The sequence below is a fragment of the Streptomyces sp. NRRL F-6676 genome, assembly GCF_000725625.1.
Classification (GTDB): Bacteria; Actinomycetota; Actinomycetes; order Streptomycetales; family Streptomycetaceae; genus Streptomyces.
Genome location: NZ_KL647085.1, coordinates 1 through 57,454, shown reverse-complemented (window position 1 = coordinate 57,454; position 57,454 = coordinate 1). Strand labels below are relative to the sequence as shown.

Genomic DNA, 57,454 nt, shown 5'->3' with positions numbered 1-57,454 from the left:
GCAGCCGATGCACTCGGCGTGCTCGAAGGCGAAGTCCGCGTCGGCCTTGGGCACCGGCGTGGCATGGGCCTCGGGGGCGGCTCCGGTGGGCGCGGTGACGTAGCCGCCGGCCTGGATGATCCGGTCGAACGCGGACCGGTCGACGACGAGGTCCTTCACGACCGGGAACGCGGCGGCCCGCCACGGCTCGATGTCGATGGTGTCGCCGTCCCGGAACGCCCGCATGTGGAGCTGGCAGGTGGTGGTCCGCTCGGGGCCGTGCGCGTCGCCGTTGATGACGAGCGAGCAGGCGCCGCAGATGCCCTCGCGGCAGTCGTGGTCGAAGGCGACGGGGTCCTCGCCCTTGAGGATGAGTTCCTCGTTGAGGGTGTCGAGCATCTCCAGGAAGGACATGTCGGAGGAGATGCCGTCCACCTCGTACGTGGACATGGCGCCGTCGGCGTCGGCGTTCTTCTGCCGCCAGACGCGCAGGGTGAGCCTCATGCGTAGCTCCGCTGGGTGGGGTGGACGTACTCGAAGACGAGGTCTTCCTTGTGCAGGGCGGGGGCCTCGCCGGTGCCGGTGAACTCCCAGGCGGCGGCGTACCCGAACTCCTCGTCCCGGCGGGCGGCTTCGCCGTCGGGGGTCTGGGACTCCTCGCGGAAGTGGCCGCCGCAGGACTCGGCGCGGTGCAGCGCGTCGAGGCACATCAGCTCGGCGAGCTCCAGATAGTCGACGACGCGGTTGGCCTTCTCGAGGGACTGGTTGAACTCCTCGCCGGTGCCGGGGACCTTGATGCGCCGCCAGAACTCCTCGCGGATGGCGGGGATGCGGTCGAGCGCCTTGCGCAGGCCCTCGTCGGTGCGGGCCATGCCGCAGAACTCCCACATGAGTTCGCCGAGTTCGCGGTGGAAGGAGTCGGGGGTGCGGTCGCCGTCGACGGCGAGGAGCAGATGGAGGCGGTCCTCGGTCTCGGCGAGCACCTCCTGCACCACCGGGTGGTCGGCGGTGACCGGCTCGGCGTGCGGGTTGCGGGCGAGGTAGTCGTTGATGGTGGCGGGGAGCACGAAGTAGCCGTCGGCCAGGCCCTGCATCAGCGCGGAGGCGCCGAGCCGGTTGGCGCCGTGGTCGGAGAAGTTGGCCTCGCCGACCGCGAACAGCCCCGGGATCGTGGTCTGGAGGTCGTAGTCGACCCACAGTCCGCCCATCGTGTAGTGCACCGCGGGGTAGATCCGCATGGGCACCTTGTACGGGTCCTCGTCGGTGATCCGCTGGTACATGTCGAAGAGGTTGCCGTACTTGGCCTCGACCACTCCCCGGCCCATGCGCCGGATGGCGTCGGCGAAGTCCAGGTAGACGCCCTGGCCGCCGGGGCCCACTCCCCTGCCCTCGTCGCACACGTTCTTCGCGGCGCGGGAGGCGATGTCACGGGGGACGAGGTTGCCGAAGGAGGGGTAGATCCGCTCCAGGTAGTAGTCGCGCTCGTCCTCGGGGATCTCGTTCGGCGGACGGGTGTCGCCCTTGGCCTTCGGCACCCAGATGCGGCCGTCGTTGCGCAGCGACTCGCTCATCAGGGTCAGCTTGGACTGGTGGTCGCCGGTGCGCGGGATGCAGGTGGGGTGGATCTGGGTGAAGCAGGGGTTGGCGAAGTACGCGCCCCGCCGGTGCGCCCGCCAGATCGCGGTCGCGTTGGAGTTCATCGCGTTGGTGGAGAGGTAGAAGACATTGCCGTAGCCGCCTGAGGCCAGGACGACGGCGTCCGCGAAGTAGGTGGAGATCGCGCCGGTGATCAGGTCGCGGGCGACGATCCCGCGGGCCTTGCCGTCGATCACGATCAGGTCGAGCATCTCGGTGCGCGGGTGCATCTCGATGTTCCCGGCCGCGATCTGCCTGCTGAGTGCCTGGTAGGCGCCGAGGAGGAGCTGCTGGCCCGTCTGGCCGCGGGCGTAGAACGTACGGGAGACCTGGACGCCGCCGAAGGAGCGGGTGTCGAGCAGACCGCCGTACTCGCGGGCGAACGGCACGCCCTGCGCCACGCACTGGTCGATGATCTCGACGGAGATCTGCGCGAGGCGGTGCACATTGGACTCGCGGGAGCGGAAGTCGCCGCCCTTGACGGTGTCGTAGAACAGCCGGTGGATGGAGTCGCCGTCGTTGCGGTAGTTCTTGGCGGCGTTGATGCCTCCCTGCGCGGCGATGGAGTGGGCGCGGCGCGGGGAGTCCTGGTAGCAGAACTGGACGACGTGGTAGCCCTGTTCGGCGAGCGTGGCCCCGGCGGAGCCGCCGGCCAGTCCGGTGCCGACGACGATGACGGTCTTGCCGCGCCGGTTGGCGGGGTTGACCAGCTTGGCCTCGAAGCGGCGGGTGTCCCAGCGCTCGTTGATCGGGCCCTCGGGCGCCTTGGTGTCGGCGACGGGCTCGCCGGTGGTGTAGTCGAGGTAGCCGGTGCGGCCGGCGGAGGGGGTGGAGGAGGTCGGGGAGGTCATGTCTAGCTCACCACTCCGGTCATGACGCCCACGGGGACGGCGATGAAGCCTGCCGTGAGCAGCAGCGCGAGGACGTTGGCGACGGTCTTGAGGGCGCGGTCGCGGGTGCGGCTGCCGGCGCCCAGGGTCTGTGCGGCGCTCCAGAAGCCGTGCTGGATGTGCAGGCCGAGCGCGAACATCGCGACGATGTAGAGGACGTTGCCGTACCAGGTGGAGAAGGTGTCCACCACGTTCTGGTACGGGTGCCCCTCCTGGAAGCCGCCGGAGTGCACGGTGCCGGTGGTCAGGTCCAGGATGTGCCAGACGATGAACAGGCCGAGGATGATCCCGCCCCACCGCATGGTGCGGGTGGCGTAGCTAGAACGGGCCTTCTTGTGCACGTACTTGCTGGGCCGGGCCTTCAGGTCGCGTCGGCTGAGCTGGTACGCGGAGACGGCGTGCGCGACGACGGCGACGACGAGGACGACGCGGATGAGCCACAGCGTCCACTCGTAGTGCATGAACGGCTCGCCGACGGTGCGCAGCCAGTGGGCGTAGTGGTTGAACTCGGCCGCCCCGAAGTAGATCTTCAGGTTGCCGATCATGTGGACGACCAGGTACAGCAGCATGATCAGCCCGCTGACGGCCATGACCGTCTTCTTGCCGACGGAGCTGTCCCACACCGTGCGCGTCATGGACGGTCGTCGGTCCGTCCGCGTTGCCAGAGCCATGAACATGACGCTAGGGCCGAAGGGCCCCATCGGTCCAAGACATGGAACGGCTCGATTCGATAGGCGGTGCCTATCCCGGTCGTATGCTGGCGGGGTGCAGTTCCAGCAGCTCCAGTACTTCGTGGCCGTCGCCGAGGCCCGGCACTTCACCCGGGCCGCCGATCTCGTGCATGTGGCCCAGCCCTCGTTGTCGCAGCAGATCAAGGCGCTGGAGCGGGAGCTGGGCGCCGACCTGTTCCTGCGGGCGCGGGGCAACATCACGCTCACCGACGCGGGCGAGGCGCTGCTGCCGCTGGCCCGGCGCATCCTCGCCGACGCGGAGACCGCGCGGCACGAGGTGCAGGAGCTGGTGCAGCTGCGGGCCGGGCGGGTGCGGCTCGGGGCGACGCCGAGTGTGTGCACGGGGCTGCTGCCGGACGTACTGCGTGCCTTCCACGACCGCTATCCGGGGATCCGGCTGCTGATCGAGGAGGGGGGCTCGCACGATCTCGTACGGGAGCTGGCGCGTGGGGCGCTGGATCTGGCGCTGGTGGTGCTGCCGTTGCCGTCGCCGTCCCCGGCGCTGACGACGGTGGAGCTGCTGCGGGAGGACCTGGTGGTCGTCTCCTCGCCGGGTGCGCCCCGGCCGGGCGGGGGGCGGGGGCGGGCGGTGCGGGTGGCGGAGCTGGCGGGTGAGCGGCTGGTGATGTTCCGGCACGGGTACGACTTGCGGGAGTTGACGGTGGCGGCGTGCCGGGCGGAGGGCTTCGAGCCGGACTTCGCGGTGGAGGGGGGCGAGATGGACGCGGTGCTGGGGTTTGTGCGGGCGGGGCTGGGGGTGGCTGTGGTGCCGCGGATGGTCGCCACGCGTTCGGGGCGCGGCCTGCGGGTGACGCCGCTGGCCGCGCCCGGTCTGTACCGGACGATCGCGCTGGCGCACCGGAGCGATGTGGCTCCGCCACGGGCCGCTCGGGAGTTGCAGCGGATGCTGCTGGAGAGGTGAGGTTGGGTACGGGAGGGTGGGTGCGGTGGGGTTTTTCGCCCCCGCCGCCCCTACCCTTCCCGTCCCTTCAAGGGGCTCCGCCCCTTGGACCCCGGGGGGGGGTGGGTTGTCGGGTGCGGGTGGGTGGGGGCTGGTCGCGCAGTTCCCCGCGCCCCTGTCGGGGCACGGTGAGTGCTCGCGCCCGCCGCGGCGGAGCCGCGCAGACAACACAGCCCCGCGCCCCTTGACGCGACGCGCCCCACCACTCCCTACTCCGCCTGCGCCACCGCCACCGTCGGGGGTGTGCGGGCCGCTCGTAGGGCCGGGAGCATGCCTGCCGTTGCCGTGACGGCTATCAGTGCGGCGAGGACCGCTGCCAGTTGGCCCAGGGGGAGGGTGAACGGGGCCGACGTCTGGACGGTGCGGACCACCAGCCAGGAGTACGGGAGGCCGAGGGCCAGGCCGAGGACACCGCCGAGGACGCCGTACAGCGCGCACTCCGCCGTGACCATGCGGTGCACGGAGGCGCCGTTGAGTCCCAGCGCGCGCAGCAGGCCGAACTCCCGGGTCCGTTCGACGACGGTGAGGCTCGCCGTGGTGGCTACTCCGGCGACCGCCACGAGGACGGTCAGGCCGAGGACCAGGATGACCGTCGAGGCCATCGCCTCCAGGTCCTCCGATCCGCTGTCCTGTGCGGAGGCGCTCTCCGCGAGGACGCGGCCGTCGCCGCGCTGGGGGCCGGTCAGCGTGGCGGTGATGGCCCGCTGCGCCCGCGCCCGTCCCTCGGGGCTGTCCTGCGCGGCGTTGGCGAGGACCTTGGTGGGGGCCTTGGCCACGCCCAGGCGGGTCAGGTCGCCGGCCGGGACGAAGAAGTTGCCGCCGTAGGGGCCCTCGCCCGGCAGGGTCGCCGCCACGGTGAAGTGGACGGGCTTGCCGTCGAAGGCGAGGGTCACGCGGTCGCCCGTCGTCACCCCGAGCGCGTGGGCGTGGTCGGCGTCGACGACGACGTGGCCGGGGGCCAGGTGGTCCAGGGAGCCGGTGCGTGCGGTCAGGCTCACGCCGGACCGTACGGTGGCGAGGTCGAGGTCGGAGAGGGTGGCGGTGCGGCTGCCCTCGACGGCCTCGGCCGTACGGAAGCCGGTCACGTCGGCCAATTCGCGGTGGGCCGCCAGGTCGGCGGCGAGCGCGCCGTCGAGCGGCTTGTCGTCCCGGAAGGTCAGGGAGAAGTCGGCGGGTGCCGCCACCGCCTGCCGGTAGCGGTCGTAGGCCTCCAGGGAGGACAGGCAGGTCAGGGTCGAGCCGATCAGGCAGGCGCCGAGCGCCACGACCACGGAGACGGAGGCCGCCCGGCCGGGGGCGCCGCCGACCCCGGCGACCGCGAGCCGGCCGGCCGCCCCGAGGCGGCGCAGCGGTACGGCGACGGCCGCCAGGAGGGGCCGGACGAGACGGGGACCGAGGACGACCAGGGCGAGGAAGGCGAGAGCACCGGAGACGACCACGAGGGCCAGCCCGCCGGAGCGGTCGTACTCGCCGTCGCCCGGCTGGGGCAGGTCGCCGTAGCTCTGCCGGGCGAGCAGCGCGGCGCCCGCCGCGCACACCAGGCCGAGGGCCGCCCGGCCGAGGCCGCCCGTACCGCCGTCGCCGGAGGCCGCGCTGCGCAGCGCCTGGAGCGGGGAGACCCGCGAGGCGGACAGGGAGGGCGCCAGGACCGCGAGGACCGCGAGGAGGCCGGTGCCGAGGACGGTGAGGACGGCTTCGGTGAGGGGGAAGTGGGCGGGCGCGGACAGGTCGCGTCCGAACGCTCCGGCGACCGCGGGGGCGAGCCGTCCGCAGCCCCAGGCGGCCAGCGCGCCGACCGCGCCGGCCAGCAGGCCGACGACCGCGCCTTCGACGACGAGCGCCGCGGCCAGCCGGCGCGGGGTCGCCCCGATGGTGCGCAGCAACGCCAACTGCCGTACCCGGCGGGCGAAGACGATGCGGAAGGTGGAGGTGGCGACGAGGACGGCCGCGCCGACGGCGACGGCGAGGAAGACGGTGACCAGGTCAAGGAGGTCGCTCGCCTCCGTCACGGCCTCGTGGGCCTCCTCGTCCCGTACGTCGTCGCCGGAGCGCACCTCGGTTCCGGGCACCGCCCGGCGGATCCGCTCGGTGAGGTCCGCCGGGGCGGTGCCGGTGTCGGTGCGGACGTCGACGCTGGCGTAGCCGGTCGCGCCGAGCAGTCGGGCGAGTTCGGGGCCGGGGGCGTATCCCGTGGGGTGCTCGTCGTTGGTCGCGGTGCTGCGGACGATGCCGGTGACCTGGACCTTCACCTGCTGGGTGCGGTCGCTGTCCTTCGGGTCGGGGCGCAGCAGGGTGAGGGTGGAGCCCGGCGCGAGCCGGTATTCGCGGGCCGCCTGGGTGTTGACGGCGAGGCGGTGCGGACCCGAGGGGTACGTGCCCTTGGTGAGCCGCACCTCCGCCAGGTCACCGCTGCCGGGGTCCGCGGACAGATTGAGGTAGCGCTCGACGGCGCTGCCGCCCAGCGGGGAGCCGTCGTCGATCCGGCCGACCGCCTCGGCGACTCCGGGGACCTTCCGGAGCGCGGCGAGGCCGGCGTCGTCGAGGTCCTTCTCGCCGTCGGAGGTGACCACGAGCGACACGGCGTCGGGCGTGCCGTGGAACCGTGCGATCACGGTGGCGCTGAGGATCTGCTGGGCCATGACGGCGCCGAAGACGACGAAGGCCGCGATCAGCAGCGACGCCGCGGTCGCCATGGAGCGGCCGGGCCGCCGGAGGAGTTCGGCCACCTGGGAGCCGAGGACGCCCGCGCGCCACGGCCTGTCCGGCATGCGCGGGCCGGGGGGAGCGCTCGGCGTGGCCGGTCCGTCGGGGGTGTGCGGTGTGCTCATCGGTGCCTCGCCGTGACGTCGCGGAGGAGAACGGTGTTCCGGTCGGATGCGGCGGGGCGCTCGTCCTTGACGATGCGGCCGTCCGCGAGGGTCAGTACCCGGTCCGCGTACTCGGCGGCCCGCGGGTCGTGGGTGACCATCACGACCGTCTGGCCGAGGTCGTCGACGGACTGGCGCAGGATGGTGAGGACCTCGGCGCCCGACTGGGAGTCGAGGTTGCCGGTGGGTTCGTCGGCGAAGACCACGGCCGGCCGGGCCACCAGCGCCCGGGCGACGGCCACCCGCTGCTGCTGGCCGCCGGAGAGTTCGGAGGGGCGGTGCCCGATGCGGTGGGCGATGCCGAGGACGCCGCAGAGGTGGTCGACGAGTGCGCGGTCCGGCCGGCCGCCCCCCATGGTGACGGGCAGCACGATGTTCTCGTACGCGGTCAGCTGGGGCAGCAGGTTGAACGACTGGAAGACGAACCCGATCCGCTCCCGGCGCACCCGGGTCAGCGCCCGGTCGGACAGCCCGGTGAGCTCCGTGCCGTCCAGGACGATCCGCCCGGAGGTGACGGTGTCGAGCCCGGCGACGCAGTGCATCAGCGTCGACTTGCCCGACCCGGAGGGGCCGACGACGGCGGTGAACCGGGCGCGTTCGATGCCGACGGACACCCCGTCCAGGGCCCGCACGTGGAGGGTGCCCTGACGGTAGGTCTTGACCAGGGAGGTGGCGGTGATGACGTCGTCCGGCGCGTGGTCGGGCGCGGTGGTGTGCACACTCATGGCGGCGGTTCTCGCGTTCCGGTGGTCAGGCGCCGAGCGGGGGCATGGTGATGGTGACTCCGGCGTCCGAGCAGTGGCCCCGCGCCTGGCTCTGCATGTCCTTCACGTCCTGCTTGGTCGGCACCTCGGCGGACCGGCCGGCCTTCTGCTTGGCGGTCTCCACCGCCCAGCCCTCGTAGACGGAGACGTTGGCGCCGAGGTAGCCGTCCTTCATCTCCTTGCGGCGCTTGTCGCCGGTCCTCTTCGCCCACTGTTCCGCGTCCGGCACGGGTCCGGTGGAGATCTGCTGGGCGCCGTTGATGATGTTCTGCGCCAGCTCGCAGTCGGCGGCCGAGGCCTGACTGGGCTTCTTGTACTCGTGGTACCAGTAGGCCGCACCGCCGGCCACGGAGAGGGCGAGGACCGCCGCCGCCGCGCTCATGATCACGCGCGTCCGCTTGCGGGCGGGGGCGGCGGCGGTGTGGGGGGCGTCGATGAGGGTGGGCGCGTTGTGCATCGGAATCTCCATGGCTTCTCGTGTCCTGTCCGCCGCGTTCGGCGACAGTGAGAAGTCTGGTTTCCGGCGCCCTCCCGGACATCGGTCAGGAATTCGAGATCGGCGGGGGCCTTTCTGGCCCGTGGAGCGGGGTGGGTTCTGCACCCCCAGGGGCAGAACGGGGCGGGGCTTCTGCACCCCCAGGGGGAGACCCCGGTGGGAGACCCCGGTGGGGCACCTCTGTCGGAGCCCCCTCGGGCCGTACCGGTCCTCGGGCGGTACCGGTCCTCACGCCGTACCGGTCCTCACGCGGACGGGCGGACCAGCCCCGACTCGTAGGCGAACGCCACCGCCTGGGCGCGGTCGCGCAGATGCAGCTTGGCCATGAGGTTCCCCAGGTGCGTCTTGACGGTGGCCTCCGCGACATACAGCTCCGCGGCGACCTCGGCGTTGGACAGTCCCCGGGCGACCTGGGAGAGCACGTCCCGCTCGCGCGCGGTGAGGACCTCCAGCCGCTCGGACTGTCCGCCCGCCGGGGCCAGCCGGTCGGCGACCTGGTCGAGGAGGAGCCGGGTGATGCGCGGTGCCACCACGGACTCCCCCGCGGCCACGACGCGGATGGCCGCGACGACGTCGGCGGCGGGCGCGTTCTTCAGCAGGAAGCCGCCGGCCCCGGCCCGCAGCGCGGCGAAGGCGTCCTCGTCGTTGTCGAAGGTGGTCAGGACGAGGACGCCGGGCGGGTCCTCACGCCGCATCAGTTCCTCGGTGGCCTGGATGCCGTCCATGACGGGCATGCGGATGTCCATGATGACGACGTCCGCCCGCACCCGGCTCAGCAGGTCGAGGGCGTCCGCGCCGTTCTCCGCCTCGCCGACGACCTCGATGTCGTCCGCGGCGGCCAGCACCATGGCGAACCCGGCGCGGATCAGCGGCTGGTCGTCCACCACGGCCACCCGGATCGGGCGGTCCGGCCCGGCCGGCCTCTCTGCCTGCGTCATTGCTTCGTCCTCGTAGGAATCCGGGCACGTACGTGCCATCCACTGCCCAGTCGCGGGCCGGCCTCGAAGGTGCCGCCGGTGAGCTCCACCCGTTCCCGCATGCCCATCAGCCCGTTGCCGCCGGAATGCGGATCGACGACCCGGCCGGCGAGCGTGCCGGCCCCGTCGTCGATCACGCTGATCACCAGTGTGCCCTCCTCCTCGCGGAGGCGGATGTCGACCTCGGCCCCCGCCCCGGCGTGCCGGAGGACGTTCGTCAGGCACTCCTGGACGATGCGGAAGGCGGTCATCTCCTCGGCCGGCGACAGCCGCCCCGCGTCGACCTCGACCGACACGTCCACGTTCAGTCCGGCGACCCGCGCCCGTTCCGCGACGACCTTGATCTCGTCGAGCGTGACCAGACGCCGCTCCGCGCCGCCGGCGGACGGGTGCTGCTCGCCCTCGCGCAGCACCCGGACGATCCGGTGCATGTCGTCGATGGCGTCGCGGCCGGTGGCGGCGATCGTCTTCAGCGCGGACTCGGCCATGTCGGGCGACTTGCGCAGCACCGCCCCGGCGCCGTCGGCCTGGAGGATCATCACGGCGAGGCTGTGTGCGACCACGTCGTGCAGTTCGCGGGCGATCCCGGCGCGCTCCTCGGCCGCGGCCAGCCGCATGCGCTGCTCCTGCTCGCGCTCGGCGTGCCAGGCGCGGGCCGCCTGGCTCTCGGCGTACAGGCGCCGGGTGCGCAGGGAGAAGGCGGTCAGCCAGACCGTCAGCGTCAGCCCCCAGAAGTACAGCAGGTCCTCGGGGACCAGGAACGACTCGATTCCGGTGCCCGGCAGTCCCACCGTCCCGGCGCCGGTGACCAGCAGCACCGCGCCGCCCGCGACGTACGGCATCCGGGGGTCACGGGAGTGGTGGACGACCGACATCATGGCGAACAGCACGGCGGCGTCGTACGCGGCGGGCGCCGTCGCCAGCGGGGTGTCCGGCGCGTCGTCCAGGACGAACTGGGCCATGGCCAGCGCGAGAACGGCCGCCAGCACCGTGCCGGGGAACCGCCTGCGGACGAACATGGAGCACGCCATGAGGAAGCCCAGCGGCAGGTCGAAGTCCTGGCCGTACGGTTCCGCCGCGGCGAGGACCACCAGCGCGAGCCCGACATCGCAGACCAGGCCCACGAGGCGCCGGTACCGGCCGGCCAGATGTATCCAGCCGGACGGCGCCGGAGCCGGCTCCGGCGCCGGCACCGTCCCTTGTTCGGTCATCCTTCGCACCTATCCCGTCGCGTCCACCAGCGCCAGCTCGTGGAGACGCTCGGGCGGGCCCGGGCGGGCGTAGTACCAGCCCTGTGCCGTGTCGCAGCCCAGCACCCGCAGCTGCTCGGCCTGCGCCCCCGTCTCCACGCCCTCCACCGTCACGGTCAGGTCGAGGCTGTGCGCCAGGGTGACGATACCCTCGACGATCTTCAGGTCGACGGGGTCCGCCGGGTACTGCTGCATGCCCTGGGTGAAGGAACGGTCCAGCTTGAGTATGGAGACCGGCAGACGGCGCAGATTGGCGAGGTTGGAGTAGCCGGTGCCGAAGTCGTCGAGCGCGATGTCCACGCCCATCTCCGCGAGCCGGCGCAGCGGCTTGAGCAGGTCGTCGTCGGCGCCGATCAGCGCGGACTCGGTCACCTCCAGGCACAGCGCGGCCGGTTCGATGCCGGTGCGCTCCAGGATCTCGACGGTGTCGGAGACGAGCCCGGGGTGGGTGAGCTGGCAGGGGGACAGATTGACGTTGACGCGCAGCGGGCAGTCGTCGCCGTGCTGCCGCTGCCAGTCGCGGGCCTGCCGCACCGACTCCTCGAGCACCCAGCGGCCCAGCGGCACGATCAGCCCGGTGTGCTCGGCGAGCGGGATGAAGCGGTCCGGGCCGAGCACGCCGTGCTGCGGGTGCAGCCAGCGCACCAGCGCCTCCGCGCCGTGCACCTGGCCGTCGTCGAGCCGGACCAGCGGCTGGTACTCGATGAAGAACTCGCCCCGGTCCAGCGCGGCGGGCAGCGCCGTGGTGAGGCCGTGCCGGGTGATGGCGCGGGCGTCGGCCTCCGGGTCGGCGAGCTCGTAGCGGTTGCCGCCGGCGGACTTGGCCCGGTACATCGTGATGTCGGCGCTGCGCAGCACCTCCGCCGGGCCGCGTTCGCCCGCCGGTCCCTCGACGACGCCGATGCTGCCGCGCACCAGCAGTTCCCGGCCGTCGATGCGGACGGGTCCGGACAGCGCGTTCATGATGCGGTCGGCGAGGTCGTCGACGCCGCGCTGGGTGTCGGGGCCGGTGGTCAGCGCCACGAACTCGTCGCCGCCGAGCCGTGCGACCATCTCGCCGGGCGCGGTGGCGCAGCCCTGGAGCCGGTCGGCGACCTCGACCAGGAGCCGGTCGCCCGCGGCGTGCCCGAGGCTGTCGTTGATGGCCTTGAAGCCGTCCAGGTCCAGGTAGCAGAGCCCGAACCGCTGGCCCTCGCCGGCGGAGAGCGCCTTCTCCAGCCGCTCGAAGAACAGGGTGCGGTTGGGCAGTCCGGTGAGCGCGTCGTGCGTGGCCTCGTAGCGCAGCCGCAGGTTGAGCAGCCGGCGCTCGGTGGTGTCCTCCATCAGCGCGAGCTGGTACTGGGGCGCGCCGTCGGGGTCCCGCAGCAGGGACACCGTCAGATTGGTCCACAGGACGGTGCCGTCGGGCCGGTAGAACGGCTTCTCCACGTGGTAGTGCTCGCGCTCGCCGCGCACCAGCTCCTGGTAGAGCCGCCACACCTGCGGGGCGTCCTCGGGGTGGGACCACTCGGCGACGTTGCGGTCGCGCAGCAGTCCCTCGGAGCCGCCGAACATGCGCAGCAGCGCGCCGTTGACCTCCAGGACGTTGCCGTCGAGGTCGGCGATGGAGATGCCTATGGCCGCGCCCTCGAAGACGGCGCGGAAGCGGGCCTCGCTCGCGTGCAGGGCCTCGGCGACGACGCCCTGGGCCTTGAGCGCGGCGGCGGAGATCGCCTCCTGCTCGGCGAGGGTGCGCTCGCGCAGCGCCTGGGCGAACCCGGCGGCCATCGCGTGCTGTAGCCGGGCGGAGCGGGTGCGCAGCGCCTCCTGCGAGTGCGGGGGCTGCGGTGTCTGCGGGGCGTCCTTCGGCTGCGTGGCGTCGGCGGGGGTGCCCGCGTCGCCGCAGTAGAGCACCAGGTAGGCGTCGACGCAGTCGAGCGTGGCGCTGAGCGCCTCGGGGTCGGTGCAGTAGGCGTCGATGAGGGCGGCGCCCACCGCCCTGGCCTCCGCGGCGTCGAACGCGCGCGCCCGCAGCGCCTCGCTGAGCCGCCGGGCCAGCGGCAGCAGCAGGGCCTCGAGCTCGGGCCGGGTGAGCGGCGTCGTGGCCACCGGGAAGACGGCCCGGCTCCAGATCGTCGCGAACCGGCGCAGTCTGTCCTCCGGCCCGTCCGGCTCCGCGCTCACGCCGTGCGCCCCACGCCGGCGAAGCCCGCGAAGGCGTAGGGATCCTCGTCCTCGCGCGCCGTGTCGGGCCGCCAGTCCGCCATCGGCACCAGCCCGGGTTCCACCATGTCGTACCCCTCGAAGAACCGCGCGATCTCCTCGCGCGAGCGCATGATCAGCGGATTGCGGATGTCCTTGTACACGTCGACCGCGCCCTCGGCCCGCTCCGCCGGCAGCGGAATGCCCTCGTACGAGGCGTGCGTGAGCACGAGCAGGCTGCCCGGCGCGAGCGCGTCGCGCAGTTCGGCCACCGCCCGGTACGGGTCGTTCGCGTCCTCCACGAAGTGAAGTATGGCAACGAGGAGGAGGGCTACCGGACGGTTCAGGTCGATCAGGCGCCCCAGTTCGGGGCTGGCGAGGATGTCGCGGGGCTTGAGCAGGTCCGCCGCGACGACGTCGGCGTCCGGATTCCTGCCCAGTACGGCCTGGCTGTGCGCGACGGCCACCGGGTCGTGGTCGACGTAGACGACGCGGGCGCCGGGGTGTGCCTCCTGGGCGACCTCGTGGACGTTGCCGTGGGTGGGGATGCCGGAGCCGATGTCGAGGAACTGGGTGACGCCCTCGGCCACGGCGTACCGTACGGCCCGGCGCAGGAAGGCCCGGTTGGCCCGCATGATCCTCGGCAGACCCGGCAGGAACTCCATCGCCTTGCGGGCCGCCTGCCGGTCGACCTCGAAGTTGTGCGAACCGCCCAGGTAGTAGTCGTAGATGCGAGAGACGGAGGGCACCGATATGTCGATGTTCCGTGGGGCCCAGGCGGGACGCTCCATCTAGCACTCCAAGGCGGTTGACGGCGACTTGTGTCGGCTTGGGCCGGCTTGCGACGGCCGAGCCGATCCGGTGTTCGAGCCGAAGGCTACTGATCGTCCGCCAACAGGGCGAGAGGAAACGGAAATTGCACGTCCGTTCCGGTCCCGCACGCGGGGCACGTGCCGAGGGGGCAGGCGCACACGGAGGCGCCCCCTCCGCGAGGCGGAGGGGGCGGCCGGGGAGGGGGAGAGACGGACGGTTACTTCTTCTACTTCTTCGGCGCACCGACCGGCTTGCCGTCCGGAGCGACCGCGTACCACGTGCCGCCGACGCCCTGTCCGTTGGTGTCGCCGGCGGCCTTGTCACCGGCGAAGGTGTAGATGGGCCAGCAGTTGACCGTCATCTGCTTGGCGCCGTCGGGGCGGGTGAACGGCATCAGGCCCTTCTTCACGACGCCCTTGGTGTCCGCCTCCTCGACCGGGGCGACGACCGGCCACTTCTCCAGGCAGGCGCCGGTGCAGGCCGACTTGGAGACGGGCCAGGCCTGGTCCTTCATGAAGCGGTAGACGGTCCTGCCGTTTCTGTCGACGACGATGTCGCCGAGCTTGGCGTCCTTGCGGACGGAGAGGCCCGGCAGCGTCGCCTTCTTGCCGTCGGCGGCCGTGGCGAACCACTTGCCGCCCACGCCCTCGCCCTTGGTGTCCCCGGCCTCGGTGTCCTTGGCGTAGCGGTACATCGGCCAGCCGGCGACGGTGAGCTGCTTGGTGCCGTCGCTCCGGGTGACCTCGCCGATCAGGGACTTGTCGATGCCGGTGGCGGCCGAGGCGCCCTCCGCGGGCACCGGCGGCCAGACCTTGGCGCATTCGCCGGCGCAGGAGGACTTCGGCGGCTTGGCGGTGTCGTCGTCGAAGCGGTAGAGGGTCATCCCGGAGCCGTCGGTGACCACGTCGCCGAGGTTCGCGCTCTCGCTCAGGGACAGCTTGCCCGCCGGTTTGGCGGTGATCGCGCTCTCCCCGATCCGGGAGCCGGACCCGTTCGGGCTGGCGGCCCCGGACGGTGAACTGGTCGCGTAGCCGCCCGCCGCGGCGCCGACGTTCTGACTGCCGGTCGACTGGCCGCCGTTGTCCTGGCCGCACGCCGTCGTCAGCGCCAGGAGCGCGGCCGCCGTCGCCATGAGGGAGGCGCTCCGCCAGGCTCTGTTCATTGTCAACTCCAGCTATCTGCTTGCCACTTGGCTGTCACCGCGGGCTCGTGCGCCGCTTATGGCCCTAGGTACGCGCGGGGGCACCACCCGTGTTCAACGGCGTCGGGAATTTCTGTGGGCAATGTCAAACCCGGACGGGAAGTTATCCCTCCTTCGGGGTATTTGAGCCGATCTTCCGCGTGTATGACCACGGGGCGGCCCATGCTCTCCGTCGTGCATGGATCCGAATCGAGCCGATCGGCCGTCGCCGTGCGGCTGTTGGGCGTGATGACGCTGGTGTGGGCGCTCGCGGGCGCCCCCACCGGCACGGCGTCCGCCGACGCCTGCGCGTACGTCTCGGGCGGCCTCGGCGGCGGGGTCCGCACCGGCTCGGGACGCGGGGGCGCGGGCTTCGGTGCCGGGGGCGGCGGGGGGGGGGTCGGGGTCGGTCTCGGTGTCGGTTTCGGCGGGGTGGGCGTCGGCTTCGGGGGGGTCGGTTTTGGCGGGGGGGGGGGGGGCGGGGGGGGGGGGGGCCGGGCACGGCCCCCCCCCCCCGCCGTGCCCGCCTCCGCCGCCCCCGCCCTGCCCGACGCCGACACCGCCCCCGGCGCCCACCCCGCCGCCGAAACCGACGCCTCCGAAGCCGACGCCCACCCCGCCGAAACCGACACCGAGACCGACACCGACGCCCACCCCGCCGCCCCCGGCACCGAAGCCCGCGCCCCCGCGTCCCGAGCCGGTGCGGACCCCGCCGCCGAGGGCCGCGGTCCCGCCCCCGGCACCCGCGCCGACGCACGCGGCGAAGCCGAGACCCAGGCCGACCCCGAGCCCCCCGGCGTCCCCCGTGAGCTACCCGGCGTACCACCCGCCGGCCGCGCACCACCGGGTGCGCTCGAGCACCTCGCCGGTGGTCTTCATGCTCCTCATCACCGCCCCCGCCGTACTCGCCGTCGCCGCACTCCGTCCGCGCTGACCGACCCCGCGCCGGACCCCACCCCCGCTCACTGGAGGCAACCGTTGTCGGAATGGCTTGTTCTCGCCCTCGCCATGCTGGCCGCCTGTGTCGTCGTGGTCATCGTGACCTTCCTGCGCCACCGCACGGCCGCCGAGGACGACGATCCGTCGGAGACCCCGGACGTGATCGAGTACATGACGATGATGATCGGCGTGGTCTACGCCATCGTCCTCGGTCTGGCCATCGCGGGCGTCTGGGAGGCCCGCAGCGCCGCCGAGGACCACGTCCAGACGGAGGCCCAGGCGCTGCACGAGGTCACGGAGCGGGTGCAGAACTACCCGGCGGACGTGCGCGAGAAGGTGCGGGCGGACGTCGACGCCTATGTGCGGTACGTCGTCCACACCGAGTGGCGCACGATGGCGGACGACGGAGAGGTGACCGCCCGGGGCGGCAGGCTCCTGCAACGCGTGCGCGACGACGTCACGGAGTACCGGCCGAAGTCGGACTACGAGGCACAGGCCTACCAGCCGCTCGTCGACCAGGTGGCCGCCGCGGACGCCGCCCGCGCCGCCCGCGCGGACTCGACGGGGGCGACGATGCCGGGCGTGGTGTGGTTCGGGCTGCTCACCGGCGCGGTGGTGACCATCGGCATGGTCTTCGCACTCCAGATCCGGCGCACCACCCGGGAGCTGATCCTCGCCGGGCTGTTCTCGGCGCTGATCGCCTTCCTGCTCTTCCTCATCTGGGACTTCGACGCTCCCTACAGCCGGGGCCTGTCGGCGTCCACGGACCCGTTCCTGGCGCTGTTCCCGCATCTGTGACCCCGGCCGGCGGGAGGCGGCCGGGGCACCCCGCCGGTGCGTTTCCCGCCCGAACGGCCGAGTCGCGTGACCCGTTCGTCGCACTGCGATCGCGCCGCCGGTCACCCTTTCCTAGCGTTTCGGGCGACGAGGTGCATTTCTGGTGCAAGCGGAAAAGGTCCGCAGCAAGGCTCCTCGGGGACGTGGAGATTCATCATGCGCGCGATACGCGTTGCGTCGGCCGCACTGCTGGGCCTGAGCGCCCTGACCTTCACCGCTCCCGCCGCCGTCGCCTACGGCGGCGGCGAGGGCGAGGGCGAAGGGGGCCACGGGACCGGCGAGTCGGCCCACCTCAGCATCGGTGTCATGCCCGAGGAGGTCGCCCCCGGCGGCCACGTCACGCTGACGGTACGGGGCTGCGACGAGACCGCCCGGGTCTCCTCCGGTGTCTTCGACACGGTGACGGTCCCGAAGGGGCAGAAGTCGGCCTCGGCCATGGTCGACTGGGACGCCCGCCCGGGGGCCACCTACACGGTGACCGTCCGCTGCGGCCGGGAGACGGAGCAGGCCGAACTGACCGTCAGTGAGCGCGCGCAGGGCGGCGGCGGCCATACCGGCTCCCACGAGATGCCGCCCGGCAACCCGGAACACGGGGTGCGCGCCGGCATCGGCGGCAGCATCGGCGGCTTCGACCTCAAGGAGATCGGCCTCGGCACCGCGCTCGTCACGGGCTCGGTGGGCGTCGCCTGGTACCGGGCCCGCCGCCGCGCCGCGGCCGGCACGGCCGCCTGACCCGTCCCGCATCCCCCTTCCTCGCCCCGGAACCCGCCCACGGGTCCCGGGGCGAGGTGCGTGTCCGGCAGGTGGCGTGACGGCGTCGGCCCCCTCGTCACGGTGGTGGACGAGGGGGCCGGCCCGTTGGGCGTGCGGAAGCCGCTCAGCCCTTGTGCTCCGAGCGGCGGCGCATCCAGAACACCCCGCCGCCGACCAGTGCCCCGGCCACCAGCGTGCCGCCGATCGCCATGTCGGCCGGGGTGGCGCCGACGGTGCTGGCACCGCCGAGGCCGCCGCGGACCCCGCCGATGACGGTGAACGCCCGGGCCCGGGTGAGGACCTGGGGATCGCGCCCGTCACCGCAGCGCACCGTGACGTCGTACCGGCCGGGCCGGGCGTTGACGTCGACGCTGACCGTGGCGGTCGCCGCCGCGTTGTCGCCCACCGGCCGCAGCCGGGTGGTGGGGAAGACCGGCGCGGAGACGCTGCCGTTGTGCCGGCAGCGGCTGCCGTCGACCGTGATGGTCAGCCGGCCGCCCCGGGAGACGACGCCGGGCCGGACGACGATGTTCCGCAGGGTGTCGTCACCCCGGCCGCCCTGGCCGTCACCGCCACGGCCGCCCTGTCCGCCGTCGCCGCCCCGGCCGCCGCCGTCACCGCCCTGGGGATCCTGGCCGTCCTGACGGCCGTCACCGCCCTGGCCGTTCTGGTTGCCCTGGCCGTTCTGGTTGCCCTGGCCGCCCTGGTCGTCGCGGCCGCCCTGGCCGCCCTGGTTGTTGGGGTCGTTCTGGTCGGCGCGGCCGTTCCCGCCGTCCGTGGTCTCGGTGTAGCTGCTGACGCTGGTGCCGTTGACACCGCCGCCGGGATCACCGCCCGGATCGTTCCAGGCCGCCGCCGTGGGCGCGGCCAGCCCCACGGCCAGGGCCGCGGCGGCACCGGCCGCCAGGGCACGAGTGGTACGCATGTCACCTCCGCGGAAGGCGCCCCGGGACCCGGTCCCCGGTCGATCGGCGAGCAAGCGCCTCCCAGACAGACCCTCAGTTGCGGTGCGGAAAGCCGCATGTCGACGCTGGTCCGTTCCGGTGGGACGACACGCCGAGGGATTTTCGCGCCGGGGAAGTCGCCGCAGGTCACGCCCTGTCGGTACGCCTCGCCGCGCGGCAACTCGGATGGCGCACGGCCGTGCGGGGCACCACCCGTTCGTCCGCTCCCCCGTCGCCCGCCGCCCACGCCGCGCTTAGCGTGCTGCCATGCGCGAGTGACACGGCGACGGCCGTGCCGAGAGGGGATGGCGAATGTCTGCGTCCGTGGTTCCCACCGAGCCCGAAGCGGAGGAGAAGCCGAAGAAGCGCGCCCCGTGGGGCGTGATAGCGCTTGTCCTGCTGACCGGCCTCGCCCTCATCCGCAACGGCTCGGGCGAGTTCGACTCCGGCCCCCCGCAGCCCGCGACGGCCGCGGCCGCGCAGGACAGCGCGAGCCCGCGCCCCAGCGCCTCCGCCCCGGCCTCCGTCACCGGCTCCACGCCCGCCCCGCTGCCGTACTCCGCGGTCGACCGGGTGCGCATCCCGATGATCCAGGTCGACGCCCCCGTGATGCCGGTGGGCCTGGACTCCGACGGCTGGGTGGCCGCGCCGCCGCCCGACGACCCCAATCTCGCCGGCTGGTTCACCGGCGCCGTCTCCCCCGGCGAGAACGGCACGGCGGTCGTCGTCGGCCATGTGGACAACAACAAGGGCCCGGCCGTCTTCTACGGGCTCGGTGCCCTGAAGAAGGGCAACCACGTGGAGGTGCGGCGCAAGGACGGGAAGACGGCCGTGTTCGAGATCTATGGCATCGAGGTCTTCGACAAGGCGAACTTCCCCGGCGACCGGGTGTACGGCTCCACGGGCCGGCCGGAGCTGCGCGTCATCACCTGCGGCGGCGGCTTCACCAAGCAGAACGGCTACTCGGGCAACGTCGTCGTCTTCGCCCGCCTGACCGGGGTGCGCTGAGTACCCCGGCCGGGGGGCGGGTACGTCCGCCCGTTTTCTAGGCGAAGGCGCGCCGGGGCAGCATCAGGTGGTAGCCGGAGTCGAGCAGCCACGGCAGATACCGGCGCAGTGCGCGGACGCTCTGCGAGCGGTTGCCGCCGGCGTCGTGCGAGAGGACGACCACCCCCGCGGCGGCGCCCTCCTCGACCCGGTCGACGATGACGTCCGTGCCCGGCGTGGTCCAGTCCCGGGTGTCGACGGTCCAGGCCAGCGGTTCCATGCCCATGTCGGAGCCGAGCCGGAACGTGGTGCGGTTCCAGGCGCCGTAGGGGGCGCGGAACCACAGGGGGCGCTCGCCGTAGGCATTCTTGATGACCTTGCTGGTGCGGGTCATCTCCGAGCGGATCCCGTCCCGGCTCATCCGCGTGAGCAGCGGGTGGGACCAGGTGTGGTTGCCGACGAGATGGCCCTCGTCCGCCATCCTGGCCAGCAGGTCCTTGTACTCGACGGCCATCTCGCCGCACACGAAGAACGTGGCGCGGACGTCGTACTCGCGCAGGGTGTCCAGGATCTGCGGGGTGTAGCGGGGGTGGGGGCCGTCGTCGAAGGTCAGCACCATGCTGCGGCCGTGTCCGGGCATGCTCAGCAGCGGCTCGTGCCGGACGGGGGTGCGGGGCGGTCCCGCGGGACCCGCCGCGTAGCCGGTCAGGGGCCGCAGCCGGTAGGCGGAGGGCGCCGACGGACGGTTCGCGGGGGCGCCGGCGAGGGGCGCGCGCGAGGCGGAGGCGCCGGCGCCTCCGTCGTTGTCGTCCGTGCCGAGCAGCGCGGCCGTGCCCGTCGCACCGGCCGCTCCCAGAGCGGCGGCGCCGGCCAGCAGGACCCGGCGTCGGGTGAACAGCTGATCCTTTTTCATGACTCATCAGTCGCGCAACGGCGGGGCGACACCGCTGAGCAACACCGCCGCGGCGCCGGGAAAGCACTCGCCCGGGGGAGCGGCACGGGCCCGGACCCGGCGGCGCCCGCTCCCCCGTCCGGCCAGTGGACTCCCGCCCGGGTACGGGACCTGGGGGTTCCGATAACCTCCAGCCGTGACTGATCAGCATCCCCCGCAGTTCGAACGCGGTACCGACGGCCCCAAGGTCATCGTGGTCGGCGTGGACGGCTCCGAGTCCTCGTTGCGCGCCGCGGCGTACGCCGGGGGCCTGGCCCGTCGCCAGCACGCCCTCCTGGCGGTGGTGTACGTGCAGCCGGTCATGGCGGCGGGCGCGGCGATGGGGGTGCCGGTCGCCGAGACGACGGACGAGATCGCCGAGGGCATCGCGGCCCAGATCCGGCAGGAGACGGAACGGGTCAAGGACACGTTCGAGATCCGCTGGCAGTTCCACACGTTCCGCGGCGATCCCTACGGCGGCCTGGTCAAGGCCGCCGATGAACTCAAGGCGGACGCGGTGGTGGTCGGCGCCTCGGAACAGGCCGGCCACCGGTTCATCGGCTCGGTGGCGATCCGACTGGTCAAGGCGGGCCGGTGGCCCGTGACGGTGGTGCCGTAGGCCGGAGCCCGACCGTTCATCGAACCGTTCGCCGACTACTTCGACCGTCCACCGCACCGCCCCGCCCCCACCCTGTCCGAAGGACATTCCACGCGCTGGCATACGGCCATGACGGCCGTGACCACCCGTACCCACCGCACGACGACCGCCGAGCACGAGCTGGCCGCGCTGCAACGCGAGCACGGTCGGCCGCTGTTCGCCCTGCTGCTGCGGTTGTGCGACGGGGACCGGCAGCGGGCCGAGGATCTGGTGCAGGAGACGCTGCTGCGGGCCTGGCAGCACCCCGAGGCGCTCCGTGCGCACGACTTCACCTCCGTGCGCCCCTGGCTGCTCACCGTCGCGCGGCGGCTGGCCATCGACGCGCGCCGGGCGCGTCAGGCCCGCCCGGCCGAGGTCGGCGACGCCGTGCTGGCGCACGCCCCGGTGTGCGCGGACCACGCGGAGCGCTCCGCCGCCATGCTCGACGTACGCGAGGCTGTGAAGACACTCACACCCGAGCATCGCGAAGTCCTGGTGCAGGTGTACTTCCGCGGGGCGAGTGTGGCGGAGGCCGCCGAGGCGCTCGGCATTCCCCCCGGTACCGTGAAGTCCCGCGCGTACTACGCGCTGCGCGCCCTGCGCAGAGTGCTACCGGGATACGCGGCCGACCTGCGCTGAAACCGAAGAACAGGTCAAGGCTTCGCAAAGCGCCTTGCTGCGGACCATGGTTGGGCAATGGGCTGTCCTCATCGGTGACGCGCACGCACCGGAGGAAGGCGGGGAAGGATGTTGCACAGGGGTCAAGAGAGCACGGACGGCGACGACGGCGGCGAACTGGCCGTCCCCATGGCATGGATGTACGCGGAGTACATCGCCGACGAACTGCTGCGCACCGGCGACCTCATGCCGCCGACGTCCTTCGAGTTCAAGGCGGGCCGCGACGCCCTGGCGCTGACCATCTTCCTCTCCGACAGCGACCGCGAGCTCTCCGGGATCAGAGTCGTCACCCAGCTGGAGACATGGCTGTCGCTGACGGCGTACGACCAGCCGTGGCAGGACTGGGTGAGCGAGCGGCTGGCCGATCTGTCCGCCGTGGCCGCCGAGTCCGGGCGCCCGGACCCCGATCTGGAACTGGCCGAGGCGGCCTGGCGGTGGCTGGAGGAGACCGAACTGCTCGCCCCCGACCTGGACGCGGTGCCCGGCGGCGCGGCCGCGGCGGCCGGTGAGGACGACGGCCCGAAGGTGTGGACACCCGCCTGGCAGCTGGGGCTGCCCCTGGGGCACCTGGCCATCCACCTCTTCTAGGCCGTCCTTCCAGGACCTGCTTCCAGGCCCTGCCCCGTCATGCCGGTGCCCCGGCGCTCCCGGTGGGCGGGAGTGCCGGGGCGGTGGTGCGGGAGGGGTCAGCCCTGGCTGCAGTAGTCGACCCAGCGGTGCGAGGAGATGTTGTTGTTGACGCTGGCCCCGAACTGCTCCAGTCCGGCACCGTAGGTGAAGCGGTACTCGCCGGTGGTGGTGTCGATCCAGCGGTCGCCCTGGCTGATGCACGCGTGGGCGCCGCCGGCGTTGGGGGCCGTGTACAGGTCGACGGCGTCGAGGCCGCCCGCGTAGCCGTTGTTCCAGATGTCGGAGGTCAGGTTCCGGCAGGTGCCCCAGTTGTCGGAGTTGCCCAGCCACTTGCACTCCCGGCCGCCCCCGTAGGGCTGGGTGTAGACGTGCAGGTAGCCGTCGGCGGCAGCGCGCGCGGGCGACTGGGCGCCCGACTCCAGCGCCGACGCGCCGGACACCGGGGAGAAGAGGGTGGCCACGGCGGCGGCCGAGGCGGCAAGGGTGAGAACACGCTTGAGGGACATGGGATTTCCTCGTTTCGTCAGTTTCATCGGTTCTGTCAGCGATGGGGCTCGGTGCGACCACGGCCCGGCGGCCGTGGTGGTCTGTGAACGGCGCGCGCGGGTCAGTCGCCGCGGGCGACGATCGTGCGGGCCCGGGGCAGCGCCTCGCGCCTGAGGCGGGCGAGATCGGCCGTCTCCCTCGGGTGACGGCGGCTCAGTTCCGCCCGGTACTCGGCGTCCAGGGACTCCGTCACCTCCGGCAGTCCGCTGCCGGCGGCGCAGGCGGCCTCGGCGGAGGCCAGCCGCACCTCCTTCGCGTGCGGCCACGGACGGCTCGGCCGTGTGGCGGCGGCGCGGGACGCGGCGGGGTCGGCGTAGGTGTACCCGTGGCCGCGCATGCAGCGCGCCCAGGGTTCGACGGCCGCCTTGTAGCGCTTGTCACCGGTCACCAGGCCGAGGCGGATGCCGGCCAGGGTGTCGGTGACCCGGGTGGCGCGGAACCACGCCTGGAGGTCGCCGTACAGCTCGCGCTGCGCGGTGGCCTGGCAGCCCTGGTCGCTGTGGGTGACCCGTATGCCGTTCGGCAGCCGGGCCGACAGGCCCTGGGGCCGGGTTCCGTTGAGGTCGGCGACCAGGGCGGCCCTGGTCGCGGCCGGTGCGGAGCGGAGGTACTTCTGGTTGGGGTCGGCGCGGACCTCCGCCTCCCGGGCGCGGCGCAGATCGGTTCCGTAGCCGTGCGTCCGGGCCCATGCCGGGTCGTCGACGACGTAGGGGAAGCGGACCGAGACGTCGTCGGGCGGTGGTGGTTCGATCCAGTACTTGTGTCCCTTCCCCTCCATGCACTCCTTGATGAGGAGCTGTTCCGCCAGTTGCAGCGTCTCCTTCGCGCCGGTCGCGGCCCGGTGGGTGCCGGGTCGTCCGGCGGCCGGTGCCGACGTCCCGTTCGCGCAGCCGGTGACCGTCGTCGCCAGCAGGCCGGCGGTCAGCAGGGCCAAGGTCCAGCGGTGCATCGGGCGACTCCCTGGGCGCGGATCGGACGGGCTCGTTGCTTTCGAGTCGTTGACGGTCCGCGGCGGGCGCCCGTATGACGTCGGGTCCGGGAAAAACTTTTCGCGGCCGTTGTCATACGAGGGGCCCCGGCCGGCCGTCTTGCGTACGAGGGACCCCTGACGCTCCGATCCGGCCAAGTGGCCGTCGCGGCCGGCCCCCGTAGCGCCGCGGCCACCGGCCAGGATGCCGAGCCCACCCCGGGTGCGGGCCCTCCCGGGCAGGGGCCGGATCCGGACACGGCGGTCCGGGCACCGGCCTGTGCGCGCGCCGCCGTCGATATCGTTGCCAGGCTCCGCGGAGCGGGCACGGCACGGCGATCGGGAGATGATGCTGGACATACGGCTACTCGGTCCGGTGGAGGTGTGGGCGGGGGGCCGGCGCGCCCCGCTGGGCGGGACCAGACCCCTGGCGGTGCTGTCCGCGCTCGTCGTCCATCTCGGTGAGGTGCTCTCCACCGACCGGCTCGTGGACTGCGTCTGGGACGAGGAGACGCCCGCCACCGCCGGCGCCCTCGTCGCCACCCATGTCTCCGCCGTCCGCCGCGCGCTCGCCAAGGTCGGCGCGGAGGGGGTGATCCGGACCCGGCCGCCGGGGTACGTCGCCGAACTCGCGCCCTCCTCGATCGACTCCCGCCGTTTCGAGGAACTGCTCGCCTCGGGCCGGGCCGCCGCGGGCGGGGGCCGCCCGGAGGAGGCCGCGGAGCTGCTGTCCGAGGCACTGGGTCTGTGGCGGGGCCGGGGGGCGCTGGAGGGGCTGGGCCAGTCCTTCGCCCGGATCGAGGCGGCCCGGCTGGCCGAACTGCGGCTGGTGGCCCAGGAGGACTCCTTCGCCCTGCAATTGACGCTCGGCCGCGCGGACCGCGTGATCGCTCCCCTGCTCACGCATGTCGCCGACCATCCGCTCCGCGAGCGGCCGCGCGGCCAGCTCATGACCGCGCTCTTCCGCACCGGCCGGGTCTCCGACGCCCTGCGCACCTACCAGGAGGCGCGCGAGATCCTCCGGGACGAACTGGGCGTGGACCCCGGCCCGGAGCTGCGGGCGCTGCACCAGGCGGTACTGACCAACGACGCCGCGCTGCTCGGCAAGGAGTCCCGGCCGGCCGCGCCACGGCAGGGGCGGGGCGGCCCGGGCCGTCCCGGGCCGGGCACCGCGCCGGGGACGGCGACCGAGCCCGTCCCCTCGTATCTCCCGCCCGACATCGCCGACTTCGTGGGCCGCTCGGCCGAGATCGACTGGGCCGTGTCGTTGCTGGGCGGGGTCGACGATGCCGGCCGCACCGCCCCGCCGATCGGCGTCGTCTCCGGCCGCTCGGGCAGCGGCAAGACCGCCCTCGCCGTGCACGTCGGCCACCGCACCGCCGAACTCTTCCCGGACGGCCGGCTGTTCGTGGACCTGCGGGCCGCCGACGCCACCCCGGTACGGCCCGCCGACGCGCTCACCCGGCTGCTGCGCGCCATGGGCGCGGCACCGGAGACCCTGCCGGCCTCGGTGGAGGAACTGACCGGGCTCTACCGGACGCACATCGGCCGCCGGCGCACCCTGCTCATCCTCGACAACGCGGCCGGTGAGGCGCATGTGCGGCCGTTGCTGCCGCCCGGCGGCGGTTCGGCCGTGCTCGTCACCAGCCGCCGCCGGCTGGTCGCGCTGGAGGGCGCGGCCCATCTGGACCTGACCGTGCCCGACGAGGCGGAGGCGCTGGAACTCCTCGGGAGGGTGGCGGGGAAGGACCGCATCGGTGCCGAGCCGGAGCGGGCCGCCGAGATCGTCGCGTTGTGCGGGCGGCTGCCGCTGGCCGTGCGCATCGCCGGGGCACGGCTCGCGTCGCGGCCGCACTGGGGGCCGGGCCGGCTCGCGGGGCGCCTGCGCGACGAGCGGCGCCGGCTGAACGAACTGCGGGCCGGCGACCTGGAGTTGCGCTCCAGCCTCGAACTCGGTTACGCCGACCTCGACACGCACGAGCGGGCGGCGTTGCGCCGACTGGCGCTGCTCGACCTGCCCGACTTCGCCGGCTGGATCGCCGCTCCCCTCCTCGGCATCGCGGTGGAGGAGGCGGAGGAGACGGTGGAGCGGCTGGTCGACTGTCACTTCCTCCACGTCGTCGGCCGGGACGGCACCGGCCGCACCCGCTACCGCATCCACGACCTGGCCCGTGAGCACGCCCGCGAACGCTGCCTGTCGGAGGAGTTGGCCGAGGACCGCGAGGCGGCGGTGCTGCGTCTGGTGGCCTGCTGGCTGGGGCTCGCCAAACAGGCCGCCGCCCGTGGTCCGGGCGGTGTGACCAGGTACTTCCCGCAGCCGGAGACCGTGCTCTCCCTCGACGCGGAGACGGAGGAGGAGCTACTGGCCCGGCCCGCGGCCTGGTTCGCCGCCGAACAGGCCTGTCTGCTGGCGGCGGTGGAGTACTGCGCCGACCACGGCGCGGCCCGCGCCGCCCGCGATCTCGCCGGGGCGCTGGCCGCCAGTTCGGCCGCGCTGTACAACCGGTTCGACGCCTGGTCCACCTCGCACACGGCCGCCATGGCGGCGGTGCGCCGCAGCGGGGACGCCGAGGGCGAGGCCTGGCTGCTCACCGGGCTGGGGCAACTGGCCTACGAGCAGGACAAGTTCGAGGAGTCCTACCGCTGCTTCGAGCAGGCCCTGCGGCGCTTCGGGGAGTACGGGGACGTACCGCAGGGCGAGGCGGTGGCGCTCGACGGCATGGCCACGGTCCGCCGTGAGCAGGCCGGCCACGCCGAGGCGCTGGAGCTGCTCCAGGGTGCGCTGGAGCGGTACGAGCGGACGGGCGACCGCGGGGGCCGGGCCCGGGCGCTGTACGGCATGGGGTACGTGCACCGGGAGCAGGGGCGCGGTGGGCCGGCCCGTGAGGCCCTGTCCCGGGCCCTGGAGCTGTACCGCGCCGTGCCCGACCCGCACGGCGAGGCGCTCACCGTGCGGGCGGTGGCGCTGTGTCACCGGGCGGAGGGGAACCTCGCGGAGGCCGAGCGGCTGCTGCGGGAGGCACTGCGGATCTTCACCGGTCTGCTGGACGGCTTCGGGGTGATGTACACGGAGCAGTCGCTGGCCAAGGTGGAGCTGCGCACGGGCCGCACGGCCCGGGCCCGCGAGCGGCTCGACCGCTGTCTCGCGGTGGCCCGCGAGCGCCAGGACCGGTTCGGTGTGGCCCTGGTCCTGCGCACCCTGGGCGAGTGCCATCTCGCGAGCGGCGACACCGAGGCCGCCCGGGAGCCGCTGGAGCTGGCCCTGGCCGGCTGGGAGGCGCTGGGCCTTCCGGTCTGGCGGGCGCGTACGGCCTGGGACCTGGCCGAGGTGTGGTCGACGGACGGCAAGGAGGAGGAGACGCGGGCCGCACGGGCCGGGGCGCTCGCGGTCTTCCGGGAGCTGGACTGCCGGGAGGCGCGGGAACGGGCGTAGCCACGGGGGACGGCGGGCACGGGGCGCCGGGCAGGCACGGGCGCCGGGCAGGCACGGGCGCCGGGCAGGCACGGGCGCCGGGCGAGCGCCGGTGTCGGGCAGGCGCCGGTGTCGGGCAGGCGCAGACGCCTGGCAGACGCGGGCGCCTGGCAGACGCGGGCGCCGGGCAAGCGCGGGCGCCGGGCGAGCGCCGGTGTCGGGCAGGCGCCGGTGTCGGGCAGGCGCAGACGCCTGGCAGACGCGGGCGCCGGGCAAGCGCGGGCGCCGGGCAAGCGCGGGCGCCGGGCAAGCGCGGGCGCCGGGCGAGCGCCGGTGTCGGGCAGGCGCCCGTGTCGGGCAGGCGCAGACGCCTGGCAGACGCGGGCGCCGGGCAAACGCGGACGTCGGCGGGCGCGGGGCCCGAGGGTCGGCCGGCACGGGGCGCGGGGCGCCGGGCGGGCACCGGGCGTCAGGCGGGCACGGGGCGTCAGGCGGGCACGGGGCGCCGGGCAGGCACGGGGCGCCGGGCAGCCGGGGCCCGAGGGTCGGCCGGCACCGGGCGCCGGCGGGCGCGGGGCGCGGGCCGCCGGAGGCGCCGTCGGGGCGCGAACCGGGGGCTTGCAGAGCATCTCCAGAGGTTCTGCATCGGGTACGGCGACGCTGTCGTACGTGACGGACATCATCACGCTCGCCGACCCCCGGGTCGCCGCGACGGCCGTGGCCGAATGCGGTGAGCCGCTGGTGGATCTGCGCGACGACGGCCACCTGCGGCTCGATCACCGGCAGACCGACGACGACGGCAGCTTCGCCCGCCTCCGGGCGGGTGCGCGGGAGCGGCTGCTCCGGGCGCAGCGGCTGCTGCCGGCCGGCCTCCGGTTCCTGGTGGTGGAGGGCTACCGGCCGCCGGAGCTGCAACGGCGCTACTTCGAGCGGTACGCGGCGACGCTGCGCCGGGCGCATCCGGCGGCGCCGCCGGAGCGGATCCGGGAACTGGCGAGCGCGTACATCTCCCCGCCCGAGGTAGCGCCTCATGTCTCGGGCGGGGCGGTCGACCTGACACTGTGCGACCCGCAGGGGCGTGAGCTGCCGCTCGGCACGGACGTCAACGCGACCCCGGAGGAGAGCGACGGCGCCTGCCGCACCGCGGCGCCGGGCATCACGGCCGAGGCCCGCGAGAACCGGGCCCTGCTGGGCCGGGCGTTGTCCTCGGCCGGCTTCGTCAACTATCCGACGGAATGGTGGCACTGGTCGTACGGCGACCGGTACTGGGCCCTGCTGACCGGGGCACCGGCCGCCCGGTACGGCCCCGTCGACCCGTTCCCGCCGGCGGACTGACCACCGCGCGCGGGACACACCGGACAACCCGAACGACCGAACGACCGAACGACCGAACGACCGAAGTACCGAGGGGGAAGAGAAGTGGCCATCAGCGACGTCACCTGTCCACCACCGGCACCGGCGCGCGCCGACGAGGAGGGGATGAGTCCCGGAGAGTTCGACGCGTCCTTCATCGCGGACATCCCGCGGTTGCGCAGACGGCTGGTGGCGCTGACGGGCAATCCGCACGACGCCGACGACCTGCTCCAGGAGACGTATCTGCGGCTCTCCCGGCGGGCCCGCACCCGCGGCCTGGCGCGGCAGCGGCATCCGTACGCCTACACCTGCGCCGTCGCCCTCAACCTGCTGCGCGACTCGTGGGTGCACTCCTCCCGCCGTGAGCAGACCACCGACCGGCTGCCGGAGGCCGGCTGGGACGGCGGCATGGGCTCCTACGAGGCCGCCGCGGCCGCGCTCTCGCTGCTCGGCGTGCTCTCCGAGCGGGAGGCGGCCGCGGTGATCCTGGTGGACCTGGAGGGGCTCAGCCACGACACGGCGGGCGAGCGACTGGGCGCCCACCGCGGCACCGTGCAGCGCAACCGTATGCGCGGGCTGGCGAAGATGCGCGCCGCACTCGGCCGCTGATCCCCGCCCGCCGACCGCCGGCGGGTCATCCGCCGGCCACCGGTGTGCCGCGCCTCCACGGGGGTGGGGCGCGGCGCACCGGTCTCCGTGCCCGTCACCGGGGCGCCCGGTGACGTCGACGTCGACCATGTGAGGAAGAGTTCCGTGCGCAAGAGTTCCATGACGAACGGCGGCACGCGCCGCCGGACCACCGGTGCGCTCCTGGGGGCCTCGGTCCTCGGCCTGTCCGCCTTCGTGTCCGTTCCGGCCCACGCCGCCCCGGCCCAGGCCGCTCCCGCCCACGCCACCACGGCCGCCGCCGACTGTGCCGTGCTGAGTCCCGGGGCCTCGGCCACCGCGCAGGCCGCCGTGAGCGCGGCCTGTTCCCAGATCGGCGTCTGGTACAGCTGGGGCGGCGGGCACGGCGCGACGCCAGGTGCCACCTACGGCTACTACGACGGTTCCGACCCGGACAGCCTGCACGACAACGAGCGCAAGGGCTTCGACTGCTCAGGACTGGTGCGTTACGCGTACTGGCGGGCGACCGGCAAGGACCTGCTCAACGGCACCTCCGACGACCAGTTCCACAGCTCGCAGGCCACCGCCCGTTTCTCCGCCTCGCAGGGCACGGCCCCGTTGCTGCCGGGCGACCTGATGTTCTGGGGCAGCGGCCACATCCACCACGTCGCCATGTATCTGGGCGGCGGGCAGATGGTCGAGGCCTACGAGTCCGGTACGCACATCCGGGTCGCGCCGGTGCGCACCGGCGGCGACTACGCGGGCGCCATCCGGGTCAACGGCTCCGGCACGCCCGTCCCCCCGCCCGCGGACGGCGGTACGGTCTTCGAGACCTGGGGCACCGGGGTGCGCACCCACTCCTCGCCGAGCACGTCGGCCTCCGTCGTCGACACCTTCGCCGGCCCCACGCAGGTGTCGGTCCAGTGCCAGGAGCACGCGGAGACCGTCACGGCCGAGGGCTACACCAACGACATCTGGTCCAAGCTGTCCGACGGCTCGTGGATGACGAACATCTACATCAAGGGCCCGGCCTCGCTGCCCGGCGTCCCGGACTGCGGCGGCAGCAGCGTCCCGCCGCCCAGCGGGGGCAGCACGGCGTTCCAGACCTGGGGCACCGGCGTGCGCACGCACAGTGAACCGAACGTCAACGCCGCCGTGGTGGACTACTTCGCGCAGCCGACCGGCGTGAACGTGGTGTGCCAGGCCCACGCCCAGCTGGTGACGGCCGACGGCTACACCAACGACGCCTGGGCGAAGCTGACCGACGGGTCCTGGATGACCGTCATCTACATCAAGGGCCCGGAGTGGCTGCCGGGAGTGGCCACCTGCTGACCTCGCGCCGCCTGCCGGCCGCACGCGCCGGAATCCGCCCGTCCGGGGGCCCGCTCCGCCCCCGGACGGCGCCGGAACCCGGCAGGAACGCGGCCGACCAATCCGGGGGCCCGGCCGCTCCGAATGTCTGGGCCGTTTCTTCCGTGGCTTGAGTGATTCGACGGCCAGGTCCGTACCGATGGGCAACAACGACACACCCCCACCCGCTCCACCGGCATGAGGATTTGGTATGAGGTCCCTGGAACGCCATCGCGACGTCGGAGCCTACGCGCTCGGCGTACTGGACGAGGCGGAGGCATTCCGCTTCGAGGACCACCTCATGGAGTGCGCCGGCTGCACCGCGCACATGAGCGAGTTCCGGCCCGCCGCGCGGCAGTTGATGCTCTACCGGGAGGCCACCCCGCGCTCCGTGCCCCCTGCGGCGGCGCCCGGGCCGCGGCTCCTGGAGCGGCTGCTCGACGAGGTGGCCGGACGGCACCGGACGGGCCGCAGGCGGTGGCTGGTCGCGGTGGCGGCGGCCGTCGTCCTCGCGGTGGGCGGCCCGGCGGCTGCCCTGCTGGCCGACGACGGCGCGGCCGCGCACCAGGTGACCGCGACGGACGCGGGCACCGGCGTGTGGGCGCGGATCACGGCACAGGACCGGGAGTGGGGCAGCGACATCGGCGTCACCGTCAAGGACGCCTCCGGCCCGCACTCCTGCCGGCTGGTGGCGATCGGCCGGGACGGCTCCGAGGAGACCGTGACCAGCTGGAGGGTGCCCTCCGACGACGGCGCGGCCCTCACCATGGAGGGCGGGGCCGCGCTCGCGACCGGGCGGATCGACCGCTACGAGATCCGCACGGACGACGGGGAGCGGCTGCTGACGCTCGACTCGCGCTGACGGCGGTGAGGCGCGCTCACTTCAGCAGCCGGGACATCCGGCGGTCCGCCAGCGGCCTGCCGCCCGTCTGACAGGTGGGGCAGTACTGAAGCGAGGAGTCGCTGAAGGACACCTCACGGACGGTGTCGCCGCACACCGGGCAGGGCTCGCCGGTACGGCCGTGGACACGCAGTCCGCTCTTCTTCTCCGCCTTCAGCCGCCCGGCGGCCACCCCGCGCGAGCGCTCCACCGCCTCGGTGAGGGTGCCGCGCAGCGCCTCGTACAGGCGGTGCACCTCCTCCGGGGTGAGGGAGGCGGTGGGCTTGAACGGGGACATCCGGGCGGCGTGCAGGATCTCGTCGCTGTAGGCGTTGCCCACCCCGGCGAGCAGCCCCTGGTCGCGCAGGGCGCCCTTGAGCTGCCGCCGCTCCCCCGCGAGCAGTCCGGCCAGCCGCTCCTCGTCGAAGCCGTCGGCGAGCGGGTCGGGGCCGAGCCGGGCGATGCCGGGGACCTCCCGCGGGTCCCGTACGACGTACACGGCGAGCCGTTTCTGCGTACCGGCCTCGGTGAGGTCGAGACCGGCACCGGTGTCGAGCGCCACCCGGAGGGCGAGCGGGCCCTTGCCGGGCCGGGGCGGGGTGTCGGGGAGGCGGTCGCGCCAGTGCAGCCAGCCGGCCCGCGCCAGGTGGGTGACCAGGTGAAGGCCGTCGGCGTCCAGGTCCAGGAACTTGCCGTGGCGGTGGACGGCGGTGACGGTACGGCCCTGGAGCGCGGTGGGCGGCGGGTCGTACGTCTTCAGCACACTGACGGCGAGCGGCAGGACGCGGGTGATCGCGTGGCCGACGAGATGACCGGTGAGGAAGTCGCGCAGCGCCTCGACCTCGGGCAGTTCGGGCATCCTCCCAGCGTGCCACGGCACGGTGCCGGCTGCCCGGCGCCGCTACGGGTCCTCGTCTCCCGGCACCGCGAACTCGCACCACACCACCTTGCCGCCGCCCCGCGCCTCGACGCCCCAGACGTCGGCCAGCAGATCGACGAGGAGCAGTCCGCGCCCGGAGACCCCGGAGGCGCCGGCCTCCCGGCGGCGCGGGAGCGCGCTGGAGGAGTCCTCGACCTCCGTGCGGAGCCGGCGGTCGGGACCGGGGAACGAGCGCAGGGTGACGACCGCCGCCCCCTCGGTGTGCATCAGCGCGTTGGTGATCAGCTCGTCGGTGACGAGTTCGATCTCGTCGGCGCGGTCCCGCGCACCCCATGCGCGGACGGCCGCCCGGACCATGTGCCGGGCCTCGCGCAGCGCCTCCGGGTCCCCGGGCGCCACGTGCTGACGGAGCCGGCCGCCCGCGCCGCGCGGCTGTGCCCGGCGGCGCAGGAGGAGCAGGGCGACGTCGTCGGCGGCATCGCGCGCGGCGGCGCCGGCGATGAGCCGGTCGGCGAGGTCGCCCACGTCCTCGGGTCCGGCGGCGACCTGCTCCGCGAGCCCGCGCATGCCGTCGTCGGGGTCGAGCCCCGGCTGTTCGACCAGGCCGTCGGTGCACAGCACCAGCGTCTGGCCGGGGTCCAGTTCCATGGTCTGTACGGGGTACTCCAGGCTGTCGAACAACGCGGACAGCCCGAGCGGAAGGCCGCCCTCGACCGGGACGCGACGGCAGCCGCCGTCGGCGTGCCGGACGAGCGGGTCGACGTGTCCGGCGCGGACGAACTGGACGACGCCGGTGGCCGGGTCGAGCTCGGCGTACAGGCAGGTCGCGAAGCGCTGGGTGTCGAGCTCGTGCAGGAAGACGGAGGCGCGGGCGACGACCGTGGCCGGGGTGTGCCCCTCGGCCGCGTAGGCGCGCAGCACGATCCGCAGCTGGCCCATGACGGCGGCGGCCTGGGTGTCGTGGCCCTGGACGTCGCCGACGACGGCGCCGACCCGGCCGCCGGGCAGCGGGATCAGGTCGTACCAGTCGCCGCCGATGTTCCGCCCGGGCGAGCCGCCAAGCACGGCGGCGCGGTAGCGCACGGCCACGTCGGCGTCGGGCACGCGGGGCAGGGAGCGGGGCAGCATGGCCTGCTGGAGTTCCTGGGCGAGGTCGCTCTCCTGTTCGTAGAGCATGGCGCGCTGGAGGCTCTGCGCGATGGTGCTGCCGAGCGCGACGAGGATGTCGCGTTCCTCGGTGGTGAAGCCGTGCCGGTCGCCGTAGAGGAGGCCGATGCCGCCGATCGGGCGGGCCTGCGCGACCAGCGGCAGATAGGCGGCCGAGGTGATGCGCAGATGGCTCAGGTGCGGCCACAGGATCGGATAGCGCGCGGCGAACTCCCCCGGCGACTCGATGAACTGGGGGCTGAGGGTGCGTACGGCGTCGCTCATCGGGTACGGCTCGTCGATTCCGGTGATCTGGGTGCCGGGGAGGAAGTCGCCGGTGGGTCCTTCGGCGACCAGGCGGATGCGGCCGCCCTCGACGAGTCCCATGACGAGGCTGGCGGCGCCCATCCGGGTCAGCCCCTCGCTCTCCCGCAGCACGTCGATGACGTCCTGCACGGTGCGCGCGTGGGCGAGCGCGGCCATGGTGGTCTGGGCGACGTCCGCCTGCCGGCGCCGGGCGCTGTCCCGGGCGGCCTGTTCGCTGCGGGCCCGGCTGTCGCGCAGCTCCTGGGTGGCGTCGCGGACGATGCCGATGATCCGGCGGGCCCGGCCGGTGTCGTCGCGGCGGATGTAGCCCTGGGTGTGGGTCCAGCGCAGCCTGCCGTCGCGGCGGCGGATGCGGAAGTAGGCGCCGTAGATCTCGCCGCCCTCCTTCAGCGCCCGGCCGACCACCTCGTCCAGACGGGGGACGTCCGGCGGGTGCAGCCGGGTGCCCAGGGTCTCGATGCGGTCGTCGTACTCGTCGGTGCGCAGGTCGAACAGCTCGTGGGCCTGGGCGTCCATCTGGAGGAAGCCGGTGTCCAGGTCCCAGTCGAAGCTGCCCATGCGGTTGAGCGCCAGGATCGGGTCCGGGCGGTCGGGCCAGTCGTCCGGGAGCGACGGGGCGCTCACTCCCCGATCAGCCATGAGGCCCACCTTGCCAGCGTTCGTCCGGATATCGGGTGCGGGGCGGAACCGGTCCGGGCGGCGCGCCCGGAAAACGGTTGATCACTATTGTCTGCACCGGCCGTGCGGGGCCCGCAAGCGGAGCCCGCGGGCGGGCTCCGCGGGCGGGGGTCACGTCGGCACCGGGTGCGGGTACCCGGGTACGACACCGGCACCCGGCGGGACGAGAGGAGACCGGCCGCGATGGAGTGGTTCACGGCACCGGACTACTGGCTGAGCCGGCTGGTCTTCCAGCGCGCCCTGGCCGTGGTGTACCTCGTCGCCTTCCTGGGCGCGGCGTTGCAGTTCCGCGCGCTGATCGGGGAGCGCGGAATGCTGCCGGTGCCCCGGTTCACCGCGCGAGTGCCGTTCCGGCGGGCGCCGAGCGTCTTCCACCGGCACTACTCCGACCGTTTCTTCGCCGGCTGGGCGTGGACGGGGTGCGCGGTGTCGGCGGCGCTGGTGGCGGGGGTGGACGGGTGGCTGCCGCTGTGGGCGGCGATGGCGCTGTGGCTGGTGCCGTGGGTGATGTACCTGTCGATCGTCAACGTCGGGCAGACCTGGTACGGCTTCGGCTGGGAGTCCCTGCTCCTCGAGACCGGGTTCCTCGCGGTGTTCCTCGGCAACGACGAGGTGGCGCCGCCGGTCGTGGTGCTGTTCCTGCTGCGCTGGCTGCTGTTCCGGCTGGAGTTCGGCGCGGGGCTGATCAAGATGCGCGGCGACGCCTGCTGGCGGAAGCTGACCTGCCTGGACTTCCACCACGAGACGCAGCCGATGCCGGGGCCGCTCAGCTGGTTCTTCCACCGGCTGCCGAAGCCGGCGCACCGGGTGGAGGTGGCCGCCAACCACGTCACGCAGATGGTGGTGCCGTTCCTGCTGTTCGCCCCGCGCCCGGTGGCGACGGCGGCCGCCGCCCTCATGGTCCTCACGCAGCTGTGGCTGGTGCTGTCGGGCAACTTCGCCTGGCTGAACTGGCTCGCCATCGTGATCGCCCTGTCGGCGATCCCCTTCCCCGCCTCGCCGCCGCGCACGGCCCCGGTACCGCTGTGGTACGAGGTGGTCGTCCTCGCCGTCGGGGCGGGGCTGGTGGCGCTGAGCCACCGGCCGGTGCGCAACATGCTCTCCCGGCGCCAGGTGATGAACCGCTCCTTCGACCCGTTGCACCTGGTCAACTCCTACGGCGCGTTCGGGTCCGTCAGCCGGGTGCGGCAGGAGGTGGTGATCGAGGGCACGGCGGACGAGGTGCCGCGGGAGTCGTCCGAGTGGCGGGAGTACGAGTTCCGGGGCAAGCCGGGGGATCCGCGGCGGTGGCCGCGGCAGTTCGCGCCGTACCATCTGCGGCTGGACTGGATGATGTGGTTCGCCGCGCTGTCGCCGGCGTATGCGGGGGCGTGGTTCGGGGGGCTGCTGGAGCGGCTCCTGGCGGGCGACCGGGACACGCTGCGGCTGCTGCGCCGCTCCCCGTTCCCGGCGGACGCGCCGCCGCGGTTCGTGCGGGCGCGCCTGTACCGGTACCGGTTCACGACGTGGCGCGAACGCCGGGAGACGGGGGCGTGCTGGGAGCGGACCTACGTCCGCGAGTTCATGCCCCCGAGATAGCGGGGGTCCTGCGGGGTTTCTTCGCCCCCGCCGCCCCTACCCATTCCCGTCCCTCCGGGGGCAAGCCCCCGGACCCCCTAAAAGATTGCGCAGTTCCCCGCGCCCCTATGAGGGGCCGCGGGGAACTGCGCAACGGGGCGGAGCCCCTCGGGGGTCAGTCGACGCTCGGCAGGATGTGCGGCTCGGCCAGGTCGTCCTCGTAGCCGGCCAGCCGGATGGGGGCCGACCTCGCCCACACCTCCAGGCTGCCCAGCTTCTCCTCGGCCCCACCCGCAAGGGCCGGCCGCCCCAGGGGACGCTCCTCGAGATTCGTCTTCTCCGGTGTCACCGCGCACTCCTTATGTGTCGGATCACCCTCGGGGGCGTCGGCCCGGCCTGACCTCTGTGCGGCCGCCGCCCGCCTCGGGACTGAGGGAACAGTTCTGACGCGGTGGCGTCGGCGTCTTGTACGAGAGCAGACCGTGGTGACCGGCTTGTCCCGGGACGGACCGTTGGGTGTGGGTAGGACCCCGTGCTGCTGTCCGTCCCGTACAGGTTAACCAAATGAGCGCCCGCCCGCTCGATAGGGAGGCAAACACTGTGTAACTTCCATGAAAGGCCGAACGGCCCAGGACCGCTCCCCGAACGGCCGAAGGGCGCACCCACACGGGTGGAACCCGGTGGACGCGCCCTTCGGGAGGGGCGGAAAGCGACGGCCGTTTACGGGAAGAACCAGATGCCCGCGAAGATCACCACGATGACGGCGATGACGATCAGCACGGTGGACCAGGTCGCCCGGTGCTGCACGGCGTCCCGCGGCTCACCTCCACGCGGGCGGTCCTCCGGCAGGGCCGGGTTCTCGGGACGGTCGCTCGCGTAGAACTCCTCGTCGGTCGGGCGGATGTCGCGCCGACCGGCGTTTCGGGGATCGATGTCGTGATGGCTGGCCATGTGAACTCCTTGCGCGGTGCTCGGCACAGTCCGGGTTCCCCCGGGTCGGCCGGACATGCGTGAGGGGCCGGGGCGCGGACCGGGCGCGCAAGGACGTACGCCGGGGTCCGCGGGCGTCACCACTTGCCGGGCGCGTAGTCCTTCAGGAAGACGCCGTACAGGTCCTCGCCCTGCTCGCCGCGGACGATGGGGTCATAGACCCGGGCCGCCCCGTCGACGAGGTCCAGCGGGGCGTGGAAGCCCGCCTCGGCCATGCGCACCTTGTCCGGGTGGGGCCGCTCGTCGGTGATCCAGCCGGTGTCGACGGCGGTCATCAGGATGCGGTCCTTCTCGAACATCTCCTGGGCACTGGTGCGGGTGAGCATGTTGAGGGCGGCCTTGGCCATGTTGGTGTGCGGGTGTCCCGCGCCCTTGTAGCCGCGGCCGAAAACGCCCTCCATCGCGGAGACGTTCACGATGTACGTCCGCCGGGCCGCGGCCGCCGCCATCGCCGGACGCAACCGGCTGATCAGCAGGAACGGTGCCGTGGAGTTGCACAGCTGCACTTCGAGGAGTTCGACGGGGGTGACCTCCTCCACCGTCTGGATCCAGCTGTTGGTGTCGTGCAGGTCGGGCACGAGCCCGCCGGCGTCGATCGCGGTGCCGGCCGCGATCCGCTCCAGGGAGGCGGAACCCGAGACCAGCGCGAGGTCGGTGACGTCCCGCGCGGAGAGCGCGCCGCCGCCGGCCACGGGCAGCTCGGTGACCGCGCCCGAGCCGAAGGTGCCGATCACCTCGGCGGCGGGCAGCTCGCCGGCCGGCAGCGGGGCCGACTCGGCGGCGACCAGCTCGCTGTAGGCGCCCGGGGAGCGGCGTACGGTCTGGGCGGCATTGTTGATCAGGATGTCCAGCGGGCCCTCGGCGGCGACGGAGTCGGCCAGCGCCATGACCTGGGCGGGGTCGCGCAGATCGATACCGACGATCTTCAGCCGGTGGATCCAGTCGGCGCTGTCGGGCTGGGCCTTGAAGCGGCGGATGGCGTCGTTGGGGAAACGGGTGGTGACGGTGGTGTGGGCGCCGTCGCGGAGCAGCCGGAGCGCGATGTACATGCCGATCTTGGCGCGGCCGCCGGTGAGGAGGGCGCGCTTGCCGGTGAGGTCGGCGCGGGCGTCGCGGCGGGCCCGGTTCTCGGCGGCGCAGTCCGGGCAGAGCTGGTGGTAGAAGTAGTCAACCTCGGTGTAGCGGGTCTTGCAGGTGTAGCAGGAGCGGGGGCGCTGGAGTATCCCCGCGATCTGGCCGGTCTCGGTGACGGAGGAGGGCAGGACGCCCTCGGTCTCGTCGTCGATGCGCTGGGCGGAGCCGGTGGCGGTGGCCTCGGTGACGGCCTTGTCGTGCGCGGTCTTCGCCGCGCGGCGTTCTTGGCGGCGGCGTTGCTTGACGGTGCGGTAGATGTGCGAGGTCGCGCGCCGGACGGCGATCGCGTCGGGGTGGTCGACGTCGATGGTGTCGAGTTCCGCGAGGACGGCGAGGCAGACGGCGAGGCGGTCGGGGTCGATGCCGGGGCCGTACGACACGCTGTCGGGGGCGGCGTCGGAGGTCTCGTTGGGGTGGGGAATCCGGGGCGCGGTCGGGGGTGTGGCCGCCGAGCCGTCGTTCGCCGGGGCGGTCTCTGTCACCGTCATCGCGCTGCCGTTCCTCGCTCGCCTGCGGCGCGCGGGTCGCGCTCGCCTTTCGAACGGGGGATTGTACGTAGCCCCGGCGCGAAGCGCCAAAACGGGGGGTCGTCCGGCAGGGTTTCTCGCCCCCGCCGCCCCTACCCGTCCCATCCCTGACAAGGGGCTCCGCCCCTTGGACCCCGGAGAGCTCGGGTGGGTGGGGTTGAGTGGGGAGTGGGGGTGGGTGGGGACTTCTCGCGCAGTTCCCCGCGCCCCTTGAAAGCGGGGGGCGCCCCCTGCTTTTAGGGGCGCGGGGAACTGCGCGATCGGCCACGACGCACCCGCACCCGCCAACGAACCCCCCCACCCGAGCTCTCCCGCGCCCTCCCCACCCACCCGAGCTCTTTCCCCCCGTCCTGCCCTCTCCCCCTCGGGGGGCCTGGGGGCGGAGCCCCCAGGTCGTGGATGGGACGGGTAGGGGCGGCGGGGGCGGGAAAGACCCCGGGCGAGCCGCTACGCGTCGCAGGCCCGGCGCAGGGCGTCGAGTTCGTCGTGGATCGCCGCCGCGAACCCCGCCAGGTCCGGCACCGCCTCCGCGTCCGCCACCAACCCGTAGTGCACCCGCCCCCGGTACGTCGACACCGCCACCGCCAACGACTGCCCCCGCGCCAGCGGCGCCAGCGGAAACACCTCCACCAGCGGGCTGCCGCCCAGGCGCAACCCCAGACTCGGCAACGGCACGCTCGTGACCAGGATGTCGAACCACAGCCGCGCCGCCTGGCTGACCAGCGGCCCCCCGAGCCGGTGCCCCAGCGCCGGCACATGGTCGGCGAGCAACGCCACCGCCCCGGCCCCCCGCCCCGGCCCCGCGTCCTTGTTGCGGTCCATCGCCGCCCGCACCACCCGCAGCCGCCGCAACGGATCCGCCTCGTCGACCGGGAGCCGTATCAGGTACCCGGAGAGCCGGTTCCCCTGCGGCGAGGCGCTGCGCGGCCGGCGCCGGGAGACGGGGATGAGCGCTCGCGGCGCCACCCCCTCGCTCCCGTCGCCGCGCTCGTCCAGCCACCTCCGCAGCGCCCCCGCGACGACCGCGATGAGCACGTCGTTGACCGTGCCGCCCGCCGTCTTGCGCACCCGGTGCACCTCGTCGAGGTCGAGGACGACACCCGCGGTCCGCCGCGTGCCGGTGGGCCCGGCGGTCAGCGCGGGCGAGGAGCGCACCCCGAGCGTGGACAGGGCGACGGACGCGCCGATGTCCAGCGCGCGCCCCACGTCGGACACCACGCCGGACAGCGCACCGCGGACCAGCCCGGGCAGCCGCCGCGGGTCCGGGAACGGAAACGCGCCGAACCGGCTCCGGCCCGCTTCGACGGGTCGCGGCCGGGACGGCGGCAGCTCCGTCGGGTCCATGATCGCGGCGGCCAGCGTCAGCGCCCGCAGCCCGTCGGCGAGCGCGTGGTGGAACTTGAACAGCACCGCGAACGAGGTGCCGTCCTCCCCCGGCAGGACGTGCGCCTCCCACGGGGGCCGGCCGCGCACCAGGGGACGCTGCATCAGCCGGCCGGCGACGGCGTGGAAGTCGTCGGTGGGGGCGTGCAGCCGGACGTGGTCCAGCGGGTCGAAGTCGGGCGCGGGCTCGCGAGCCGCGCCGCCGAAGGCGAGCGGGAGTCGTGCGCCGGCGCGGGCGAGACCGGCGGCGCCCCCGGCACCGGCGCCACCGCCCGGCAGCCACACATCGCGGATGCGCATCCGCAGCCCCGTCACCCCGGCGGCACGGGCGGCGAGCAGATCGGCGGCGTGGGCGCCCGCGGTGGGCGAGTGGCAGGCGAAGACGCCGAGCGCGCCCAGGTGCATGGGGTGCTCGGCGGACTCGATGTTCCAGAACGCCAGGTCGAGGGGGGCGAGCAGATCGGAAGTCAATGACGTGCCCTCGCGTGAACGACGGGATGAAGGACCGGAGCAGGAGGCGACCGGCGGCCCGGTGCGCCGCACGCCCGGACCGGTGCCCCGTCAGTCAAACCCCGACCGCCGATTACGGTCAAGTACGATCACGCTACGCACAGTAAAGAACGCATGAAGTCCCGCCCCGGCAAGGGGGCGGGACTTCACCGCCGGAGCCGTCCGCCGGGGTCCGAACCCGGTCCGGACCTCAGTGGACGCCCGGTGTCACTTCAGCGCCGGCGGCGCCGCGTCGGCCGACGTTCCCCACTCGGACGGCTGCGCGCCGACCGTGAACGACAGGGAACGGATCCGGCGCAGATCGCCGGTGGTCAGGTACGTCTTGCCGTAGTCCTTGCCGTTCACCCGGGCCGACCGCACATAGCGGTCGGTGTCCGAGGTGCCGGAGGCGGACACCGTCAGATGGCCCTTGGGGTAGTAGCGGTGGTCGAGGGTGAGGTCGACCCGGTCGAAGACGGGCGTGGAGAGCCCCCACGTGTCGTAACCGGGCTGGACCGGGAAGATTCCGATCGACGACAGCACGTTCCAGGCGGACATGGTGCCGAGGTCGTCGTTTCCGGTCATGCCGGTCGGGGTGTCGGTGAACAGGGTCAGCGCGGCGTGCACCACGTCGGTGGTCTTCCACGGCTGGCCGGTGGAGAGATAGGTGTACGGGGCGATCAGGTCGGGCTCGTTCTGCGGGTTGTACTTGTCCGCGTTGTAGTACTCGTAGGGGCCGTTGACCCACACCTCGCGGGCGGTCTTCGCCGGGTCCCGCACGAGCTGGTCGTAGGCGAAGAAGGAGTCGAGGCGGTCGTTGGCCGCCTGCCGGCCGCCGATCAGGTCGATCATGCCGGGCAGGTCCTGCGGGACGAGCCACTGGTACTGCCAGGCCGTGCCCTCGTGGAAGCCCGCGCTCTGCGCCGGGTCGTCCGGGCCGGTGAAGGCGCCGGAGGTGTCACGGGCGCGGAAGAAGCCGGTGCTCGGGTCGAAGATCGAGTGGTAGTTCTGCGCGCGCTTCGCGTACCGGGCGGCGTCGGCCTTGTGGCCGAGGTCGCGGGCCATCTGGGCGAGCATCGCGTCGGACAGGGCGTACTCCAGGGTGGCGGAGGGCCCGTGGTCGTAGTCGGAGTCGCCGGGCTTGGCGTGCGGCCGGTTCTCGATGAGGGGCGCGAAGCCGTTCGCGAGGTACTCCTTGTTGGCCTCGCGGCCGACATAGGGCGAGTCGGTGGGCGGCACCCCGTCGGCGTTCTTCTTCAGCGCCCGGTACGCCTTCTCCTCCCAGCCCTTGAGCAGCCCCTGCTGGTAGGCGTTGGTGAGGAACGGGGTGACGGGGTCACCGGTCATGATGTTGGTCTCGACCGTGCCGTAGCCCCACTTGGGCAGCCAGCCGCCCTCTTCGTCGATCTTGATGACGGAGATCGCCATGTCCCGGGCCTGCCGCGGCGCGAGCAGGGAGAGGAGCTGGGACTGGGTGCGGTAGGTGTCCCACAGCGACCAGTTCTGGTAGTACGTGAACCCCTTCGCCCGGTGGGTCTTCTGGTCCCAGCCGGTGTAGCGGCCGTCGGTGTCGCTGCCGATGTTGGGCGCGAGGAAGGACCGGTACAGGGACGAGTAGAAGGTGCGGTTCAGCGTGTCGTCGCCGCCCTTGACACGGACGTCGTCGAGCCGGTGCTCCCAGGTGCGCTGGGCGGCCTCGCGGACATGGGCGAAGGAGTGGCCGCCCTCGGCGCGCAGGTTGCCGGCGGCGCCGCGCGCGTCGACGTAGCTCAGCGCGGTGGTCGCCTCGACCGTGCGGTCCTTGGTGGTGTCGAACCGCAGATAGGCGCCGTTGCGCCCGGTGCCGGAGGAGCTGTCCGAGCCGGCGGTGACGGTGTCGCCGCTCCAGGTGCCGTGCGCGGTGAACGGGCGGTCGAAACGGGTGATCGTGTAGACGGTGTAGGGCTTGGTGTCCTGGCAGAAGCCGCTGCCGGTGATGGCGGTGCGCACGGTGCGGTTGTCGAGGATCTCGACCTTCGTGTTCACCGTCCTGTGCAGCGACTGTCCGGCGTTGAGCAGGACGTTGGCCTTGTCGGTGGCCGGGAAGGTGTAGCGCTGCACACCGGTGCGGGCGGTCGCGGTCAGCTCGGCCTTGATGCCGCTGTCCAGGCCGACGCCGTAGTAGCCGGGGCTCGCCTGCTCGTCGTCGTGGGAGAACTTCGCGGCGTACTTCGCGTAGTCCGTCTGTGTGACGTCGCCGGTGGTCGGCAGCACCGGCAGGTCGCCGCCGAGTCCGCAGCCGACGCCGGAGAGGTGGACGAGGGAGAAGCCGCGGATGTGGTCCTCGGCGTAGTCGTAGCCGGTGTTGTGGCCGGTGTCCGGGGAGAGCTGCACCATGCCGAAGGGCACGGCGGCACCGGGATAGGTGTTGCCCTCGTTCTGGGTGCCGATGAAGGGGTTGACCAGGTCGGTGAGGGCGCCGCCCCGGCCGGACGCGGCGGCCGGCTCGGCGGCACCCGTGGCCATGGCGGCCTGGGCGGGTGGCAGGGCGGAGAGCGCCGTGGCGGCCACCGCGCCGGCGGCGGCCAGGCGCAGACGCCGGGTCCATCTCATCTGGGAAGTCCTCCGGGAGGGTCGGGGGTTCCCGGCCCGCCGCGCCTCGGGCGCGGCGGGCCGGTCCTGTCTGAGGCGGTCACCTGGGCGGCTCTCGGGAGACGCTCAGGTGACCACCCGTGCATGGTGCTGTCGGCGCGTCAGTTTTCCGTGCAACCGGCGACCGTCGGCTGCGACGCGTCGTGGATGAGCGACTGCTGCGCCGCCCTCACCCGGTCGACGTCGGGCTTGAGCACCCGGCGGTCGTAGGTCAGCAGGCCGTTGAGTTCGCCCTCGACGTCGCTGATCTGGGTGTAGACCGCGCCGTTGCCGCCCTTGCAGGCCAGCGCGTGCACCTCGTCGAGCTTGGTGAGGTAGCCGTCGGTGTACGCCGAGGGGTCGACGTCCACGTACGACTGCTGCACCGACCAGGCGTGACCGGGCACCGCCAGGCCGAGGCCGCCGTACTCGCCGCTGACCAGGGCGCGCCTGCCGTCCGGGTTGGGTGGCAGGGCGGGGCTCGGATAGCCGTGCTCGTCGATGATGTCGCCGGTGCCGCCGTCGGCCCCGAGGTTGATCCCGGACATGCTGTTGACCAGCCGGGTCGGGTCCCAGGCCTTGGCCTGGTCGGCGATGCGGGCCATGTCGTACTGGCCCCAGCCCTCGTTGAAGGTCACCCACATGACGACCGACGGGCTGCTGATGTGCTCGTCGATCATCTGCTTCAGCTCGCGCTCGAACTCGGCGCGGGCGGCGGTGGACGGGCTGGTGCCGGCGTTCATCGCGGGCATGTCCTGCCACACCATCAGACCGAGCCGGTCGGCCCAGTAGAACCAGCGGTCCGGCTCGACCTTGATGTGCTTGCGCACGGAGTTGAAGCCGAGCTGCTTGTGCACCTTCAGGTCGTAGGCGAGGGCCTCGTCGGTGGGTGCGGTGTAGAGGCCGTCCGGCCAGAAGCCCTGGTCGAGGGTGGCCATCATGAAGATCGGCTTGCCGTTGAGGAGCGTGCGCGGGGTGCCGTTCACGTTCTTCACGGAGATCGAGCGCATCCCGAAGTAGCTGCCGACGCTGTCGGAGCCGACGCGCACCTTCAGGTTGTAGAGGTACGGGTCGTCCGGGGACCACAGGTGCGGGTTGCGCAGGTGCAGGGTCAGCGGGTGGCCGGTGCGCCCGGTGACGGTGCCGACCTTGCGCTTGCCGGCGTAGGCGGTCGCGGTGACCGGTACGCCGTCACGGACGCCCTGCGGCTCGATGGTGAGGGTGCTCTTGTCGACGTCGGGGGTGAGCTTGAGGTTGTCGACGTGGTCGGTGGCGACCGGCTCCATCCACACCGTCTGCCAGATGCCGGAGGTCGGCGTGTACCAGATGCCGCTCGGGTCCAGGCGCTGCTTGCCCATCGGCTGGTTCTCGCCGTCGGCGGAGTCCGTCGGGTCGTAGACGCCGACGATCAGCTCCTGGGTACGGCCGGGCTTCAGCGCCTTGGTGATGTCGGCGCTGAACTTGTCGTAGCCGCCCTGGTGTTCGGCGACCTCGGTGCCGTTGACGTAGACCTCGGCGCGCCAGTCGACGGCGCCGAAGTTCAGCTGGAGCCGCTGGTGGGAGCCGACGTGCCAGTTCTTCGGCACGGTGAAGGTGCGGCGGTACCACATGCGGTCCTCGTGCCGCTCCAGCCCGGAGAGCTGCGACTCGACCGGGTAGGGGACGAGGATCCGCTCGTCCAGCGTCTTGCCGACCGGCGGCTGCTCGCCGGACTTGGCGGCGGCGAACTGCCAGCTGCCGTTGAGGTTCTGCCACTTGTCACGCGTCAGCTGCGGGCGCGGGTACTCGGGCAGGGCGTTGTGCGGGCCGACCTGCTTGGCCCACTTGGTGGTGAGCTCGTACGTCGACTTGTTGGGGCCGCTGGTCCAGAACGCGCCCACCGTGTGGGTGGTGTTGTCGGCGGCGGCCGTGGTGAGGCCGCCCTTGCCGTCGTAGCGGACGTCGGCGGTGCCCTTGGCGGTGCCGTTCTTGTTGCCGACGACCGGCTGGTCGAGGGCGATCAGCAGCGACGCCGGGTCCTTGGGGTCGAGCTTCGCCCTGCCCAGCGGCCAGGTGGCGCCGCCGACGACCGCGCTGAGGTGGTCGGTGAGTCCGGCCGGGACGCCGGCCAGCGGGCTCGCGAAGTCGAGCTGGAGGGTGCGGCCGTCGGCGCGGACGGTGGTCGCGACGGGGCCGTCGTAGTCGTAGCCCTCCGGGAGGCGGAACGCCGACTGCGGGATCGCGGTCTTGGTGCCGCCGGGCGGGGTCCAGCGCACGTGGAGGTTGGAGCCGCCGTAGTGCTCGAAGTACTCGACCTTGATGTCGACGGCGTGACCGGCGGTCAGATCGACGGGTTCGCCGGTCTGCTCCTGGTCCCAGTCGTCCACCCAGTGGTCGATGACGAGTTTGCCGTCCACCCAGAGGCGGAAGCCGTTGTCACCGATGATCGAGAAGGTGGTGGCACCGGTCTTCTCGGGGACGAGACGGCCGGTCCAGCGGGCGCTGACATCGTTGTCCTGACCCGTCGTGGCACGCAGTCGGGGTTCGAGGTCGGCGAAGTCGAGGGTGGGGTCGAAGGTGGTCGCCTTGAGGGTGGCGAAGTCGAAGGCGCCCTCGGCGGACTGGGTGTAGTACTCGCCCTTGAGGCCGTGGGCTTCGGTGGGCGTGGGTGTGTCGGCGGCGGTGGTGGCCGCGGCCGGGGAGGTGGCCGTCGCCGCGAGGCCCGTCGCGGCCATGGCCGCGACGAGGAGCAGGGCGAGACGGTCTCTGACTCTGAGGCGTCTGGTGCGCACGGATCCTCCGTGGGTGAGGACGGGTGGCGGATCAGGGCTCGTGGTTGGGGGGGGATTACAACGTTGTCATCAGTCAGGCAGAGGCATGACAACATGATTGCCGGGCTGTGTCCAGGGTGTTGACGCGTCTCGTTCGGGGCGGGCGTGGATGGTTGACGCCAAGTTTTCACGCCCCCGCCGCCCCTACCCTTCCCGTCCCTTCAAGGGGCTCCGCCCCTTGGACCCCGGACGGGGCTTCGCCCCGTGTGCAGTTCCCCGCGCCCCTAATGAGGGGCGCGGGGAACTGCGCAATCTTTTAGCGGGGTCCGAGGGCGAAACCCTCTACGGAACCCGCTGCCCCTTGCCCAGCGCGATGACGCCGCTCTTGGAGACCGTGTACAGCTCGGCGTCACGGCTCGGGTTGACGCCGATCGTCGCACCCGGCGGCACCTCGACGTTCTTGTCGAGAATCGCCCCCCGCACGATCGCGCCCCGGCCGATGTGGACGTTGTCGTGCAGCACCGAGCCCTGGACGACCGCCCCCGGGTCCACGCGCACGTCGGGCGAGAGCACCGAGCGGGTCACCTGCCCGCGGATGAGACACCCGGCGCTGATGATCGACTCACTGGCGATCCCGCCCGCGTTGAAGCGGGCCGGCGAGAGCTGCGTGGAGTGGGTGTAGATGGGCCAGTTGCGGTTGTACAGGTTGAAGGCGGGCCGCTCGGCGATCAGGTCCATGTGGGCCTCGTAGTACGCGTCGAGCGTGCCGACATCGCGCCAGTACCCCTGGTCGCGGCTGGTCTCGCCGGGCACATGGTTGGCCTGGAAGTCGTAGAGCTGCGCCTCCCCCCGGTCGGTGAGCATGGGCAGGAGGGAGCCGCCCATGTCGTGGACCGACTTCTCGTCCTCGGCGTCGCGCTGGAGCGCCTCGATCAGGACCTTGGTGGTGAAGATGTAGTTGCCCATCGAGGCGAAGACGCGGTCGGGGTTGTCCGCGAGACCGGGCGGGTCGGCGGGCTTCTCCAGGAAGCGGTCGACCGTGCGGCCGTCCGAGCCGGGGGTGATCACACCGAAGGAGGGCGATTCGGCGCGCGGCACCCGGATCCCGGCGACGGTGACGCCCGCCCCGGAGTCGATGTGCTGGGCCAGCATCTGGCGCGGGTCCATGCGGTAGACGTGATCGGCGCCGAAGACCGCGACGTACTCGGGCCGCTCGTCGTAGATGAGGTTGAGCGATTGCAGGATCGCGTCGGCGCTGCCGAGGTACCAGCGCGGGCCGAGCCGCTGCTGGGCGGGGACGGGGGTGACGTAGTTGCCCAGCAGGCTGGACATCCGCCAGGTCGTGGTGATGTGCCGGTCCAGCGAGTGCGACTTGTACTGCGTGAGCACGCAGATGCGCAGGATGTCCGCGTTGACCAGATTGGAGAGTACGAAGTCGACGAGCCGGTACGTCCCGCCGAAGGTCACGGCCGGTTTGGCGCGGTCGGCGGTCAGCGGCATCAGCCGCTTGCCCTCGCCACCCGCCAGTACGATTCCCAGCACCGAAGGTCCACCGCGCCGCATGCCGCCGCCCCTCTACGCCCGGTGGTGCCGCGTCTGCCCGTACGGGTGTGCGGCACCCTGTCTTGTCTGTATTCCCTACCCGCGACGGGGGTCGATCGCCGCCCCGTCGAGGACTTCCTCGTAAAGACGGACCGTACGGCGGGCGACGGCGTCCCAGCCGAACTCGCCGACCGCCCGCGCGCGGCCGGCCTCGCCCATGCGCCGGGCGGTCGCCGGATCGCCGAGGACGGTGTCCAGGGCGTGGGCGAGGCGGGTCTCGAAGCCGGTCTGGTCCGGGCCGGGGTCGAGATCGACGAGGAGGCCGGTACGGCCGTCGTCGACGACCTCCGGGATGCCGCCGACCCGCGAGGCGACGACGGCCGTGCCGCAGGCCATCGCCTCCAGGTTGACGATGCCGAGCGGCTCGTAGACCGAGGGGCAGACGAAGACGGCGGCGTGGGTGAGGAGCTGGATGACGTCCGGGCGGGGCAGCATCCGGGAGATCCAGTGCACGTCCGCGCGGGTCCGGCTCAGCTCGTCGTACAGCTCGCGGAACTCGCGGTCGATCTCCGGGGTGTCCGGGGCGCCGGCGCACAGCACGACCTGCGCGGCGGGGTCGATGTGCCGGACGGCGCGGAGGAGGTGCGGGACGCCCTTCTGGCGGGTGATGCGGCCGACGAAGACGACGTACGGGCGGCCGGGGTCCAGGCCGATCCCGTCGAGGACGCCGGTGCCGGGGTCGGGGCGGTAGAGGGTGGTGTCGATGCCGTTGTGGATGACGTGCACACGGGCGGGGTCGAGCGCCGGGTAGCAGGCGAGGATGTCGTCGCGCATGGCGCCGGAGACGGCGACGACGGCGTCGGCGGCCTCGATCGCGGTGCGCTCGGCCCAGCCGGAGAGGGCGTAGCCGCCGCCGAGCTGCTCGGCCTTCCAGGGGCGCAGGGGTTCGAGCGAGTGGGCGGTCATCACGTGCGGGACGCCGTGCAGGAGCTTGGCGAGGTGGCCGCCGAGGTTGGCGTACCAGGTGTGGGAGTGCACGAGTTCGCGGTCCCGGAGCCCGGCGGCCATGGCGAGGTCGACGGAGAACGTGCGCAGGGCGTCGTTGGCGTCGTCCAGGGCGGCCCAGGGGCGGTGCCGGGTGACGGCGGGGCTGGCGTGCGGGGTGGCGCCCTCGCCCCAGCAGTGCACGGCGAGATCGACGAGCGGCGCGAGCTCCCGGGCGAGGAATTCGACGTGGACACCGGCCCCGCCGTAAATGTCGGGAGGATACTCCCGGCTCAACAGTCCCACCCGCACGTGCGACCTCCTGGGTTGCCTGAGCCCATGGTCACCCATGGGGGCAGGGAGGGGAAGAGGGGGACGGGCGCGGCTGGGTACGCCCCTTCAGGGCGCGGGGAACTGCGCGAGAAGCCCCGCCCACCCGCACGTCCCGGGTCCAAGGGGCGGAGCGCCTCGAGGGACGGGAAGGGCGAGGGCGGCGGGGGCGAGAAAAAACGCGTGCGCTCCCCCGCCCCCGTCACCCACCCTGGGGAGGACCCCGTGGGGCCCGTACTCCATCGGCAGTAGGACCCAATGAGTGCTCAGGTACGACGACGTACGCCGATCCACGAGGCAAGGTGGTGACATGGAAGCAGCCGGATCACCGCACCGGCCCCTCGGGGCCCTCGTCCGAAGGAGCCACTCATGAGCGCCTTCGCGGTCTCCGTCCTGCTCTCCCTCGTCTCCGCCGTCGCCTACGCCGGCGGCGCCATCGTCCAGGAACGCGTCGCCGCCTCCACCCCCGACCGCCCCTACGCCCCCCTCCGCCATCCCGCCTGGTGGGCCGCGATCGGCCTCAACGGCCTCGGCGCCCTCCTCCATGTCGTCGCCCTCGCCTACGGCCCTCTCAGCCTCGTGCAGCCCCTCGGCGCGCTGACCATCGTGTTCGCGCTCCCGATGGCCGCCCTCTTCGTGGGCCGCAGGGCAGGCGCGACCGCCTGGCGCGGCGCCCTGATGGCGACGGCCGGCCTCGCGGGGCTGCTCGCGCTGACCGGCAGTGCCGAGGCGCGGTCCCTGGAGAGCGGGGAGCGGGTCCTGCTCGCCGCGGTCACCGCCGGCGCGATCGTCGCGCTGATGACGGCCGCCCGCGCCGCCCACCGCCACCCGGTGGTGCGCAGCGTGCTCCTCGCCGGCGCCTCCGGCATCGCGTTCGGTATCGCCTCGGTCTTCACCAAGACCGTCGCGGAGGACTGGGAGGACGGCGTGACGCTCGCCGCGCTGCCCAGCGTGGCGACGATCGCGGTACTGGCGACGGTCGGCACGCTGCTGTCGCAGGCGTCGTACCGGGGCGCGGGCCTGGCCGCCCCGCTGGCCACGGTCACGGTCGTCAACCCGGTGATCGCCGCCGCGGTGGGCCTGACCATGTTCGGCGAGACGTTCCGCCACGGCACCACGGGCACCGTGCTCGCCCTGGGGTGCGGAGTCGTCGCGGCGGGCGGCCTGATCCTGCTCACCACGGAGCGGCTCGGCGGGGAGCGGCGGGAGACGGCCGCCGCCGGGGCCGCGCCGGACGGGAAGCGGCAGGAGACGGCCGCCGCCGCAGCGGTGCCGGAAACCACCGGAACGGTGCCGGCCCAGCCGCTCCCCGTCCGGCCGCTGCCCGCCCGGCCGCTGCCCGCCCGGCCGCTGCCGTCCGAGCCCGCGCCGGGCCCGCTGTCGGCGCCGGCGCTCGCGATCCCGTCGCCCGTGACCGCGGCCCCGGCGCCGCTCCCCGCGTCCCTGCGGGGCCCGTCCCAGTGCACCCCGCCGTACACCTTCGGCCCGTTCTACAGCGGGCCGTTCATCCCGATGCCCCTCCCCGACCGGCACCGCAGCCGTGTCGGATCCTGACCGGGACCAAGGCGGGCGCGCGCGTCGCTCAGAGCCGTACGCCGCCGGCCCGCAGATACGCCACCGGGTCGATGTCCGACCCGAACCCGGGTCCCGTCCGCACCTCGAAGTGCAGATGCGGGCCCGTGGCGTTGCCGGTCGAACCGGAGCGGCCGATGCGCTGGCCGGCGGCCACGCTCTGCCCGGCCCGGACGGAGATGGCGGACAGATGACCGTACTGGCTGTACCGGCCGTCGCTGTGCCGTACGACCACCTGATAGCCGTACGAGCCACCCCACCCGGCGCTGACCACGTGCCCGGCGGCCACGGACCGCACGGAGGTGCCGGTGGGCACCGGGAAGTCGACGCCGGTGTGGTAGCCCTTCGACCAGGAGGAGCCGGAGGCGTGGTAGCGGGTGCCGATGCTGGTGTCGGCGACGGGGGCGACGACCGTACGGCCGGGCGTCGTCGCGGCGGACCGGTGGGGGGAGGTCTCCTTCTTCTTCTCCGCCGCACCGGACTTCCGCGGCTTCCCGGCGGTGTGCTTCTCCTCGGTGTCCGCCTTCCTGGCCGGACTGGTGGCCCGCGCCCCGTCGAGCGTGAGCCGCTGCCCCGGGAGGATGAGGTCGGGGTCGGAGCCGACGGTGGTGCGGTTGGCGGCGTACAGGCCGTGCCAGCCGCCGCGCACGTCGTGGGAGTCGGCGATGCCGGAGAGGGTGTCGCCGTGGACCACGGTGTACATCTCGGCGGTGCCGGCCCGCGACTGGGGTGTGGACTGCGGCGTCACGTCCTTGTGCGACGCGCGCTTCTTCGCCGGGGCCTGCGGTGCGGCGGGGGCCTGCTTCCGCGCCGTCTGCCGGGCGGTCTGCGTGTGGGTGCCCGGGTCGATGTCGGGGCCGGTCCCGCCGCGGGCCAGTGCGGCGCGGCCCGAGCAGACCGGCCAGGCGCCGGGCCCCTGGCCGTCGAGGACCTTCTCGGCGACGGCGATCTGCTGGTCACGGGTGGCGAGGTCGGCGCGCGCCGCGTAGGCCCGGCCGCCGTACGCCTCCCAGGTGGACTGGGTGAACTGCAACCCGCCGTAGAACCCGTTGCCGGTGTTGATGTGCCAGTTGCCGCTGGACTCGCAGGCCGCGACCTTGTTCCAGGTGTCGGCATCGGCGGCGTGGGCGACCCCGGTGCCGATGAGCGGCAGGGCCATGCCGGCGCCGCCCGCCGTGACGGTGAGCGAGGCGCGGTTGATCCTGTTCGGCTGATACCGGCGGTGCCGGCCGCGTACGGCCATGGGGAGCCCCCTTGACAGGCGTCAGGAGCGGGCACCGTAACCGCTGCGCACGGAGCGGGACAAGACCGGTGTCGGCCGCTCCGGCACGTCAAGTGGCCGGATTTCGCCGCCGGTTCCCGTACGCACGGGAGCCGGTTTCGCCGGGCGGCTGAGGCGGGCTGCCGTCCGCGCACGTACACATGGGCGGACGCGCGGCCGTACGGTGCGCGAATCGCCACGTCGGGAGGGACCGGGGGCAATACTGACGCCCTCGTCCTTGTTGCACGACACGAGGCCACGTGCACGGCACGCGGTCTCGCGCACGACACCGGCCTTGTTCACGACACGGCCTTGTTCACGACAACCTGAGGAGCCCACGCATGAACAGCTCAGCCCAGATCGGTGTCACAGGTCTCGCGGTCATGGGCCGCAACCTCGCCCGCAACTTCGCGCGGAACGGCTACACGGTCGCAGTGCACAACCGGACGGCGTCGAAGACGCACGACCTCGTGAACGAGTTCGGGCACGAGGGCGAGTTCGTCGCGGCCGAGACCGCGAAGGAGTTCGTGGCGGCGCTGGAGCGGCCGCGCCGACTGGTCGTCATGGTGAAGGCGGGCGAGCCGACGGACGCGGTGATCGAGGAGTTCGCGCCGCTCCTGGAGCCCGGCGACATGATCATCGACGGCGGCAACGCGCACTTCGCCGACACCCGGCGCCGCGAGCGCCAACTGCGGGAGCAGGGCATCCACTTCGTCGGCATGGGCGTCTCCGGCGGCGAGGAGGGCGCGCTCAACGGCCCGAGCATCATGCCGGGCGGCCCGAAGGAGTCGTACGACTCGCTCGGCCCGATGCTGGAGAAGATCTCGGCGAAGGCGGCCGACGGCACCCCGTGTGTGACGCACGTCGGCCCCGACGGCGCCGGGCACTTCGTCAAGATGGTGCACAACGGCATCGAGTACGCGGACATGCAGCTCATCGGCGAGGCGTACCAGTTGCTGCGGGACGTGGCGGGCTACTCCCCCGCGCAGATCGCGGACATCTTCCGCACCTGGAACACCGGGCGCCTCGACTCGTATCTGATCGAGATCACGGCGGAGGTCCTGTCGCACGTGGACGCGGCGACGGGCAAGCCGTTCGTGGACGTGGTGGTGGACCAGGCGGAGCAGAAGGGCACCGGCCGCTGGACGGTCCAGATCGCGCTGGACCTGGGCGTTCCGGTGTCGGGCATCGCGGAGGCGGTGTTCGCGCGCTCGCTGTCCGGGCACGCGGCGCTGCGGCGGGCCTCGCGCGACCTCGCGGGCCCGACGCCGTCCCCCCTGTCCTCCTCCGAGGCGGCGGCGTTCGCGGACCGCGTCGAGCAGGCGCTGTACGCGTCGAAGATCGTCTCGTACACGCAGGGCTTCCACGAGATCGCGGCGGGCAGCGAGGAGTACGGCTGGGACGTCGACCTGGGCGCGGTCTCGGCGCTCTGGCGGGGCGGCTGCATCATCCGGGCCGCGTTCCTGGACCGCATCCGCGCGGCCTACGACGCCCGCCCGGATCTGCCGAGCCTCCTGTCGGACGAGACCTTCGCGCAGGAGATCGCGGCGGCGCAGGACGACTGGCGCGAGGTTCTGATCGCGGCCACCCGCCAGGGCGTCGCCGCCCCCGGCTTCGCGGCGGCCCTCGCGTACTACGACGCCCTCCGCGCCGAGCGCCTCCCCGCGGCCCTCACCCAGGGCCAGCGCGACTACTTCGGCGCCCACACCTACCGCCGCACGGACCTCGAGGGCACGTTCCACACCCTGTGGGGCGGCGACCGCACGGAGGTCGAGGCGTAACACGCCTTCGGCCGCGGGGCGCGCCTCTCAAGGGGCGCGGGGAACTGCGCGACCAGCCGCGACGCACCCGCGCCCGCCCCACCACCGCGAACCCCCCGAGCCATGAGGCGCACCCGGGGGGTCGAAGGGGCACAGCCCCTGGAGGACGGGAAGGGCAGGGGCGGCGGGGGCGAGGAAAAGGCCCCCGTCCCCCCGCCCCGCCGTCAGGACAACGGCCCCGGCGGCTCCGGAACGGGCCCCGGCCGATCGGGCCCCGGCCCGGGCGGCGTCGGCCCGGGCCCGGGCGGCACGGGCGCCGGCCCCGGCGGCGTAGGAGCCGGCGGAGTGGGCGCGGGCGGAGTGGGCGCCGGCGGCGCGGGCGCCGGATCCGGCGGCACCGGATCCGGCCCGGGCGTGGGCGTGGGACCCGGCGGCGTCGGCGCGGGCCCCGGCGTGGGCCCCGGCGGCACGGGATCGGGATACGGCTGCGTCATGCTGTCCTCCAGCCATCGACACGTCGGCTCTGGACTACTCCCCCGCCTACCCGGACCCCGACCCCCCAGTCACCCGGTCGCGGCAGGGCGGCGGGACACGGCGGACGACGACGGGACACGGAAGGGCGGCCCCGGGAGCACTTCCCCGGAGCCGCCCTCACCGGCAGGACACCCGTCCCCTTCAGAACCGCCCCGGATGCGCGGCCAGCCACTCCTCCGCCGCCCGCAGCAACGCGGGATCCGCCGCCGGCGCCTCCTGCGTATGACGCGCGGCCCACTTCACGACGTACGGGCACAACGGCGCCACCGCGACGCCCTCCCGCCCGGCGATCGCGTAGAGCTCCCGCGCGAGGGACCCGCCGATGCCCTGCCCCTCGTGTGCCGGCTCGACGATCGTGTGCACGGGCACGAGCGCGCGGCCGGGCTCATCGAGCACGAAGTACTCCACCCGCCCGACGACCTCACCGCCCGCGCGGGCTTCGAGCCGCCCTGCCGCCCGGTCGTCACGGATCTCGATGTCGTCACTCACGGCCGCGCTCCTCGTCCACCCGGAGTCGATGTCCACTCGAAGTCGATACGTCAGGCCGACACGGCCTGCGGGCTGCGCTCCTGGTCCGACCCCGGCACCGGCTCGGACGGGTCATCGCCCAGGGCGACGATACGGTTGTCGCCGTCCACGTGCACGACCCGCGGCCGCAGCGACCGCGCCTCGGCGTCGGAGACCTGGGCGTAACTGATGAGGATCACCAGATCCCCGGGGTGCACGAGATGCGCGGCGGCCCCGTTGATCCCGATCACCCCGGACCCCCGCTCCCCCTCGATGACATACGTCTCGAGCCGGGCCCCGTTGGTGATGTCGACGATGTGCACGAGCTCACCCGGCAACAGATCCGCCGCATCCAGCAGATCGGCGTCAATGGTCACCGACCCCACGTAGTGCAGGTCGGCCTGGGTGACGGTGGCACGGTGGATCTTGGACTTGAACATGGTACGAAACACGGAAATACTCCCGATTCAGCTGCTCCCTGCCTGCTGTCTGCAGGTCAAGGGCCGTCTCCGGAGAGTACAACGACTCAGCCCTGCGGCCGATTCCCCATGCATTCACATGATATCCGTTGCACTAGACACGTTGACGTCGTAAACGCGCATGCGCAGAGCGGAGGGGCAGAACCGTGGTACGACGCAGCCAGAGCAGCAATCCCCGTGCGGTCGTCGTCCTGACCTCGGGCACGGACTGGGGCACTCGTGCCGCCGGGCAGCGGCGGAGCAGCGGGGCCGAGTCCGACACCCCCCGGCGGCAGCCCGCGAAGATCAAGGCCTTGCGGCAGACCATCGGGGTGGCGCGCACGACGCTGAACAACAGGCGCTGGCATGCGGCACGTTACGCACTGAGCCGAGCCCACGCCCTCGCCGGCGCCCTCCCAGCCAACGTGGCTCTGCGAGAACGCGAGCAACTCTCGGAGCTCCGCAAGAAGTACTCGGCACGCAACACGCCGGCCGCGAAGAACGCCAGGCAGGCGAAGGCGCCACCGGCCAGGCGCACGGGCGGCAAGAAGCCCACCCCGAAGAAGACCACCCAGCAGCCGAGGCCCGCACCCGTACGCGACCTCGGCAACCGCTTCATCAACCGCACGGCCCTTGGCTACGGGTCCGAGGGCTCCCGGACGCGGTGAGGGCTCAACGCTCCGACGCGAACTGTACGAACTGCCGCCAGCCGTCGTGGCCGAGGGCGAAGGCGGGGCGGGCCACGTCCTTGGAGTCCCGTACGTGGACGGCCTGTTCGGTGACGGCGATCTCCACGCAGTCGTCGCCCTGGGTGCCGCTGTAGCTGGACTTGAACCAGGCGAGTTCCGACGTACCGCTGCTCATAGCTCTCCTCGCAGTCGCTCCAGCAGGTCCCTGGATTGCTTGGGATTGAGGGCCTGTGAGCGCAGTGTGTCATAGCGTCGGCAGAGCAGACTCATCTCTTTCGGGTCGGAGATCAGCCGTCCGTTCTGCTGCCCCTCGGAGTAGCCGACTCGACGCCCCTCCAGGGTCTCCAAGATGCGCATGGGTCCGTCAAGGCACCCGTGGAACTCCATTTCCACCGGCACCACTTGAAGCGTCACGTTGCGCGGCGCGGTCAGCTCCAGCACGTGGTCCAGCATGTTCGTCTGAACCTGCGCCCCACCCAGTCCGCGCCGGAAGACCGACTCCTCCACGATGAAGCCGAACGGCACGGTCGGACGCTCCCGCATCATCGCCTGCCGGTCCATGCGGGCCGCGACCTGCGCCTCCGTCTGCTCGTCGGTCAGCAGCGGAACGCTGTTGTCGAACACCGCCCGCGCGTACGCCTCCGACTGCAACAACCCCGGAACCAACCGGCACTCGTACGTGCACAGGCTCACCGCCTCCCGCTCCAGCCGGGCCCACCGCCGGAACCATGCCGCCAGCCCCGCCTCCCCCCGCGTCAGATGCCGCGCGGCCCTGCGCAGGGCACCGGTGTTGCCGAGGGCTTCCTCCGCCCGCTCCACGAACGCCTCGTCCGGCATTCGCCGTCCCAACTCCACCGACTCCACCGTGTGCTTGGAGAACTGGACGAGGGCGGCCAGCTCGGTCCGGCTGAGCCCGGCGTGTTCTCGCAGCGCCTGAACGAACGCGCCGAACGTCCGCAGGCTGTCCGACGGATGCGGCTCCCGCTCCCACTCCCCCGTCGGAACCGCCCGCGCACCGGCCGCCGCCTCCCCCTCGACTCCCACCACGTCCATCCGCCGCCCCTTTCCTCGTCTCCGCGAACACCCCCAGCCTGACGGATCATCAGACGTACCGTCCACTCTTCGTGTCCGTACACTGACGCAGCGTACGGGGTGCCACACTCGTCCCCGCCCCTGTCCAACCGCCACCCTGAGGTCACCAAGCGCCAGGAGAGACCGTCCACGTACACCGCTGACCTGCGGAGACACCGGGCGGCGGCTCTGCCTGGCCGCGTCAGACGAGCTGGAAGGTGCAGTGATGCAGAACGGAACCGATCTCTACGCGCTCGACCTCGGCGGAGCCGCGTTCACGAAGGCGTGCGGCGGCCCCTGTACCGAGGGGTGCGTAACCCTGGCCCGGATCGGCGAGGACGCCTGGGCCCTGGGCGACAGCAAGCGTCCGGACGCGCAGCCGTTGCGGTTCACCACGGAGGAGCTGGACGCGGCCGGCATCGACCCGGCGCGCTTCGGCCTCGGCGTCTGACACCCCTCCGTCCCCCTCCCGCCGGTCGGGCCGGGCCCGGCCGGCGCTTTTCGAAGCGGGAACCGCCCATGCACCACCACGCCTACCTCTGGACCGGCCCGAAGACACGCTTCGACGACGAGGCCCTGCGACGGCCGCCGCACCCCGATCCGCCCCCGCCCGGAGGCAGGCCGGAACTGATCGAGCGCTACCGCCAGGTCGCCGCGGAGTTCCGCACGTCGGACCTACCGCCCCTGGAGACGGCGTACTGGCTCGTCAAGCCGCGCGGACTCGTCCGGGGGACGTGGGACGAGGCGAAGGAGGCGGCGGCCTGGCTCGGCGAGCGGCTGGCCGAGTTCACACCCCGGTTCGCCGCTGAGGCCGACCGGGACACCGCGCGCCTGGCCCGACTGGTGGACGCCGCCGCCGAACGGCTACACGCGGGCGGTGACGTGTCCTGCGGCCGCTACCTCGAACGCCCCTCCTACCTCTCCCTCGCCGTGGTGACGTGCTCCCCGAACCGCTCGGCACCCGAACTGCCATGCCCGTGTGCGTAGAACGCGGCGATCGTTCACTGAGCGTTTTCAACGGGACCACTGATCGGGTGACGTCAGTCAGGCCGAGGTGAGGGCCGCAACGCACAAGGCTCCCGTGCCGTTGGTGGAGGTGTT

The 57,454-nt window shown here is 73.0% G+C and carries 48 protein-coding genes (1 of these 48 cut by a window edge); 18 read left to right on the top strand and 30 right to left on the bottom strand.

Annotation, left to right across the window (positions count from 1 at the left end; translation table 11 throughout):
- The 3 genes in view from IO29_RS34435 to IO29_RS34425 are tightly spaced (at most 2 nt apart) and all read right to left on the bottom strand, a layout consistent with a single transcriptional unit that may run on beyond the window.
- Positions 1-483, bottom strand: partial view of a succinate dehydrogenase/fumarate reductase iron-sulfur subunit gene (locus IO29_RS34435; protein ID WP_030378486.1) — the 5' portion only. Its footprint begins 267 nt before the window's first position; 483 of the gene's 750 nt are visible here — the first part of the coding sequence; its start codon is at positions 481-483; the stop codon falls past the left edge of the window.
- Complete coding sequence (locus IO29_RS34430) at positions 480-2,465, bottom strand: fumarate reductase/succinate dehydrogenase flavoprotein subunit (RefSeq protein WP_051707447.1); 1,986 nt, start codon at positions 2,463-2,465, stop codon at positions 480-482. The genes IO29_RS34435 and IO29_RS34430 overlap by 4 nt, the downstream gene beginning before the upstream one ends.
- Before the next feature lie 2 nt (positions 2,466-2,467).
- Positions 2,468-3,139, bottom strand: coding sequence for a succinate dehydrogenase (locus tag IO29_RS34425; protein ID WP_030378484.1), 672 nt, complete (start codon positions 3,137-3,139; stop codon positions 2,468-2,470).
- A 130-nt stretch (positions 3,140-3,269) separates the two neighbouring features.
- Here IO29_RS34425 and IO29_RS34420 point away from each other — a divergent pair, with 130 nt between their 5' ends.
- Entirely contained in the window at positions 3,270-4,157 is an 888-nt protein-coding gene (locus IO29_RS34420) for a LysR family transcriptional regulator (protein ID WP_030378483.1), read from the top strand.
- Between the two features lie 248 nt (positions 4,158-4,405).
- On the opposite strand, the gene IO29_RS34415 is transcribed toward IO29_RS34420, so the two are convergent.
- From IO29_RS34415 to IO29_RS34380, 8 genes are all read right to left on the bottom strand, one after another.
- Positions 4,406-7,024, bottom strand: a complete 2,619-nt coding sequence (locus IO29_RS34415) for an ABC transporter permease (RefSeq protein ID WP_030378482.1) — start codon at positions 7,022-7,024, stop codon at positions 4,406-4,408.
- The gene (locus tag IO29_RS34410; RefSeq protein WP_030994120.1) at positions 7,021-7,788 is read right to left on the bottom strand and encodes an ABC transporter ATP-binding protein; all 768 of its coding nucleotides are present in this window, start codon (positions 7,786-7,788) and stop codon (positions 7,021-7,023) included. Before IO29_RS34410 ends, IO29_RS34415 begins: the two co-directional genes overlap by 4 nt.
- A 25-nt stretch (positions 7,789-7,813) precedes the next feature.
- The gene (locus tag IO29_RS34405; protein ID WP_078618134.1) at positions 7,814-8,296 is read right to left on the bottom strand and encodes a hypothetical protein; all 483 of its coding nucleotides are present in this window, start codon (positions 8,294-8,296) and stop codon (positions 7,814-7,816) included.
- A 272-nt stretch (positions 8,297-8,568) separates the two neighbouring features.
- Positions 8,569-9,261: a response regulator transcription factor gene (locus tag IO29_RS34400; RefSeq protein ID WP_051707446.1), complete on the bottom strand. Its 693-nt coding sequence runs from the start codon at positions 9,259-9,261 to the stop codon at positions 8,569-8,571.
- Complete coding sequence (locus IO29_RS34395) at positions 9,258-10,511, bottom strand: sensor histidine kinase (RefSeq protein WP_030378478.1); 1,254 nt, start codon at positions 10,509-10,511, stop codon at positions 9,258-9,260. Before IO29_RS34395 ends, IO29_RS34400 begins: the two co-directional genes overlap by 4 nt.
- A gap of 9 nt (positions 10,512-10,520) precedes the next feature.
- Positions 10,521-12,713 carry a putative bifunctional diguanylate cyclase/phosphodiesterase gene (locus IO29_RS34390; protein WP_030378477.1) on the bottom strand — a complete coding sequence of 731 codons (2,193 nt, stop codon included), beginning with the start codon at positions 12,711-12,713 and terminating at the stop codon, positions 10,521-10,523.
- Positions 12,710-13,522 (bottom strand): SAM-dependent methyltransferase, encoded by an 813-nt coding sequence (locus IO29_RS34385; RefSeq protein ID WP_030378476.1) that lies wholly within the window; start codon positions 13,520-13,522, stop codon positions 12,710-12,712. Before IO29_RS34385 ends, IO29_RS34390 begins: the two co-directional genes overlap by 4 nt.
- 248 nt (positions 13,523-13,770) lie before the next feature.
- The gene (locus tag IO29_RS34380; RefSeq protein WP_030378475.1) at positions 13,771-14,706 is read right to left on the bottom strand and encodes an SCO0930 family lipoprotein; all 936 of its coding nucleotides are present in this window, start codon (positions 14,704-14,706) and stop codon (positions 13,771-13,773) included.
- Positions 14,707-15,702: 996 nt separating this feature from the next.
- Between IO29_RS34380 and IO29_RS34370 the strand changes: the two genes are divergently transcribed.
- Positions 15,703-16,461, top strand: a complete 759-nt coding sequence (locus IO29_RS34370; RefSeq protein WP_030994010.1) for a bestrophin-like domain — start codon at positions 15,703-15,705, stop codon at positions 16,459-16,461.
- A 195-nt stretch (positions 16,462-16,656) separates the two neighbouring features.
- Entirely contained in the window at positions 16,657-17,232 is a 576-nt protein-coding gene (locus IO29_RS34365) for a hypothetical protein (RefSeq protein WP_030378472.1), read from the top strand.
- A gap of 145 nt (positions 17,233-17,377) precedes the next feature.
- Here IO29_RS34365 and IO29_RS40305 read toward each other — a convergent pair whose 3' ends face one another.
- On the bottom strand, positions 17,378-18,178 hold the full coding sequence (locus tag IO29_RS40305; protein WP_324608150.1) for a hypothetical protein: 801 nt from the start codon (positions 18,176-18,178) through the stop codon (positions 17,378-17,380).
- Between the two features lie 331 nt (positions 18,179-18,509).
- On the opposite strand from IO29_RS40305, the gene IO29_RS34355 reads away from it, so the two are divergent.
- Entirely contained in the window at positions 18,510-19,205 is a 696-nt protein-coding gene (locus IO29_RS34355) for a class F sortase (RefSeq protein WP_030378471.1), read from the top strand.
- Positions 19,206-19,242: 37 nt separating this feature from the next.
- Here IO29_RS34355 and IO29_RS34350 read toward each other — a convergent pair whose 3' ends face one another.
- Positions 19,243-20,097, bottom strand: a complete 855-nt coding sequence (locus IO29_RS34350) for a polysaccharide deacetylase family protein (RefSeq protein ID WP_030378470.1) — start codon at positions 20,095-20,097, stop codon at positions 19,243-19,245.
- 175 nt (positions 20,098-20,272) lie between these two features.
- Here IO29_RS34350 and IO29_RS34345 point away from each other — a divergent pair, with 175 nt between their 5' ends.
- From IO29_RS34345 to IO29_RS34335, 3 genes are all read left to right on the top strand, one after another.
- Positions 20,273-20,734, top strand: coding sequence for a universal stress protein (locus IO29_RS34345; protein WP_030378469.1), 462 nt, complete (start codon positions 20,273-20,275; stop codon positions 20,732-20,734).
- A gap of 108 nt (positions 20,735-20,842) precedes the next feature.
- Positions 20,843-21,391, top strand: coding sequence for a sigma-70 family RNA polymerase sigma factor (locus IO29_RS34340; protein WP_030378468.1), 549 nt, complete (start codon positions 20,843-20,845; stop codon positions 21,389-21,391).
- 108 nt (positions 21,392-21,499) lie between these two features.
- Positions 21,500-22,018, top strand: coding sequence for a hypothetical protein (locus tag IO29_RS34335; RefSeq protein ID WP_030378467.1), 519 nt, complete (start codon positions 21,500-21,502; stop codon positions 22,016-22,018).
- Positions 22,019-22,116: 98 nt separating this feature from the next.
- Here IO29_RS34335 and IO29_RS34330 read toward each other — a convergent pair whose 3' ends face one another.
- Positions 22,117-22,566 carry a hypothetical protein gene (locus IO29_RS34330; RefSeq protein ID WP_030378466.1) on the bottom strand — a complete coding sequence of 150 codons (450 nt, stop codon included), beginning with the start codon at positions 22,564-22,566 and terminating at the stop codon, positions 22,117-22,119.
- 101 nt (positions 22,567-22,667) lie between these two features.
- Positions 22,668-23,555, bottom strand: a complete 888-nt coding sequence (locus IO29_RS34325) for a hypothetical protein (protein WP_030378465.1) — start codon at positions 23,553-23,555, stop codon at positions 22,668-22,670.
- Positions 23,556-23,919: 364 nt separating this feature from the next.
- On the opposite strand from IO29_RS34325, the gene IO29_RS34320 reads away from it, so the two are divergent.
- The 5 genes from IO29_RS34320 to IO29_RS34300 all read left to right on the top strand — a co-directional run bounded on the left by IO29_RS34320 (position 23,920) and on the right by IO29_RS34300 (position 31,156).
- Complete coding sequence (locus IO29_RS34320) at positions 23,920-27,006, top strand: AfsR/SARP family transcriptional regulator (RefSeq protein ID WP_234307440.1); 3,087 nt, start codon at positions 23,920-23,922, stop codon at positions 27,004-27,006.
- A 648-nt stretch (positions 27,007-27,654) separates the two neighbouring features.
- Positions 27,655-28,320 carry a M15 family metallopeptidase gene (locus IO29_RS34315; RefSeq protein ID WP_030378463.1) on the top strand — a complete coding sequence of 222 codons (666 nt, stop codon included), beginning with the start codon at positions 27,655-27,657 and terminating at the stop codon, positions 28,318-28,320.
- A gap of 144 nt (positions 28,321-28,464) precedes the next feature.
- Positions 28,465-28,947, top strand: coding sequence for an RNA polymerase sigma factor (locus IO29_RS34310; protein ID WP_051707444.1), 483 nt, complete (start codon positions 28,465-28,467; stop codon positions 28,945-28,947).
- Positions 28,948-29,106: 159 nt separating this feature from the next.
- Positions 29,107-30,276 (top strand): C40 family peptidase, encoded by a 1,170-nt coding sequence (locus tag IO29_RS34305; RefSeq protein WP_030378461.1) that lies wholly within the window; start codon positions 29,107-29,109, stop codon positions 30,274-30,276.
- 229 nt (positions 30,277-30,505) lie between these two features.
- Positions 30,506-31,156, top strand: coding sequence for a zf-HC2 domain-containing protein (locus tag IO29_RS34300; protein ID WP_030378460.1), 651 nt, complete (start codon positions 30,506-30,508; stop codon positions 31,154-31,156).
- Positions 31,157-31,172: 16 nt separating this feature from the next.
- Here IO29_RS34300 and IO29_RS34295 read toward each other — a convergent pair whose 3' ends face one another.
- Complete coding sequence (locus IO29_RS34295) at positions 31,173-32,033, bottom strand: Fpg/Nei family DNA glycosylase (protein ID WP_030378459.1); 861 nt, start codon at positions 32,031-32,033, stop codon at positions 31,173-31,175.
- A 42-nt stretch (positions 32,034-32,075) separates the two neighbouring features.
- Complete coding sequence (locus tag IO29_RS34290; protein WP_030378458.1) at positions 32,076-34,166, bottom strand: SpoIIE family protein phosphatase; 2,091 nt, start codon at positions 34,164-34,166, stop codon at positions 32,076-32,078.
- A 222-nt stretch (positions 34,167-34,388) separates the two neighbouring features.
- On the opposite strand from IO29_RS34290, the gene IO29_RS34285 reads away from it, so the two are divergent.
- Complete coding sequence (locus tag IO29_RS34285) at positions 34,389-35,783, top strand: lipase maturation factor family protein (RefSeq protein WP_030378457.1); 1,395 nt, start codon at positions 34,389-34,391, stop codon at positions 35,781-35,783.
- Between the two features lie 154 nt (positions 35,784-35,937).
- Here the strand turns inward: IO29_RS34285 and IO29_RS39180 are convergent, their stop codons facing one another.
- The 8 genes from IO29_RS39180 to glgA form a co-directional block, all read right to left on the bottom strand.
- Positions 35,938-36,111 (bottom strand): hypothetical protein, encoded by a 174-nt coding sequence (locus tag IO29_RS39180; RefSeq protein ID WP_199806935.1) that lies wholly within the window; start codon positions 36,109-36,111, stop codon positions 35,938-35,940.
- Positions 36,112-36,482: 371 nt separating this feature from the next.
- Positions 36,483-36,713 carry a hypothetical protein gene (locus tag IO29_RS34280; RefSeq protein ID WP_030378456.1) on the bottom strand — a complete coding sequence of 77 codons (231 nt, stop codon included), beginning with the start codon at positions 36,711-36,713 and terminating at the stop codon, positions 36,483-36,485.
- Positions 36,714-36,829: 116 nt separating this feature from the next.
- On the bottom strand, positions 36,830-38,374 hold the full coding sequence (locus IO29_RS34275; protein ID WP_078618133.1) for an SDR family NAD(P)-dependent oxidoreductase: 1,545 nt from the start codon (positions 38,372-38,374) through the stop codon (positions 36,830-36,832).
- A gap of 486 nt (positions 38,375-38,860) precedes the next feature.
- A complete protein-coding gene (locus IO29_RS34270) occupies positions 38,861-40,267 on the bottom strand; it encodes a wax ester/triacylglycerol synthase family O-acyltransferase (protein WP_030378454.1) in 1,407 nt (468 codons plus the stop codon).
- A 246-nt stretch (positions 40,268-40,513) separates the two neighbouring features.
- The gene (locus tag IO29_RS34265) at positions 40,514-42,877 is read right to left on the bottom strand and encodes a GH92 family glycosyl hydrolase (RefSeq protein ID WP_030378453.1); all 2,364 of its coding nucleotides are present in this window, start codon (positions 42,875-42,877) and stop codon (positions 40,514-40,516) included.
- Positions 42,878-43,017: 140 nt separating this feature from the next.
- Positions 43,018-45,666, bottom strand: a complete 2,649-nt coding sequence (locus tag IO29_RS34260) for a glycoside hydrolase family 2 (protein WP_030378452.1) — start codon at positions 45,664-45,666, stop codon at positions 43,018-43,020.
- A gap of 321 nt (positions 45,667-45,987) precedes the next feature.
- Positions 45,988-47,208, bottom strand: a complete 1,221-nt coding sequence (gene glgC, locus IO29_RS34255; RefSeq protein WP_030378451.1) for a glucose-1-phosphate adenylyltransferase — start codon at positions 47,206-47,208, stop codon at positions 45,988-45,990.
- Between the two features lie 75 nt (positions 47,209-47,283).
- Entirely contained in the window at positions 47,284-48,483 is a 1,200-nt protein-coding gene (gene glgA, locus IO29_RS34250; protein WP_030378450.1) for a glycogen synthase, read from the bottom strand.
- Between the two features lie 387 nt (positions 48,484-48,870).
- Between glgA and IO29_RS34245 the strand changes: the two genes are divergently transcribed.
- The gene (locus IO29_RS34245) at positions 48,871-50,055 is read left to right on the top strand and encodes a DMT family transporter (RefSeq protein ID WP_030378449.1); all 1,185 of its coding nucleotides are present in this window, start codon (positions 48,871-48,873) and stop codon (positions 50,053-50,055) included.
- 28 nt (positions 50,056-50,083) lie between these two features.
- On the opposite strand, the gene IO29_RS34240 is transcribed toward IO29_RS34245, so the two are convergent.
- On the bottom strand, positions 50,084-51,316 hold the full coding sequence (locus tag IO29_RS34240; RefSeq protein ID WP_030378448.1) for a transglycosylase family protein: 1,233 nt from the start codon (positions 51,314-51,316) through the stop codon (positions 50,084-50,086).
- 359 nt (positions 51,317-51,675) lie between these two features.
- On the opposite strand from IO29_RS34240, the gene gndA reads away from it, so the two are divergent.
- Positions 51,676-53,115 (top strand): NADP-dependent phosphogluconate dehydrogenase, encoded by a 1,440-nt coding sequence (gene gndA / locus IO29_RS34235; protein ID WP_030378447.1) that lies wholly within the window; start codon positions 51,676-51,678, stop codon positions 53,113-53,115.
- Positions 53,116-53,769: 654 nt separating this feature from the next.
- Here the strand turns inward: gndA and IO29_RS34230 are convergent.
- Positions 53,770-54,117, bottom strand: coding sequence for a GNAT family N-acetyltransferase (locus IO29_RS34230; RefSeq protein ID WP_030378446.1), 348 nt, complete (start codon positions 54,115-54,117; stop codon positions 53,770-53,772).
- 50 nt (positions 54,118-54,167) lie between these two features.
- Positions 54,168-54,587, bottom strand: coding sequence for an aspartate 1-decarboxylase (panD, locus tag IO29_RS34225; RefSeq protein ID WP_030378445.1), 420 nt, complete (start codon positions 54,585-54,587; stop codon positions 54,168-54,170).
- 173 nt (positions 54,588-54,760) lie between these two features.
- On the opposite strand from panD, the gene IO29_RS34220 reads away from it, so the two are divergent.
- Positions 54,761-55,261 carry a hypothetical protein gene (locus IO29_RS34220; protein WP_030378444.1) on the top strand — a complete coding sequence of 167 codons (501 nt, stop codon included), beginning with the start codon at positions 54,761-54,763 and terminating at the stop codon, positions 55,259-55,261.
- Positions 55,262-55,265: 4 nt separating this feature from the next.
- Here IO29_RS34220 and IO29_RS34215 read toward each other — a convergent pair whose 3' ends face one another.
- Together IO29_RS34215 and IO29_RS34210 are read right to left on the bottom strand one after the other, a co-directional pair.
- A complete protein-coding gene (locus IO29_RS34215) occupies positions 55,266-55,457 on the bottom strand; it encodes a DUF397 domain-containing protein (RefSeq protein WP_030378443.1) in 192 nt (63 codons plus the stop codon).
- A complete protein-coding gene (locus IO29_RS34210; RefSeq protein ID WP_030378442.1) occupies positions 55,454-56,335 on the bottom strand; it encodes a helix-turn-helix domain-containing protein in 882 nt (293 codons plus the stop codon). The genes IO29_RS34215 and IO29_RS34210 overlap by 4 nt, the downstream gene beginning before the upstream one ends.
- 244 nt (positions 56,336-56,579) lie before the next feature.
- Here IO29_RS34210 and IO29_RS34205 point away from each other — a divergent pair, with 244 nt between their 5' ends.
- Positions 56,580-56,804, top strand: a complete 225-nt coding sequence (locus tag IO29_RS34205; protein WP_030378441.1) for a DUF397 domain-containing protein — start codon at positions 56,580-56,582, stop codon at positions 56,802-56,804.
- A 68-nt stretch (positions 56,805-56,872) separates the two neighbouring features.
- Positions 56,873-57,340: a hypothetical protein gene (locus IO29_RS34200; RefSeq protein WP_030378440.1), complete on the top strand. Its 468-nt coding sequence runs from the start codon at positions 56,873-56,875 to the stop codon at positions 57,338-57,340.
- Positions 57,341-57,454 lie beyond the last annotated feature (114 nt).

Coding starts and splice junctions, on each gene's coding strand:
- IO29_RS34430 (WP_051707447.1), bottom strand. CDS start 2,465: ATGACCTCCCCGACCTCCTCCACCCCCTCCGCCGGCCGCACCGGCTAC.
- IO29_RS34425 (WP_030378484.1), bottom strand. CDS start 3,139: ATGACGCGCACGGTGTGGGACAGCTCCGTCGGCAAGAAGACGGTCATG.
- IO29_RS34415 (WP_030378482.1), bottom strand. CDS start 7,024: ATGAGCACACCGCACACCCCCGACGGACCGGCCACGCCGAGCGCTCCC.
- IO29_RS34410 (WP_030994120.1), bottom strand. CDS start 7,788: ATGAGTGTGCACACCACCGCGCCCGACCACGCGCCGGACGACGTCATC.
- IO29_RS34405 (WP_078618134.1), bottom strand. CDS start 8,296: ATGGAGATTCCGATGCACAACGCGCCCACCCTCATCGACGCCCCCCAC.
- IO29_RS34400 (WP_051707446.1), bottom strand. CDS start 9,261: ATGACGCAGGCAGAGAGGCCGGCCGGGCCGGACCGCCCGATCCGGGTG.
- IO29_RS34395 (WP_030378478.1), bottom strand. CDS start 10,511: ATGACCGAACAAGGGACGGTGCCGGCGCCGGAGCCGGCTCCGGCGCCG.
- IO29_RS34385 (WP_030378476.1), bottom strand. CDS start 13,522: ATGGAGCGTCCCGCCTGGGCCCCACGGAACATCGACATATCGGTGCCC.
- IO29_RS34380 (WP_030378475.1), bottom strand. CDS start 14,706: ATGAACAGAGCCTGGCGGAGCGCCTCCCTCATGGCGACGGCGGCCGCG.
- IO29_RS34365 (WP_030378472.1), top strand. CDS start 16,657: ATGCGCGCGATACGCGTTGCGTCGGCCGCACTGCTGGGCCTGAGCGCC.
- IO29_RS40305 (WP_324608150.1), bottom strand. CDS start 18,178: ATGCGTACCACTCGTGCCCTGGCGGCCGGTGCCGCCGCGGCCCTGGCC.
- IO29_RS34355 (WP_030378471.1), top strand. CDS start 18,510: ATGTCTGCGTCCGTGGTTCCCACCGAGCCCGAAGCGGAGGAGAAGCCG.
- IO29_RS34350 (WP_030378470.1), bottom strand. CDS start 20,097: ATGAAAAAGGATCAGCTGTTCACCCGACGCCGGGTCCTGCTGGCCGGC.
- IO29_RS34340 (WP_030378468.1), top strand. CDS start 20,843: ATGACGGCCGTGACCACCCGTACCCACCGCACGACGACCGCCGAGCAC.
- IO29_RS34335 (WP_030378467.1), top strand. CDS start 21,500: ATGTTGCACAGGGGTCAAGAGAGCACGGACGGCGACGACGGCGGCGAA.
- IO29_RS34330 (WP_030378466.1), bottom strand. CDS start 22,566: ATGTCCCTCAAGCGTGTTCTCACCCTTGCCGCCTCGGCCGCCGCCGTG.
- IO29_RS34325 (WP_030378465.1), bottom strand. CDS start 23,555: ATGCACCGCTGGACCTTGGCCCTGCTGACCGCCGGCCTGCTGGCGACG.
- IO29_RS34320 (WP_234307440.1), top strand. CDS start 23,920: ATGATGCTGGACATACGGCTACTCGGTCCGGTGGAGGTGTGGGCGGGG.
- IO29_RS34310 (WP_051707444.1), top strand. CDS start 28,465: ATGAGTCCCGGAGAGTTCGACGCGTCCTTCATCGCGGACATCCCGCGG.
- IO29_RS34305 (WP_030378461.1), top strand. CDS start 29,107: ATGACGAACGGCGGCACGCGCCGCCGGACCACCGGTGCGCTCCTGGGG.
- IO29_RS34300 (WP_030378460.1), top strand. CDS start 30,506: ATGAGGTCCCTGGAACGCCATCGCGACGTCGGAGCCTACGCGCTCGGC.
- IO29_RS34295 (WP_030378459.1), bottom strand. CDS start 32,033: ATGCCCGAACTGCCCGAGGTCGAGGCGCTGCGCGACTTCCTCACCGGT.
- IO29_RS34290 (WP_030378458.1), bottom strand. CDS start 34,166: ATGGCTGATCGGGGAGTGAGCGCCCCGTCGCTCCCGGACGACTGGCCC.
- IO29_RS34285 (WP_030378457.1), top strand. CDS start 34,389: ATGGAGTGGTTCACGGCACCGGACTACTGGCTGAGCCGGCTGGTCTTC.
- IO29_RS34280 (WP_030378456.1), bottom strand. CDS start 36,713: ATGGCCAGCCATCACGACATCGATCCCCGAAACGCCGGTCGGCGCGAC.
- IO29_RS34275 (WP_078618133.1), bottom strand. CDS start 38,374: ATGACGGTGACAGAGACCGCCCCGGCGAACGACGGCTCGGCGGCCACA.
- IO29_RS34265 (WP_030378453.1), bottom strand. CDS start 42,877: ATGAGATGGACCCGGCGTCTGCGCCTGGCCGCCGCCGGCGCGGTGGCC.
- glgC (WP_030378451.1), bottom strand. CDS start 47,208: ATGCGGCGCGGTGGACCTTCGGTGCTGGGAATCGTACTGGCGGGTGGC.
- IO29_RS34245 (WP_030378449.1), top strand. CDS start 48,871: ATGAGCGCCTTCGCGGTCTCCGTCCTGCTCTCCCTCGTCTCCGCCGTC.
- IO29_RS34240 (WP_030378448.1), bottom strand. CDS start 51,316: ATGGCCGTACGCGGCCGGCACCGCCGGTATCAGCCGAACAGGATCAAC.
- gndA (WP_030378447.1), top strand. CDS start 51,676: ATGAACAGCTCAGCCCAGATCGGTGTCACAGGTCTCGCGGTCATGGGC.
- IO29_RS34215 (WP_030378443.1), bottom strand. CDS start 55,457: ATGAGCAGCGGTACGTCGGAACTCGCCTGGTTCAAGTCCAGCTACAGC.
- IO29_RS34210 (WP_030378442.1), bottom strand. CDS start 56,335: ATGGACGTGGTGGGAGTCGAGGGGGAGGCGGCGGCCGGTGCGCGGGCG.
- IO29_RS34205 (WP_030378441.1), top strand. CDS start 56,580: ATGCAGAACGGAACCGATCTCTACGCGCTCGACCTCGGCGGAGCCGCG.
- IO29_RS34200 (WP_030378440.1), top strand. CDS start 56,873: ATGCACCACCACGCCTACCTCTGGACCGGCCCGAAGACACGCTTCGAC.